This is a genomic window from Paenibacillus camerounensis (genome assembly GCF_000723885.1).
GTDB lineage: Bacteria > Bacillota > Bacilli > Paenibacillales > Paenibacillaceae > Paenibacillus_AQ > Paenibacillus_AQ camerounensis.
Genome location: NZ_CCDG010000063.1, coordinates 1 through 50,218 on the forward strand (window position 1 = coordinate 1; position 50,218 = coordinate 50,218).

At 51.7% G+C, this 50,218-nt stretch carries 45 protein-coding genes, 3 tRNA genes, 1 pseudogene and 1 riboswitch; of the genes and pseudogenes, 7 read left to right on the forward strand and 42 right to left on the reverse strand.

The annotated features are described in order from the left end of the window. Positions 1–215: 215 nt before the first annotated feature. The 6 genes from BN3772_RS22985 to BN3772_RS23010 form a co-directional block, all read right to left on the reverse strand. Positions 216–288: transfer RNA gene (locus tag BN3772_RS22985), tRNA-Lys, on the reverse strand. Between the two features lie 158 nt (positions 289–446). After that, positions 447–1,241, reverse strand: coding sequence for a response regulator transcription factor (locus BN3772_RS22990; protein WP_042202538.1), 795 nt, complete (start codon positions 1,239–1,241; stop codon positions 447–449). Beyond that, positions 1,234–2,928 carry a sensor histidine kinase gene (locus BN3772_RS22995; protein ID WP_042202540.1) on the reverse strand — a complete coding sequence of 565 codons (1,695 nt, stop codon included), beginning with the start codon at positions 2,926–2,928 and terminating at the stop codon, positions 1,234–1,236. The genes BN3772_RS22990 and BN3772_RS22995 overlap by 8 nt, the downstream gene beginning before the upstream one ends. Before the next feature lie 122 nt (positions 2,929–3,050). Beyond that, entirely contained in the window at positions 3,051–4,706 is a 1,656-nt protein-coding gene (locus BN3772_RS23000) for an ABC transporter permease (protein ID WP_042202542.1), read from the reverse strand. Continuing rightward, positions 4,703–5,809, reverse strand: a complete 1,107-nt coding sequence (locus tag BN3772_RS23005) for an ABC transporter ATP-binding protein (RefSeq protein WP_042202543.1) — start codon at positions 5,807–5,809, stop codon at positions 4,703–4,705. The genes BN3772_RS23000 and BN3772_RS23005 overlap by 4 nt, the downstream gene beginning before the upstream one ends. A gap of 44 nt (positions 5,810–5,853) precedes the next feature. After that, positions 5,854–6,900 (reverse strand): ABC transporter substrate-binding protein, encoded by a 1,047-nt coding sequence (locus BN3772_RS23010; RefSeq protein WP_042202544.1) that lies wholly within the window; start codon positions 6,898–6,900, stop codon positions 5,854–5,856. A gap of 282 nt (positions 6,901–7,182) precedes the next feature. On the opposite strand from BN3772_RS23010, the gene BN3772_RS23015 reads away from it, so the two are divergent. Further along, positions 7,183–7,548, forward strand: coding sequence for a VOC family protein (locus BN3772_RS23015; RefSeq protein WP_042202546.1), 366 nt, complete (start codon positions 7,183–7,185; stop codon positions 7,546–7,548). A gap of 114 nt (positions 7,549–7,662) precedes the next feature. Here the strand turns inward: BN3772_RS23015 and BN3772_RS23020 are convergent, their stop codons facing one another. The 3 genes from BN3772_RS23020 to BN3772_RS23030 all read right to left on the reverse strand — a co-directional run bounded on the left by BN3772_RS23020 (position 7,663) and on the right by BN3772_RS23030 (position 11,997). Continuing rightward, the gene (locus tag BN3772_RS23020; RefSeq protein WP_042202547.1) at positions 7,663–9,855 is read right to left on the reverse strand and encodes a rhamnogalacturonan lyase; all 2,193 of its coding nucleotides are present in this window, start codon (positions 9,853–9,855) and stop codon (positions 7,663–7,665) included. Positions 9,856–10,079: 224 nt separating this feature from the next. Next, the gene (locus BN3772_RS23025; protein ID WP_042202548.1) at positions 10,080–11,399 is read right to left on the reverse strand and encodes an APC family permease; all 1,320 of its coding nucleotides are present in this window, start codon (positions 11,397–11,399) and stop codon (positions 10,080–10,082) included. Positions 11,400–11,523: 124 nt separating this feature from the next. Further along, positions 11,524–11,997: an IS1096 element passenger TnpR family protein gene (locus BN3772_RS23030; RefSeq protein ID WP_052380660.1), complete on the reverse strand. Its 474-nt coding sequence runs from the start codon at positions 11,995–11,997 to the stop codon at positions 11,524–11,526. Between the two features lie 146 nt (positions 11,998–12,143). Here BN3772_RS23030 and BN3772_RS31375 point away from each other — a divergent pair. Next, positions 12,144–12,254, forward strand: a pseudogene (locus BN3772_RS31375) (transcriptional regulator); the annotation flags it as partial. Positions 12,255–12,365: 111 nt separating this feature from the next. On the opposite strand, the gene BN3772_RS23040 reads toward BN3772_RS31375, so the two are convergent. The 3 genes from BN3772_RS23040 to nrdR form a co-directional block, all read right to left on the reverse strand. Next, positions 12,366–12,438: transfer RNA gene (locus BN3772_RS23040), tRNA-Lys, on the reverse strand. Positions 12,439–12,454: 16 nt separating this feature from the next. Beyond that, positions 12,455–12,530, reverse strand: a tRNA-Ala gene (locus BN3772_RS23045). Between the two features lie 237 nt (positions 12,531–12,767). Continuing rightward, a complete protein-coding gene (gene nrdR, locus BN3772_RS23050; protein ID WP_042175038.1) occupies positions 12,768–13,244 on the reverse strand; it encodes a transcriptional regulator NrdR in 477 nt (158 codons plus the stop codon). Between the two features lie 164 nt (positions 13,245–13,408). On the opposite strand from nrdR, the gene BN3772_RS23055 reads away from it, so the two are divergent. Next, complete coding sequence (locus tag BN3772_RS23055) at positions 13,409–13,627, forward strand: alpha/beta-type small acid-soluble spore protein (RefSeq protein ID WP_042202549.1); 219 nt, start codon at positions 13,409–13,411, stop codon at positions 13,625–13,627. Positions 13,628–13,703: 76 nt separating this feature from the next. On the opposite strand, the gene BN3772_RS23060 is transcribed toward BN3772_RS23055, so the two are convergent. From BN3772_RS23060 to pnpS, 9 genes are all read right to left on the reverse strand, one after another. Then, on the reverse strand, positions 13,704–14,267 hold the full coding sequence (locus BN3772_RS23060) for a lytic transglycosylase domain-containing protein (RefSeq protein ID WP_042202591.1): 564 nt from the start codon (positions 14,265–14,267) through the stop codon (positions 13,704–13,706). After that, positions 14,264–14,860, reverse strand: coding sequence for a dephospho-CoA kinase (gene coaE / locus BN3772_RS23065; protein ID WP_042202550.1), 597 nt, complete (start codon positions 14,858–14,860; stop codon positions 14,264–14,266). Before coaE ends, BN3772_RS23060 begins: the two co-directional genes overlap by 4 nt. A 9-nt stretch (positions 14,861–14,869) precedes the next feature. Next, positions 14,870–15,610 carry a manganese efflux pump gene (locus BN3772_RS23070; RefSeq protein ID WP_042202551.1) on the reverse strand — a complete coding sequence of 247 codons (741 nt, stop codon included), beginning with the start codon at positions 15,608–15,610 and terminating at the stop codon, positions 14,870–14,872. 176 nt (positions 15,611–15,786) lie between these two features. Beyond that, positions 15,787–16,635 (reverse strand): DNA-formamidopyrimidine glycosylase, encoded by an 849-nt coding sequence (gene mutM, locus BN3772_RS23075; RefSeq protein ID WP_042202552.1) that lies wholly within the window; start codon positions 16,633–16,635, stop codon positions 15,787–15,789. A gap of 51 nt (positions 16,636–16,686) precedes the next feature. Beyond that, positions 16,687–19,347: a DNA polymerase I gene (polA, locus tag BN3772_RS23080; RefSeq protein ID WP_042202553.1), complete on the reverse strand. Its 2,661-nt coding sequence runs from the start codon at positions 19,345–19,347 to the stop codon at positions 16,687–16,689. 216 nt (positions 19,348–19,563) lie between these two features. Further along, complete coding sequence (gene phoU / locus BN3772_RS23085) at positions 19,564–20,223, reverse strand: phosphate signaling complex protein PhoU (protein WP_042202554.1); 660 nt, start codon at positions 20,221–20,223, stop codon at positions 19,564–19,566. 69 nt (positions 20,224–20,292) lie between these two features. Continuing rightward, entirely contained in the window at positions 20,293–21,048 is a 756-nt protein-coding gene (gene pstB / locus BN3772_RS23090) for a phosphate ABC transporter ATP-binding protein PstB (RefSeq protein WP_042202555.1), read from the reverse strand. A 404-nt stretch (positions 21,049–21,452) separates the two neighbouring features. Next, entirely contained in the window at positions 21,453–22,181 is a 729-nt protein-coding gene (locus BN3772_RS23095) for a response regulator transcription factor (protein WP_042202556.1), read from the reverse strand. Positions 22,182–22,372: 191 nt separating this feature from the next. After that, positions 22,373–24,166, reverse strand: a complete 1,794-nt coding sequence (pnpS, locus tag BN3772_RS23100; RefSeq protein ID WP_042202557.1) for a two-component system histidine kinase PnpS — start codon at positions 24,164–24,166, stop codon at positions 22,373–22,375. Positions 24,167–24,380: 214 nt separating this feature from the next. On the opposite strand from pnpS, the gene BN3772_RS23105 reads away from it, so the two are divergent. Then, entirely contained in the window at positions 24,381–25,397 is a 1,017-nt protein-coding gene (locus BN3772_RS23105) for a LacI family DNA-binding transcriptional regulator (RefSeq protein WP_042202558.1), read from the forward strand. 73 nt (positions 25,398–25,470) lie between these two features. Here the strand turns inward: BN3772_RS23105 and BN3772_RS23110 are convergent, their stop codons facing one another. From BN3772_RS23110 to BN3772_RS23145, 8 genes are all read right to left on the reverse strand, one after another. Next, positions 25,471–26,283 carry a CPBP family intramembrane metalloprotease gene (locus BN3772_RS23110; protein ID WP_157643639.1) on the reverse strand — a complete coding sequence of 271 codons (813 nt, stop codon included), beginning with the start codon at positions 26,281–26,283 and terminating at the stop codon, positions 25,471–25,473. A 210-nt stretch (positions 26,284–26,493) separates the two neighbouring features. Next, positions 26,494–29,457 carry an alpha-amylase family glycosyl hydrolase gene (locus BN3772_RS23115; RefSeq protein WP_042202562.1) on the reverse strand — a complete coding sequence of 988 codons (2,964 nt, stop codon included), beginning with the start codon at positions 29,455–29,457 and terminating at the stop codon, positions 26,494–26,496. A gap of 231 nt (positions 29,458–29,688) precedes the next feature. Beyond that, entirely contained in the window at positions 29,689–31,335 is a 1,647-nt protein-coding gene (locus BN3772_RS23120; protein WP_042202592.1) for a fumarate hydratase, read from the reverse strand. Positions 31,336–31,472: 137 nt separating this feature from the next. Beyond that, positions 31,473–32,588, reverse strand: coding sequence for a 2-iminoacetate synthase ThiH (gene thiH, locus BN3772_RS23125; RefSeq protein WP_052380661.1), 1,116 nt, complete (start codon positions 32,586–32,588; stop codon positions 31,473–31,475). A gap of 44 nt (positions 32,589–32,632) precedes the next feature. Next, positions 32,633–33,397 carry a thiazole synthase gene (locus tag BN3772_RS23130; RefSeq protein WP_042202563.1) on the reverse strand — a complete coding sequence of 255 codons (765 nt, stop codon included), beginning with the start codon at positions 33,395–33,397 and terminating at the stop codon, positions 32,633–32,635. A gap of 52 nt (positions 33,398–33,449) precedes the next feature. Then, on the reverse strand, positions 33,450–33,653 hold the full coding sequence (thiS, locus tag BN3772_RS23135) for a sulfur carrier protein ThiS (RefSeq protein WP_042202564.1): 204 nt from the start codon (positions 33,651–33,653) through the stop codon (positions 33,450–33,452). Next, a complete protein-coding gene (locus BN3772_RS23140) occupies positions 33,592–34,290 on the reverse strand; it encodes a thiamine phosphate synthase (RefSeq protein WP_052380662.1) in 699 nt (232 codons plus the stop codon). Before BN3772_RS23140 ends, thiS begins: the two co-directional genes overlap by 62 nt. Before the next feature lie 116 nt (positions 34,291–34,406). After that, a riboswitch (TPP riboswitch) is annotated at positions 34,407–34,508 on the reverse strand. 80 nt (positions 34,509–34,588) lie between these two features. Then, the gene (locus tag BN3772_RS23145) at positions 34,589–35,458 is read right to left on the reverse strand and encodes an SDR family oxidoreductase (RefSeq protein WP_042202565.1); all 870 of its coding nucleotides are present in this window, start codon (positions 35,456–35,458) and stop codon (positions 34,589–34,591) included. A gap of 222 nt (positions 35,459–35,680) precedes the next feature. Between BN3772_RS23145 and BN3772_RS23150 the strand changes: the two genes are divergently transcribed. Further along, entirely contained in the window at positions 35,681–36,106 is a 426-nt protein-coding gene (locus tag BN3772_RS23150) for an NUDIX hydrolase (RefSeq protein ID WP_042202567.1), read from the forward strand. A gap of 121 nt (positions 36,107–36,227) precedes the next feature. Here the strand turns inward: BN3772_RS23150 and BN3772_RS23155 are convergent, their stop codons facing one another. The 4 genes from BN3772_RS23155 to BN3772_RS23170 all read right to left on the reverse strand — a co-directional run bounded on the left by BN3772_RS23155 (position 36,228) and on the right by BN3772_RS23170 (position 40,400). Further along, positions 36,228–36,653, reverse strand: coding sequence for a hypothetical protein (locus BN3772_RS23155; RefSeq protein WP_042202568.1), 426 nt, complete (start codon positions 36,651–36,653; stop codon positions 36,228–36,230). A gap of 125 nt (positions 36,654–36,778) precedes the next feature. After that, on the reverse strand, positions 36,779–37,720 hold the full coding sequence (gene mdh, locus BN3772_RS23160; protein ID WP_042202570.1) for a malate dehydrogenase: 942 nt from the start codon (positions 37,718–37,720) through the stop codon (positions 36,779–36,781). A 108-nt stretch (positions 37,721–37,828) separates the two neighbouring features. Beyond that, a complete protein-coding gene (gene icd, locus BN3772_RS23165; RefSeq protein ID WP_042202571.1) occupies positions 37,829–39,124 on the reverse strand; it encodes an NADP-dependent isocitrate dehydrogenase in 1,296 nt (431 codons plus the stop codon). Positions 39,125–39,287: 163 nt separating this feature from the next. Next, positions 39,288–40,400 carry a citrate/2-methylcitrate synthase gene (locus BN3772_RS23170; protein ID WP_042202573.1) on the reverse strand — a complete coding sequence of 371 codons (1,113 nt, stop codon included), beginning with the start codon at positions 40,398–40,400 and terminating at the stop codon, positions 39,288–39,290. Positions 40,401–40,798: 398 nt separating this feature from the next. On the opposite strand from BN3772_RS23170, the gene ytvI reads away from it, so the two are divergent. Further along, complete coding sequence (gene ytvI, locus BN3772_RS23175; protein ID WP_042202575.1) at positions 40,799–41,914, forward strand: sporulation integral membrane protein YtvI; 1,116 nt, start codon at positions 40,799–40,801, stop codon at positions 41,912–41,914. Positions 41,915–42,120: 206 nt separating this feature from the next. Here the strand turns inward: ytvI and BN3772_RS23180 are convergent, their stop codons facing one another. From BN3772_RS23180 to BN3772_RS23190, 3 genes are read right to left on the reverse strand one after another with little or no spacing between them, the layout of a single operon-like run. Then, positions 42,121–42,519, reverse strand: a complete 399-nt coding sequence (locus tag BN3772_RS23180) for an FxsA family protein (protein ID WP_042202577.1) — start codon at positions 42,517–42,519, stop codon at positions 42,121–42,123. Continuing rightward, on the reverse strand, positions 42,519–43,043 hold the full coding sequence (locus BN3772_RS23185) for an acyl-CoA thioesterase (RefSeq protein WP_042202578.1): 525 nt from the start codon (positions 43,041–43,043) through the stop codon (positions 42,519–42,521). The genes BN3772_RS23180 and BN3772_RS23185 overlap by 1 nt, the downstream gene beginning before the upstream one ends. Positions 43,044–43,097: 54 nt before the next feature. Then, positions 43,098–44,279 carry an MFS transporter gene (locus tag BN3772_RS23190; protein ID WP_042202579.1) on the reverse strand — a complete coding sequence of 394 codons (1,182 nt, stop codon included), beginning with the start codon at positions 44,277–44,279 and terminating at the stop codon, positions 43,098–43,100. Between the two features lie 101 nt (positions 44,280–44,380). On the opposite strand from BN3772_RS23190, the gene BN3772_RS23195 reads away from it, so the two are divergent. Further along, complete coding sequence (locus tag BN3772_RS23195) at positions 44,381–45,172, forward strand: G1 family glutamic endopeptidase (RefSeq protein WP_042202581.1); 792 nt, start codon at positions 44,381–44,383, stop codon at positions 45,170–45,172. Between the two features lie 91 nt (positions 45,173–45,263). On the opposite strand, the gene pyk is transcribed toward BN3772_RS23195, so the two are convergent. From pyk to BN3772_RS23225, 6 genes are all read right to left on the reverse strand, one after another. Next, complete coding sequence (pyk, locus tag BN3772_RS23200) at positions 45,264–46,688, reverse strand: pyruvate kinase (protein WP_042174982.1); 1,425 nt, start codon at positions 46,686–46,688, stop codon at positions 45,264–45,266. 330 nt (positions 46,689–47,018) lie between these two features. Further along, positions 47,019–48,020, reverse strand: a complete 1,002-nt coding sequence (locus BN3772_RS23205) for an acetyl-CoA carboxylase carboxyltransferase subunit alpha (RefSeq protein WP_042202583.1) — start codon at positions 48,018–48,020, stop codon at positions 47,019–47,021. Position 48,021: 1 nt separating this feature from the next. Then, the gene (gene accD / locus BN3772_RS23210) at positions 48,022–48,915 is read right to left on the reverse strand and encodes an acetyl-CoA carboxylase, carboxyltransferase subunit beta (RefSeq protein ID WP_042202585.1); all 894 of its coding nucleotides are present in this window, start codon (positions 48,913–48,915) and stop codon (positions 48,022–48,024) included. A gap of 79 nt (positions 48,916–48,994) precedes the next feature. Continuing rightward, positions 48,995–49,183, reverse strand: a complete 189-nt coding sequence (locus BN3772_RS23215; protein WP_042174976.1) for a hypothetical protein — start codon at positions 49,181–49,183, stop codon at positions 48,995–48,997. 148 nt (positions 49,184–49,331) lie between these two features. Beyond that, the gene (locus BN3772_RS23220) at positions 49,332–49,832 is read right to left on the reverse strand and encodes a phosphatidylglycerophosphatase A family protein (protein ID WP_042202586.1); all 501 of its coding nucleotides are present in this window, start codon (positions 49,830–49,832) and stop codon (positions 49,332–49,334) included. Between the two features lie 80 nt (positions 49,833–49,912). Further along, positions 49,913–50,218 (reverse strand): hypothetical protein (locus BN3772_RS23225; protein WP_042202588.1); only part of this gene is annotated, 306 nt, incomplete at its 5' end.

Here is a 50,218-nt window from a genome sequence, read left to right on the forward strand (position 1 = left end):
TGCGAAAAAACGAATACAATCTGCCACCATGAGGGCAAACTAGCCAAATGTATACGAAAAACCGAATACAATCGGGGTATCAGGTCGTTTCTTCCATGTCTCCTGATTCTTCACGTCAACCCCCTCCTTTACTTTTCATCGGAGTTATCCACATTTTTTTGCATTGTATAATTTCCTATACAAAAAAAACGGCATCGCTGCCGTTCTTCGTGTGATGGACTCTCAGGGGCTCGAACCCTGGACAAATAGATTAAGAGTCTACTGCTCTACCAACTGAGCTAAGAGTCCGCATTATGTAGGCTGTCAACAACCTTTGTTCTCAAAAGGAACTCTTATAATATACCTCGTGGCGATATAAATGTCAACTGTTTATTTTGAAGCTGCCTGGGCCCACTCTGCCGGGCAGCTGTCATGCCTTTCCCGGTACAACGCTCCTCAACGTTCAATCAATGGTCCGCCTCTCCCCTGCCAAATCTCTCCTGATAATAGCTTGGGGTACATCCCGCATATTTCTTGAAGATGGCTATAAAATATTTGTAATCCTTATAGCCTACATCTGCAGCAATTGCATATACCTTGTCCTCGCCGCTGCTCAGCAGATCCATCGCTTTTTGAATACGGTACCGGTTCAGAAAGTCGTTGAAGGTATAGGTTGTTTCACTCTTGAATGTCCGGTTTAGATACGTGGCGCTTACGCCTAGGCTTTCAACCAGATCCTTAATGCCGATTTTCTCCGCATAATGCTCCTGGACATATTGAATCATTCTGGATACATAGCGGGACGACTTCCCCGGCAGCTTCACAACAGACGCCTGCAGCAGCTCCCCGTTCCCGGCTCCGGAAGTAACCATCGCATTGTACTGGCGTTTCATTTCCAGCTGACTCTTAGCACGCTCTAGTGCTGCTGATAACTGCTCCTGTTCAAGCGGCTTCAGCAAATACTCGGTAACCCCCAGCCGGATAGCATCCTTGGCCAGCCTGAATTCATCGTAGCCTGACAGGATAATATAGCTGCAATCCGCTTCCTCCACACTATGCTCAATCATGGATATCCCGTCCATCAGCGGCATATTCACATCAACAATCACAATATCGGGATGAAGCAGAGCGATCTGGCGGAGACCCTCCTCACCGTTCTCTGCTTCACCAACCACCACACACCCGGCCCCCATCCAGTCAAAGGTAAACCGCAGACCTTTACGGATCATCTCTTCATCCTCTACCAGCAGCACCTTAAACATCCGCTTCCTCCTTCCTGTACGGCAGTACAAAAGTAACCCGGGTTCCTTCTCCCTGAGTACTGTCAATCTGAATGCCATAACGTTCCCCGTACATCAGCACAAGCCGCCGGTGCAAATTATGCAGCCCGATATGGGGGGCACGGTTATCCTGAGACGCCATAATAGCCCGCACCTCCTCCAGCCGTTCGCTGCTCATTCCTCCCGCATTATCTTTCACCTCAAGGAGCAGATCCGCACCCTCCACACGGCCTGTCACAGTAACCGCAACAGTCTGGCGCTGGCGGTAGCCGTATTTAATTGTATTCTCGATGACTGGCTGCAGCATCAGCCTGGGAACCAGTGCAGTCTTGGCCGCCTGGCTTACCTCTTCCCGGTAATGGAGCCTGTCCTTGAACCTTATCTGCTGCAGCTTCATGTACCCGGCAATATACTCCAGATCATCGCCAAGCATAACATGGTCCTTTTCGTTGCCAATGCTGTAGCGCAGATGTCTGGAAAGAGTAAGTACCATATCCTGGGCGAGCTTGTTGTCTACAACAATTGCGTAGCGGAGCGTCTCCAGCACATTAAATATAAAATGCGGGTGAAATTGCGACTGCAGGTGCTTAACCTCGATAACCCTGCGCAAATCGGACAGCTCCGCATTCTGGGCGACGAGCTCATTCAGCCGCTGCAGCATCTGATTATACTGGTTCGCAAGCGTCTCGAACTCATCCCCGGTCCCGATATAGACGTAAGAGTCCATGTTGCCTGACTCCAGCTCTCTGACGGCATAGATCAGCTTATCTATTGCCCGTGACTGGCGTGTGGAGATTATGCGGGCAGAATATTGAATAACAAGCCACAGCAGCAGACTAGCCATCACAAAAAATACAGCCAGTGACCAATAGGCGCTATGATTCCCCTCAGCAGCGCTTAACGTGTAAACTCGCCACTGGGACAACGGTATGTATGTTTCTTTACTATAATACTTCCCCTTATCTATCCACACGTAGCCCTTAGAATCGCTGGACAGGCTGTATTTATTCATCAGCCCCTGCGTCAGATTATTCGTAGTGGCAATAATGGTACGGTAAGGATCAGTAACCACGGCAATTTCGTTATTCTGCACAAAGATCAGCTTCTGCAGATCCAATTCATACAGCTGATAGATCAGATAACCGAGCGCTGCCCCTCCGTTACGGATTTCATGGGCAAAGGTATAGGCGGTATAACGGTCATGCGAGAAGCGGATATGATTGGTTTCGGCAAGGAGTGGCAAGCCTTGGCTATGCATCCGCCGGGCAATCGCCTGCAGCGCAAGATCAGACGGTTCATCATTATAGTTGGCAGAGGAGGCCATGATCGTCCCGTCAGCACTGATTATATACATAATGCTTTTTACCTGCTGCCGGTTATTGAAGCCGTAAAACCGCTCAAATACCTCTGGACCGTGATTCCGTGATCCGGCAAAAGATATGACCGCATCCAGCGCTGCAGCTTCACTTATCTCCTTAACGTAGGAGCTGTAGACTTCCTCCATCGATGATTTGATCTGTTTGCCCGCTTCTGCCGTCTGGCTTACCAGCAAAAACCGTGAATTGATCATCATGAACACCAGGAACAGCACAAACAAAATGGAAATAGGCACAAGGGTATGCAGCAGAAACATCCTGCGCAGCGAATCCTTGAAGCTTCTCTTAACCATTGCGCCACTCCCTTTCTGATACGTTCTACTATCATAACCGACTGGCCGGATTCACGAAACCGGCGGCGGGCTGCCCTCCGGATGAACAAAAGCCGGCCCGCTTACGCAGGACCGGTTCACTGTTACATGGTTACTTCTTTTTTGCCGGATAGCTTGAAGAACAGCAGCAGGGAGACCACAGTAATGGCTGTCAGCAGGGTTGACAGTGCGGCTGCAACCCCGTAATTGCCGCGTACAACCTCTGTGTAGACAGCAACCGTCATCGTCCGGGTATTTCCCGTGTACAGAATGATGGAGGTGCTGAGCTCTGTTATAATGCTTATCCAGCTGATGATGGCCCCGGCAAATACACCTGAGATCATCATTGGAACGGTAATCTTGAAGAACGTCCGCATCGTGGAGGCTCCAAGGCTGATTGCCGCTTCTTCAATGCTGTCATTCACCTGATGAAGCACTGCAGCGCTGGAGCGGATCGTGTAGGGCAGACGCCGGATAACAAAAGCGGCAATCAGAATAACAGCCGTTCCGCTCAGTACCAGCGGCTCCTTGTTGAAGGTAACCAGCAGGGCGATCCCGAGAATGGAGCCCGGCACGATATAGGGCAGCATCGTGAAGGTATCCAGGACATTCGCGACTGCACCTTTGCGCTTTACTGTTACATAAGCGATCAGTACGGCAGCAAGCGTGATAATGATGATCGTAATACTGGCCATCATAAAGGTGTTGTAGATGGAATCGCCAACTTTTGAGAAGGCTGCACGATAGCTGTCGAGAGAGTATCCGTCCACAAATATTTTACCGGAGGTCTTGAGGAATGACGTATACGCTACATATCCCTGCGGCAGCAGCGCCAGTAGAGTAAACAGATACACGTAGGCGTGGGCTGCCACATTGGCGAACCCTTTGAGCTTTTTAGGTTCAATCGGATTCAGCGCACTCATGCTGTATGATTTCCGGTTAGCCACGAACTTCTGCACCAGAAACACAGCAACGGCGAACAGAACTACTATAACACTGATCGCAGCAGCAAAGCCGTCATCGCCTCCAACCTCACTGATAAATTCATTAAAGATCAGCACCGGTACGGTCCGGTACCCTTCACCGATCAGCATCGGTGTGCCGAAATCGGCAAATGCCCTCATAAAGACCAGCAGTCCCCCGGCGAGTAAGGTCGGTGTAATCAGCGGTACGAGTATCTTCCACATTTTCCGCAGGCCCGTGCAGTTCATGCTTTCGGCTGCTTCCATCAGCGAGTTGTCGACATTCTTGAGTGCCCCTGACACGTACATAAAAATCAGCGGGGACAGCTGCAAAGTCAGCACAAGCAGGATACCGGAAAAGCCGTAAATATCAGGCATACGAATACCGAATACACTGGATAAGAATGTGGTAATCACCCCGCTGCGCCCGAGCAGCAGAATCCATGCGTATGCGCCGATAAACGGGGCCGACATAGAGGAGATCAGAATCAGGATGCGGACTGTTGCACTTCCTTTTATTTTGGCAACCGTCATAATGTAAGCCAGCGGACCGGCCACCAGGATGGACAGCAGCGTGACACTTACCGTCACCTTAATGCTGTTCCATACCGCGTTCATATAATAGGCTTTGCTGAAGAATTTATGAAAGTATGCGAGCGAGAACTCGCCGGTTGTCCCGTCAAAGAAGCTTTTGATCAGCAGCATGAATAAAGGCAGAGCCAGGAATACAAGATATCCGGCAAAAATAATAAAGGTAATCAGCGACCAGATGTCCAGGCGCTTCATGCGGCCGCTCATAAGTGCGCTCCCCGGTTCAGATTGCGTTCGCCGGACGCATCATAGACATTGACTGTTCCTGAAAGGATGGCCAGTGTAACCTTCCGGCCGATATCCACTACTGTACTTACTGCCGACTGCTGAATGATTTCTACTTCCTGCCCGTTTTCGAGCTCGACGACCAGATGTGTATTCAGTCCCAGAAAAACATTATTGACAACCTTTCCGGTGAGTCCCAGCCCGTCCTCCGAGAGTACAAATTCCTCCGGCCGGACTGATATTTTGACCTCTACCGCATCAGCAGGCGTCACTTCCGGCAACAGCTCCGGCATCTCAAATGTATAGCTGCTGCCAATACGAAGAACCGCCTTGCCTTCGGCACCTGCCTCCAGCTGTGCCTCTATTACATTTGTCCGCCCTATAAACGTTGCGACGAACAGATTAGCCGGACGCTGGTAGACATCCCTTGGGGTTCCTACCTGCTGGATGATGCCGGATTTCATCACTGCGATCCGGTCAGATACTGCCATCGCCTCTTCCTGATCATGCGTTACATATACCGTGGTAATTCCAACCTCGCGCTGAATCCGCTTAATGGCATTACGCATGTCGACACGGAGCTGGGCATCCAGATTGGAGAGCGGCTCGTCCATGAGCAGCACGTCCGGATTAATGACGATGGCCCGGGCCAGGGCTACCCGCTGCTGCTGTCCTCCTGACAGGTTTTTGGGCATTCTGTTTTTGTACACTTCGATCTGTACCGTATCCAGAATCTCCCCGACTCTGCGCTGCTGCTCCTCCTTGCTGACTTTACGGTTCTGCAGCCCGAATGCAACATTCTCAGCAACATTTAAATGAGGAAAGATTGCATAATTCTGAAACACCATCCCGATATTCCGTTTGCCCGGCGGGACGGTATTCATCACCTTATCATTGAAACCAAGATCCCCGCCTTCAATACTGTTGAAGCCTGCCACCATCCGCAGCAAGGTCGTTTTCCCGCAGCCCGAAGGACCCAAAAGGGTGAAGAACTCACCCTTTTGAATGTCCAGGGACAGCTCGGGGATAACGGTTGTGTCGCCATATTTTTTAACAATGTCCTTGAAGGATATCGCAACGCTCATGTTATACACCCGCTTTCGTTTTAATTAGCTGTACTGATTCCGAATTATTCCGCTATATCGGTAAAGAGCTCCGTGTAACGCTCTACAATGGCTGCTTTATGCTCTGCAACATAAGCTACATCCTCATCAATGACCTGGATTTGCTCAATCGGTGTCATGAAGTCGCCAATCGCGGCATCTGTGCGCAGGGGCCGGTTCGTCGTCTCCTGTCCAAGGGCATCCTGTCCTTCTGAGGAAATCAGAAAATCAATAAATTTCTTAGCGTTGTCCTGGTTTGACGAGCCCTTTACGACTCCGGCTACTGCATCCAGGAATACCGTTCCTTCTTCAGGATATACAACCTTTACCGGGGCACCGTCTCTGACATAGCTGACTGCCGGATCTTCATAGGTTAACGCCACTACATATTCACCGTCTGCTACGCTTTTGTGCGCTTTGCTGGAGCCGCCGGCAATTTTACCATCCAGATTCTCCAGAAGCTTCGCTACATAATCCCAGCCTGCTTCAGAGGTATAATCCCCGCCCATTGCTTTTAGCATATTAGTCAGCTGCGCAAATGCAGAGCTGGAGTTGGCAGGGTCAGCCATCGCAATCTTGCCTTTCAGCTCCGGATTCAGCAGATCCTCATAGCCGTTAATTTCAATACTTCCTGCCAGATTTGTATTCACCAGCAAGACGCTGCCATCCGAGACGTACGAGGTCATAATGCCTGTTGTATTCGTATGCCCTTCAAGTAAATCCTTATCATTAGGTGACACGTATTCCTCGAACAGATCTGCATTATCGTTAAACAAGGCGTATGCTCCGCCGAACATGACGTCAGCATACGGGTTGGATTTCTCTGACTGAATCCGCTTGATCAGCTCACCGCTGCCTGCCGATACCAATTCCACTGTAATGCCTGTCTGCTTCTCAAATGCAGGAACAAGTGCATTGATCATCGCTTCACTGTTCGGTGTATAGACCACCAGCTTGCTGGATGAACCGCTGCTGGAGCCCGACGCCGCTTCATCTGTTTTGCTACCACCGCATGCAGACAGCACCAGCACCACCATTGTAATAATAATTGACACGCTTAACCATTTTCTCATTTCCCGCTCACCCCTTATATGAATATAGGTCTATTTTAGCAGCTTAGAAATTCATTTAAATCCTATTATTCGACAAAATCATCTAAAATGCACAACTTAATGTCACTTTATATGACACACAAGTCCATTTTAAGGTAATATAGCACTGATTGATTAACATAACATCAATTTCCCCTAGATGAACTGCACTTAGACAGACACCCGGGCTTTCAGCATGTGCAAATTGACGTATAATGAATACAGCAGACGTATCGCATGAATCAGGACAGGAGGCATTTTATTATGAAGCTAAGCCTTAACTGGATTACACTTAGAGTACGCGACCTGGAGGCATCCCTCCATTTCTATCACCGGATTCTGGGTCTCCCTATTGAGCGGCAGTTTGAAAGCAGGGGCAGGCAGATCGTTATGTTAGGTCCGGAGGGACAGCCCAAGATAGAGCTGATTCAGGGAAGTGACCCTGCCTTGAAGCCTGAATGCGGGGTCTCTGTCGGATTCGAAACGGAGTCACTGGATGGAACTATCGAGGAATTAAAAAGCCACGGCATCCCGGTAGCCCGCGGACCCGTCTCGCCGAATCCGCATCTGCGGTTCTTTTATGTGCTGGACCCGGACGGCTTTGAGGTGCAGATTGCGGAGCACAGCTAGTCTGGTATAGCAGGGTGTCAGACAGCCTGACGGGCTGCAAATGAATGCACGGCAACGCAAAACGACCGCCCTTTTAAATAGGCGGCCGTTTTGCTTTTACAGATTGAAATGAAGCTACAGCAGATCCGGGACCGGCACCTTGGACCAGTTCATGTCCGTACCCAGATAGAAGCTGGTATAGCAAGGCTGGTTATACACTACATTCTGCCAGGCCACTCCTGTGCGGTACTGCGGATCATGCATCAGAGTATACAGCTTCCGGTCTGTCACCTCTGTGTTCATGTAGATGCGGATAGCCGAGCTGTCGGCCATACGGACAACCAGTTCCTCCCGCCAGTCTCCGAACAGGTCTGCTACCAGGCAAGGATTGCCTTTGGTTCCGTTGTTGGAGCGCGTCCCCTCTGCTGTCAGCAGTGTGCCCCGTCTCCAGTCTTCGATGGTTACAGGATCTTCAAAGGTGCCGCTGATGAACTGGGTCGTCATATCGGCTGCCCATTTGATGTTCATGTTAGTACCCGGCGCCCGCTCGTCCAGCTGCTCACCCTTGGCTGACCGCAGACCGCGGGACGGCTCTTGAGCAAGATGACTTTCGCTGCACCAGGTCTGCAATCCGGGTACGTCCGGGTCTACTTTACCGACCATACCGCGGCCTACATCCTCCTTGGCAAACCCTCCATAGAGCACTTCCCCGGTAGCCGCATCACGCAGTGTATATCCATAAGGGCCGTGTATCCCCTCTTCGTGAACCATATAGATCTGCAGTCCGTCCCGGTCAGGATCGACCACCGCGACATGCAGCGCATCCCCGTGGCCGAGCTTGGCGTATTCACCCGGAGCTGCACTTCCCTCAGGCAGAATACCGCCTGAGCTGTACAGAAGGCTGCCGTCGTGATCAATCGTAGCTGACCCGTAGATAATCTCCTGGCAGCCGTCTCCATCCACATCGGCTGTGGATAGTGCATGCGCGCCCTGCTTGGCTAAGCCGCCGAAGCCGGGGTTCCTGCCGTCCTGAAGGTGCAGCGTGTCGGCAAACGGATTGTTCATGGTGACCCAGCCGCTGTCAATGTACCAGGTCTCGCTCAACTCCTGCCCATCCCAGCTATACGCAGCCATTGTAGCCCTTGTATAGTATCCGCGGGCAAACAGTGCATATGGCTTCTTTCCGTCCAGATAAGCGACTCCGGCCAGGAACCGGTCTACCCGGTTGCCCGGTTCGATGCGGTTCCAGGAATAGTCTCCCCACATCAGCCCGTCATCATGGCGCCCCGGCTTATAGCGCACCGTCTTAAGCTCTTCACCCGTTTCTCCGCGAAAGACTGTGAGATACTCCGGCCCTTTTAGAATAAAGCCTTCAAATGCACGGAGCTTGTTCCGCTCACTTCTCGAAGGAGCATATACATCTAAGAAATAATCCGCCAGACGCACTGCGTCCACTCTAGACAAAGGATATGTATATTCAGGTATAATGCCGAAGCATTCCTCCAGCGTAGCAGGCCAGTGTCCGGCCGTTACCTCCTCATGCTCATGCCAGCGTTCAAACATATCTGCCACATGCTCTGCGTAACCTGCACCGTTGATGCGGTAGTCATCCTGATGGCTGTATCCGGCCGCTTCATCCTCCGGCAGCATGGTGATGAAAGACTCAGAGACAGGAGCTCCGTCCTTATAACAGATGGTCCGCGTACCCGGTGCTGTCTTGAACATCAGCTCCGCCTTGCCGTCCCCGTCAAAGTCATAGACCAGGAACTGGGTATAGTGAGCCCCTGCCCGGATATTAATACCTAAATCGATCCGGTACAGCAAAGTACCGTTCTGCTTATAGCAATCTACATACACATTACCTGTATATCCTACATGAGAGACATCTTTCGCATTCGACGGGTCCCATTTTACAATGTATTCGTATTCCCCGTCACCGTCAACATCGCCTACACTCATATCATTTGCACTGTACGTGTACGTTTGACCGGCAGGTGTCACTCCGTCTTCCGGCTTCTGCAGCGGTATTTCCAGGTAGGGGGTCTCCCACGGCCGGATAGATACGCACTGCTCTTTCTCTTCTCCGTCTATAACGGCGGCTACCGCATACTCCGCTTCCCGGCTGCCGGACGTATCCAGATAATTCGTGCTGTCACTAATCTCAGCAATTCGTTCGCCGTTACGGTATATCCGAAAATCGGCAGCAATCAGGCCGCTGTCTGTAGCAGCGCTCACTTCCTGTCCCAGCAGCCGCCAGCTGATAAATATCCCTTCCGAAGTGCAGACTGCCGCCAGCCCCCGGTCCAAATGCTCCATTTGAATACTCATTTACGTTTCTCCTCCATACCTGCCTGTTTATAATGAGATCTCTCCAAAGAATCAACAACTGTAGCATACTTATCTCCTGTTATTCCGGCAATAGGACAATTTTGCCCGCTCTATTAAAGGGTTTTGGACTATTTAACCCGAGTTGGACATTCTTGCAGCTTAGGCTGGTTATATGCAAAAAGACCACCTCCTGAGCTAACAGAAGGCGGTCTCTTGTATTCGGATTATGCTTTTTTACGCGATAAAAGATAATATACCGGCAGTCCGGCCAGCGTAATTCCGATTCCGGTCAGCGAGCGCAGCGGGTCACTGACAATCGTGCTGCCTAGAATATAAAGTCCGCCAGCGACCCCGATTACCGGAGTAACCGGATACAGCGGCACACGGTAGCGTCCTTTTTCGGGCGGCATTTTTTTTCGGAGAAGAAAGACTCCAAACACACCCATCGTGAAAAAGATCCACAGTACAAACACTAGCAGATCCGTCAGCGTATTGAAGGTCCCCGAGAAGATGTAGATAACCGCGAGCACACTCTGAAAAATCAGCGCATTCGCCGGAGTACGGAACTTCGGATGAATGCTGCTCAGCACCCGTGAGAACGGAATCTGCTGCTTCTCCCCCATTGCCTGCGGCACACGGGCTGCGGTCATCAAATAACCGTTCAGCGCACCCAGCACCGATATAATGATGCCTGCGGTAATAAACGCTCCGCCCCCGTTCCCGAACAGTGCCTCAGCGGCGTCAGCGCCCGGAGTAGGTGAACTAATGATCTGCTCATAAGGCAGCGCCTTGAACACCGCCATATTAAACAGAACATACACTGCTATCACAAAAATAACTCCGATAGAGATGACCCTCGGCAGGGTCTTAGCCGGATTCTTAATTTCACCTGCCATATTCGTCACACTGATCCAGCCGTCGTAAGCCCATAGCGTACCCAGAACTGCCGCTCCAAACCCTGCTCCCGCTGCCGGTGCACTGATACCGTCAAAGCCGGGAGCCAAATTCGAGAACAGGCCAACGCCGATGATCCCCGCGACCGGAATCAGCTTGCCCACCGTCGCAACCGTCTGGATAATGCCGCCGAATCTGGTGGCAATGACATTCATGATGAGGATGAACGCCAGGATGGCTACAGCCAGCAGCTTCTGCTGCCAGCCGTTCAGCGGCACAAAGTAACCGGAATAAGTGGCAAAAGCAATCGCCAGCGCCGCTACCGACGCCGGATAAGAGATCACCGCCTGCACCCAGCCCAGCAGGTAGCCGGCTACACCGCCGTAGAGATCATCCAGATAGGTGTACAATCCGCCGGACTTCGGAATCGCAGCCGCAATCTCCGCCACAGTCAGCGCGGATGCCAGTGTAATGATGCCTCCGACACTCCAGGCCAGGATGCTCATCCACGGAGTACCGGCATTGCTCAGCACAATCCCCGGCTTCAAAAAGATCCCGGACCCGATAATCATTCCCACCACAATAGCCAGGGCCTGAATGGATGTTACTGTATTGCCAAGTGATTTGGTTGTTGCCTTCTTAGTGCTCATAATGTAATTTCTGACCCTTCCTGTCTCTGTAATCACGGTACATTTCCGTCTGCTTATCTTACCATGTTGTGTGAGATTTGGAAGTGGGGAAATTCACTACGGCTTGATTAGAGTTCTACTACTCTTAATCCTCATCCCAATCATCTTCAACGCCAAAGCTGTCATACTGCTCATACGTCTTTTCATTACTCTCTATAACATGAGGCAGCTTTTGAGCCGGCTCCACTTCTGCATCCCCCAGATATTGAACAATAAAATGCCAGCAGACACCGTAATCGAACAACAGCAGCATCCTTTGCTTGGGTGCAAGGAATACACTGCTGATTTTCACTTTCTGAACACCGGGAAACCTGCTCTCTTGGCCAATATCCGCAAATAATTCGTAGCCTTCCTCAGCACGTGTCCAGTTTATAATGTTATCATAAAATCCAAAAGCATGATCCAGGTCAAAATCAAAGGCTTCGATGGCAGCCTCGGCAAGATCATATAAGGACGCCTTCGCAGCAACCGCAATTTTGCGTGACGGGCGTCCCCGGACACCGCCGCTGGGATCACTTAGGATGATATTAAATAGTTGAGGTTGTTTAGTTGCAGCCATATTAGTCCTCCGTACATTTTATTTTTAGAATTAATGTCGATTGTATTTGAAACTTATCATTTATTGCAATTTTAATCAACAGAATGTCATTGTTTCCTTATTTGATGTCGATAATATGGAATATAAGCCGTGAAGCACACGCCTGAGACCTTGATGTTAGGAGATTCAAGGATTTATGCCGCAGACATTGTCTGCCGGCTTTGGACGGCTGTTCGTTTCTCCCCATCGCATCCCCCTCTATTGTAGAAGCGCCTAGATACACACCCGGAGTACTCGGTGCCTAGAATGGTTCAATTACCGTCTACATATTTTCAATACGCTGAAATGAACATAACAAAAAAACGGCATCTCTGCCGTTCTTCATCGGATGGACTCTCAGGGGCTCGAACCCTGGACAAATAGATTAAGAGTCTACTGCTCTACCAACTGAGCTAAGAGTCCATGATATTAAGATATTTGGTGGAGCCAAGGGGGATCGAACCCCTGACCTCATCGCTGCCAGCGATGCGCTCTCCCAGCTGAGCTATGGCCCCATATTAGTCATTGTGGATCTACAACTATGTATTCTAAATCTTTGTGTGAGCATCAAGCTCACCTCGCCGTGTTATTAATTATTTCGTAGCCGACTTCTATATAATACAGAAATCTGTTTCTGATGTCAACACTTTTATCATTTTTTTATTCTTTCCTCTTCCGGAAGAACCGCTACAGCACCTATGCAACGCTCCATACCATACAGAGCATTACGGGGCACAGGTGCTGCAGCCTGTCTATAGCCCCTCCATCTCACCGTCGTCTTTGGACAGCAGACCTTTCAGTTCCTTCATAAACATGTTGATGTCTTTGAACTGACGGTATACTGAGGCAAAGCGGACGTAAGCCACCTCATCTACCGGATATAGCTGCTCCATCACCAGCTCGCCGATCTGGCGGCTCTCGATCTCAGCCAGGGCGATACCGCGCAGCGTCTTCTCCACCTCTGAGACGATGGATTCCAGACGTTCGACGGAGACAGGACGCTTCTCGCAGGCTCTGATCAGTCCGCGCAGAATTTTGTCACGGCTGAATTCCTCGCGGCTGCCGCCTTTCTTGATGACGATTAGCGGGGTTTCCTCAATCATCTCAAATGTAGTAAAGCGCTTGCTGCAACGCTCACATTCACGCCTGCGCCGGATTGATTTATTCTCATTGGCCGGACGCGAGTCAAGCACTTTGGTATTTGTATGATCGCAGTATGGGCATTTCATAAGCTAAGGCCACTCCTTTTACTGTAGTATTAGTCGCCGCTGTTTTCTCTACCCCAATGTTCGGCAGGTAATATTTTTTTCCATAAAACACCGTTTTTATCTTGTTATGAATCTGGCGAGTCCGGCACATAATACAGTTACCAACCGATAGGAGGTGAACAGAAATGAGCCAAAACAATAACAGCAACAATCTGGTAGCTCCAAACTCACGCGGTGCCTTGGAACAACTGAAATATGAAGTTGCCCAAGAATTGGGTATCACTCTTTCCCCGGACGGATACCAAGGCAATAAAACTTCTTACGAAAACGGTTCGATCGGTGGTTACATCACTAAACGTCTTGTAACGATCGCCGAGCAATCCCTGGCAGGTCAATATAAATAACCTGTCCCCATAAGCTTGCCTAAGAAGTATTAAACGGCTGCATGCCGTTTAATACTTCTTTTTACATAGCAGAGGCTTAGAATTCACTATAAATCTCCGTGTACTGATTATAATAATAAATCACGCGCTGCACGTAGTGTCTGGTCTCGCCAAACGGAATATCCTTGGCAGCCGCTTCTGTCCCGTCCCATTGTCCATCATTGATCCAGCTCTGCACCTTGCCGGGCCCGGCGTTGTAGGCGGCTATCACCGCAGTACGGTTGCCGTCAAACTGGCGGGACAGTGAGGAGAGGTACCAGGTGCCCAGCTCGATGTTGGCCGATGGCTCCTCTTTAAGCTCATCCAGGGATACTTCAGGCAGTTTGGCCATCTCAAGCGCCCACTTGGCGGTGTCCGGCATGAGCTGCATCAGTCCAAGCGCGCCTTTTTTGGATTCACGGCCTGTCTTGTAATTGGTTTCAACACGGATAATAGCGGCAACCAGAAACGGATCCGTCTCATACGTGCTGCTGTGCTTTCGGATTTCGTCTTTATAATGAATAGGATAAAACCATGACATCCAGTTGGTGCCGAGAAACAGAATCGCAGTAAAACCAATGAACAGCAGGAGCAGCACTCTTTTTTTACGCAGCCAGCTCATAATAAGCCCAGCCTGTCCCACAACACGGCAACCTGCTGCTCAGTCTCGGCAGGCCCGCCGCTGTTGTCAATAATATAATCTGCTCTGCTTCGTTTCTCTTCAATATCCATCTGAGCGTCCAGCCTTGCTGCTGCCTGTTCGTTGTTGAGACCGTTACGCTCCATCAGACGGGCGAGCTGCACCTCACGGGGCACATAAACAGCTAACACCTTATCGAACAGGTTGTCCAGCTTGGACTCATACAATAGAGGTATATCCACAATAATCAGGCGCTGCGGGTCCTCTTCTTCGAGTGCATACATCTGTTCCTTAATTTCCCGGCGGATCGCAGGATGAGTCAGACTGTTCAGCTTCTGCAGGGCAGCGGGATCGCTGAAGACGATCTCCCCCAGCGCAGCCCGGTTCAGCGTGCCGTCAGGCAGCAGTATTCCTTGGCCAAAATGACCTGCAACAGCAGCCAGCACGGGATGTCCCGGGAGCATGACCCCTTTTGCGATGACATCGGCATCAACGAGTCGTGCTCCTTTTTGTATTAGCATTGCGGAGACGGTGCTTTTTCCGGATGCAATACCTCCGGTTAAGCCCATAATCATGTACTCACCTCATAACAGCTTCATTATTCCCATAGCAATTAATAATAACGCAGGCAGCGCAGCAGCGTGCTTCATCCAGAAGCTTCCCGACAGCCTAAGGCCGGTTTTCATTCCAAGCAATAAAAAGGTGCCGCTAAACAGGGCAATCATCAGCGAGGTCCACACCGGGCTGAAGCCGAGCAGCGCAGCACCAAGCCCCGCTCCAAATGCATCCAGCGAGAGCGCAATCCCCAGAATCATCGCTTCCATCGAAGATATACTTCCCGAATCATCTATATCCGCGGAAGACGGCGTACGCAGAATTTGTATGACCACACCCAGATGCCGCAGCTCTAATGAAAAGACGGCGGACTTCTGCGGGCCGGCTTCTCCGGGATCCGCAGCCGGTTCTGTAATTCCGGTCTCCGGGCCAGCCTGAGCAGCTGCCGGCATTCTTTCATCCGCGGCTTTCCGCTCCGTCTCCTGCGGGCCCTTCTCCTTCTGGGTCAGCATCTGAAACAATGACCAGCAGCCCATTAAGACGAGAATAACCGCTCCAATAATGGAGGCGGCATCCGGAGAGACAACCTTGGCTAAAAGTACACCGACCTGCATGGAGACACAAATGACAATCCCCGAACAAAGCGAGATAATCAGAATGGAGAGCAGCGGTATTTTCATTTTACGTAAACCATATGTAATGCCTACACCAAAACCGTCCAAACTAAGCGCAAAAGCCAGCAGCAGCAGTGAAAATAATGGGCTGATCACCCGCAATCCCTCCCGTGAAGAAACAGAAGCCCGGAGGATCAATCATTCCGGTTCCGTTTGCTTGTTTCAGCGTTCTTCACACAGTATATGGGCGGGACCGGCAGTCGGTTCCTGGGCTTTTGCGTCTAGCCGGATAGTTCGGTGTATTACATCCTTAAATCAGGTGAATCCCGTCTCTAATTGTTGCTTATAACAACGGTCAGCGGCTGGCAATTCGGGCAGATATGCGTGCCGCGGCCGCCTACAACGCTTTTCTCGATCAGAGTACCGCAGGTTGTGCAGGGCTGGTCCTTACGGCCGTAAATGAGATGCTGCTGCTGATAGCTGCCGCTCTCACCCTGCCCGTTGACATACGATTTGACAGACGAGCCTCCGGCGTTGACCGCATCTGTCAGCGTTGATACGATCGCACTATGCAGCCGGTTCAGCTGCCCGTCCGAAAGCAGCTTCGCTGTCTCCTCAGGATGAATCCCTGCGCAGTGCAGTGCCTCATCTACATAGATATTACCGATGCCGACAATGTATTCCTGGTTCAGCAGCAAGGGCTTGATCTTGGTACTGCGGCCCCCGACAATTTCCTTAAACCGCTCGGGCGTAAAAGAAACATCCAGCGGCTCCTGTCCCAGCTTATTCAGCGGCTTCAGCAGCAGGTCTTCACCGGGATCGAACAGATGCATCGTTCCGAACTGGCGTACATCCGTGTAGCGAAGCTCCGTACCGTCGGTGAAATGGAAAATAACATGCGTATGCTTGTCCAGCAGCTCATCCTGACGGTACAGGCCGTAACGGCCCTCCATCCGCAGATGGGAGACCATAACGAGCCCGTCCAGCACAAACCGCAGGAACTTGCCTCTGCGCTCAACTGTAACAATGCTATGGCCTGCCAGCATGTTGGCAAAGGCCTGGGTATCGTCCGGACGCTGGATGATCCGCGGCAGCCGGACGGTGACGTGCTCTATCTGCTTGCCTGTAATTAATTCATTTAGAGTTCTTCTGACTGTTTCAACTTCCGGTAATTCCGGCATAATGGCTCACCTCCACTCCATTATACCGGATAAAGCAAGGTAACGGGGAGCCTATTTAGCCTCGTACCAGTTACTTCCATAACTTACCTCTGCCTTTAGCGGCACAGACAGGCTAAGCGCTCCGGCCATTACCTCAGGAACAAGCTCCTTCATCAGCTCCAGCTCATCCTCCGGCACCTCGAATACAAGCTCATCGTGCACCTGAAGCAGCATACGGCTCTTCAGCCCGCGTTCAAACAGCGCTTTATCCATGTGCACCATAGCCAGCTTGATAATGTCGGCAGCCGTTCCCTGAATTGGAGTATTCATTGCGGTACGTTCAGCAAACGACCGGAGGTTGAAGTTGCTGGCATTAATCTCCGGCAGATAGCGGCGGCGCTCCAGCATCGTCGTAACATAACCTTGCTTCCTTGCTTCCACAACAATATCGACCATGTACTGGCGGACACCGTTGAAGACCTCCTTGTATTGCTCAATGAACTGGGCCGCTTCCTTACGCGGAATATTCAGGTTCTGGGACAGACCGTAATCACTGATGCCGTACACAATCCCGAAGTTAACTGCCTTGGCGGAACGGCGCATGTTACTGTCCACCTGATCAGCCGTTACGCCGAATACATCCATCGCTGTCTTGGTGTGAATATCCATATCCTCCAGAAAAGCTTCCTTCATCCGCTCATCGCCGGAGATGTGGGCCAGCACCCGCAGCTCAATCTGTGAATAGTCTGCCGCCAGAATCGACCAGCCCGGTTCAGAAGGAACAAATATCTTCCGCAGCTTGCGGCCTTCCTCCAGCCGGATTGGAATATTCTGCAGGTTCGGGAACTGGCTGCTGAGCCGGCCTGTCGCCGCAATCGTCTGCCGGTAGAAGGTATGCACCTTGCCCGTCTGCTCCGAGATTTCCTTGAGCAATCCTTCCACATAAGTGGACTGGAGCTTGGCTATTGTACGGTACTGCAGAATCAGGCGAACCACATCATGATAAGGTGCCAACTTCTCCAGCACTTCTGCATCTGTAGAGTAGCCTGTCTTGGTCTTCTTCACCACAGGCAGTCCCAGCTTCACGAACAGGATTTCGCCAAGCTGCTTCGGTGAGTTGAGGTTAAATTCAGTGCCGCAGATCTCATAAATTTCCGTAACCAGCGACGCAATCTGGGCCTCGAACTCTTTTCCCAGCTCTTTAAGCTCCTCTTTGTTAACGGCAATCCCCTGCTTCTCCATATCAGCCAGAATCCGTGACAGCGGCATCTCCAGATCCTCGAACAATCCGGTCATTGCCGTCTCACGCAGCTCTTCCTGCTGCTTAGCCACAATGCCAAGCACAGTTGCGCTCTTGCGGGCTACGTGGTTGCCCAGAATTTCCAGCTCCGGAATTTTGTATTTGGCGCCTTTGCCAAAAATATCTTCGTCCGGTGACAGGCGGGGCAGGCCGTATTTGGAGGTGAGATCATTCAGGTTCTGATTCGATTCCGTCGGGTCTAGCAGATATGCGACAAGCTGAACATCATTCGCAGCCCCGGCAAAAGCGATTCCCTGCCAATGTAATGCGAGATCTGCGCGGTGCAGATCATATCCGCTCTTCGGCGCCTTGCTGTCTCCCAGCCAGTCCCGCAGCGGCGCTGCCGCAGGGCTCTGCAGCAGTTCAAACGGAACATAATAATGCCGCTCCGGCGAAGACAATCCGAGACCGATTACCTCGGACCGGTGCGGGTTCTCCCCGTTTGTCTCGACATGCAGGGCTGAAACCTCCGGTAGTGCGGCAATCAGCGCTTCCAGATCAGCCTCACCGACGATTGTAATATCCAGCTCGGCAGCTTCAACTGCTGCTGCTTCATCTGATGATCCCGAATGCGCACTCAGCGACAGACGCTCCAGAAGAGATTTGAACTCCAGCTTTGCCAGCGCAGGTCCTGCTGTATCCCGGTTAATCCCTGTAAAGGACATATCCTCCCAGGCATGCTCGAGCGGAACCTCGCGGTAGATGGTCGCCAGCTTTTTGCTCATAACCGCACTGTCCGCATGCTCCTCCAGCTTCTCCTTCATCTTACCCTTTAGCTCGCCTGTTCCGGCCAGAACGCTTTCTACGGAGCCGAACTGGTGCAGCAGCTTAAGTGCGGTTTTCTCACCCACTCCAGGCACCCCTGGAATATTATCACTCGCATCGCCCATAAGGCCCTTCAGGTCAATGATCTGCTCAGGCGTCAAATCGTATTTCTCGCGGATCTGCTGCGGCCCGTACAGCTCCACTTCAGTCACGCCTTTACGCACAAGCGCTATGGTTGTATGTTCCGAAGCCAGCTGCAGCATGTCCTTATCCCCGGATACGATCATCACTTCACGTCCGGCAGCATCTGCCTCACGGGAGATCGTTCCGATAATATCGTCAGCCTCATAGCCGTTGATCTCAAACTGCGGAACTCCAAGATCACGCAGCAAACCTTTTAGTAAAGGGAATTGTTCGGACAGCTCCGGCGGCGTTTTTTGCCGTCCGCCCTTATAATCCTCATAGCCTTCATGACGGAACGTAATCTTCCCTGCATCAAATGCCACGATCATATGGCTTGGTTTATGTTCTTCAATTAAACGCAGCAGCATGGTCGTAAAACCGTATACGGCATTCGTCTGCTGCCCGGCTGTATTCGTCAGCGGCGGCATCGCAAAAAATGCGCGGTAAATAATATTGTTTCCATCTATTAGTATCAACTTGTCCACTGTAGCACCTCGCCTTTTTCTTGCTTACTCTTTACATCTTACCATATGCCCTGCACCAAAATGAACCAAAGTGCACGATTTACACTGCAGCTAAGCATATTCCCGCATGGAATGCAGGATTGCCAATCTTCACCGGCTTGAAACCGTAAACCCTGCGATAACAGCAAAAAAACAGCAGCCCGCCTAAGGCGGGTGCTGTTGTGGCACTGCATCATTCTACTGATTCAAATCCGGGCGCTTGCCTGTTACCAGATACACTACGCTCTCACCGATGTTAGTGGCATGATCGGCGATCCGTTCAATATAGCGGCCAACCAAGGTCAGCAGCATCGCCTGGTTCAACGATTCCGGCTTCTCAACCATGTAAGTATACAGTTCATTGATCGTTGAGCTGTAGAGTCCGTCAACCTGATCGTCATCCTGGGCCATTTTGTAAGCCAGATCCGTATTCTCATCCAGGTAGGATTGAATGGCTTCGGTAATCATCACCGATACGATCTCAGCCATACGAGGAATATCCACCAGCGGCTTGATCAGCGTCTGCCCCTGAATGCGCATAGTTACCTTAGCCACGTCCAAAGCCAGATCACCCATACGCTCAAGATCACTGGAGATTTTGAAGGCAACAATGATACGGCGCAGATCCTTTGCAACAGGCTGTTGGGTAATAATCAGACGGGAACCGATTTCCATAATTCGGTCTTCCATCGCATTGAGATGCAAATCCGCCTTTACAATCTCCTGCGCGCGTGCAATGTCAAGCGTCTGAAGTGCCACAATCGCACCTTCCAGAGCATCTATCACATGTTCGCCCATTTGCTGCAGCAGGCTGCGTAATTCTTCCAGATCTTTATCGAATTCTTTTCTGCGAATCATAAATAATGCGATCCTCCTCAAAAACATATGGTCAGCCTGATATTTCAGGAGCGGGTCCCCGATAGGATATTAGCCGAAACGTCCGGAGATATAGTCTTCTGTGCGGGAGTCCTTCGGGTTCGAGAACAGCATTTCTGTATCCGCAGCCTCCACAATAACGCCGTTCAGGAAAAATACAGTGCGGCCCGATACACGGGCAGCCTGGTGCATGTTGTGCGTTACCATAACAATCGTATATTTGCTGCGGAGCTCCTGTACCAGTTCCTCAATCTTTAGGGTCGACACAGGGTCAAGGGCAGAGGTTGCCTCATCCATCAGCAGAATATCTGGCTGAACGGCAAGCGCCCTGGCAATACACAGGCGCTGCTGCTGTCCGCCGGACAGGCTGAGTGCAGACTTTTTCAGGAAATCCTTAACTTCCTCCCACAGGGCGGACTGGCGGAGGCTCTGCTCCACAATCTCATCAAGCTCCTGCTTGGAGTGTTTCCCGTGCAGGCGCGGGCCGTAAGCTACGTTGTCATAGATCGACTTCGGAAAAGGATTGGGCTGCTGGAACACCATGCCGACCTGCTTGCGCAGGCTTTCCACTTCCACTTCGTCGCTGTAGATATTTTTACCGCCGATGTTCACTTTACCTTCAATACGTGTTCCGGGAATCATGTCGTTCATACGGTTTAGGGTGCGCAGGAGGGTGGATTTACCACAGCCGGACGGTCCGATAAAGGCGGTCACTTGTTTCTCCGGAATCTGCAGATCCACGTTCTTCAATGCGTGAAATGACTCATAGTAGAGATCAAGCTTCTCTATGTCAATGATGGATTTCATGTGTTTTGGCAGTCTCCTTCTCATCATCTTCGTTCCCAATGATAAGCTTTTAGTGTAAATAGAGTTGAAGAGAAATGTTAACGCAGTGTAAAATCACAAATCCCATTATCATTCATCTAAACTAATTATAATTATATTTTATATTTAATATTAATTTTTTATGTACAACATTTACGCTATATAGATTGAACTGGTAACTATTTATTTGAGGATTGGCCGTGACTCCAGGAATGTTTGGACTTCCGGCCGCTGTTATGTTTGGATTTCCTGATTAAACGGCTGACCGCGGTAGAAATCCAAACATAAAGGCGAACGCTCCGCTCCTGCAGTTCCAAAATTCCTTCCGCCACTTTTCCTTTAATTTAAGTTTTCAAGTTCAATCTATATAAAAAAACACCGGCATGTTAAATGACCGGTGCTCTTTTTTTGTTAACAACCAGCTTGTAGCCCACTCCGCGGATCGAATCGATATGAACGGATTCAGGGTCAAGCTCAAGCTTCTTGCGCAGGGAGCTGACATGTACATCCACTGTGCGCTGCCCGCCGATATAATCAAATCCCCAGACTGCATTCATCAGGTCATCGCGGGTAAGCACAACCCCCGGCTTACGCGCCAGATACAGCAGCACTTCAAATTCCTTGGGCCGCAGGTTAATGCTGTGTCCGCCCAAAGAGACCTCATACCGCTCCGGATAAATCTCCAGCTGTCCCAAAATAATGGTTGAAGCAGAGACTGGATTGTCCGGCTGAATATCTTCAGCCACCCCGGATATGCGCCGTAGCACGGCGCTGACTCTGGCAAGCAGCTCAGATACGCCAAACGGCTTGGTTATGTAATCATCGGCGCCGGATTTCAGGCCGCGGACTACATCCTCTTCGGCATTTTTGGCCGTCAGTACAATTACAGGCGTGCGGATGCCTTGTCCGCGAAGCTTATCAAGGATATCTATCCCGTTCATACCGGGCAGCATCAGATCGAGTACGATCAGATCAAAAGGTTCTCTAGTCGCACGGTCGTATCCTGCCGTTCCATGATCCTCCACTGTTACTTCATAGCCTTCCTGCGTCAGATTATAGGACAGCAGCCGGGCAAGCGTCGGTTCGTCTTCAATGACCAGCAATCGTTGTGCCATAGTTTCCCCCGTATTCACGTGTTTTTAAATTTTACAAAAAATGCAGCAAACCCATCATATCACCGGAATGTTAACTTGGTGTAAAATAACAACAAATTTCGCAGATGATCCTGCAGATTAATAGTATTCCTCTGCGCTGCAATTGGCAAATCGGTTCGCCGCTTATTTCAGCGATATCCGGTGCCCTGCAGTTATTTATCGTGCTCCTGCAGCAGCGGCAGCTCCAGAATAAACGAGCTTCCGATTCCCAGATCGCTCTCTACAGTTATCGTCCCCCGGTGAAGCTCCACCAGATGCTTGACTATAGATAAGCCAAGCCCTGTACCGCCGGAGCTTCTGGAGCGGGCTTTATCCACCCGGTAGAACCGTTCAAAAATCCGCGGCAGATCCTTGCGGGGGATGCCCATCCCGGTATCACTGACTGTAAAGATAACGGTTTCCGTGCCGTCAGGCTTATGCCCGTCAGCTACTGTAACTTTGACATTGCCGCCGTCATGCGTGTAATTGATCGCATTGGAGAGCAGGTTCATAAAGATTTGCCGCAGCTTATCCTCATCCCCTTCCATTAAAAGCTCATCCGGGATATTTGCGCTGAGGCTGATTTTTTTCTTCTCAGCTACTTTACTTAGCGTTTCCAGAACAGAATCAAAGAACTCGCTTAAATATACCGGAGAGCAGTCGAGCTGCACCCGCTTGGATTCAATTTTGGACAGCTCCAGAATATCGCCGATCAGCCGGTTCAGCCGTTCATTCTCATCATAAATAATCTGCAGGAACGAGCGCGCCGTCTTCTCGTCGGTTACACCGCCGCCGAGCAGCGTCTCGGCAAAACCTTTGACTGCAGCAACAGGCGTCTTCAGCTCATGCGACACATTGGCAACAAACTCGCTGCGCATCTTCTCCAGCCGGCGGATATCGGTAACCTCCTGCAGCAGGAACAGCATGCCCCGGTGAGAGCCGTCCTGCGCCATCGGCACCCCGTCCAGCCGGACAATTCGCTCTGCCGGGGTATATATGCTGCGCTCTTCATGGATAGGCTCGCAACGCATTACACCTTCTTCAATAAGCCGGCTAAGCTCATAATGATGCTTCAGCTCTTTATAGGAATGCCCCGTCATTTCGCTGTTCTTCACATCCAGCATACGTTCTGCCGCCCGGTTAATCAGGGCAAATTCGCCTTCAGCATTAACCATGACAATACCGCCGGTCATATTATCAAGCACGCTCTGCAGCAGATCCTCATTGTCGCGGATCGTCTTGAGCTGGGCCTGCAGGCTGTCCGCCATGGCATTGATCGCTTTGGCCAGCTGGCCGACCTCATCCTTGCGCTGCATCGGCACTCTCGCATCATAATCCAGATCTGTAATGCGCCGGGCAACCCTTGTTATCTGCTCAAGAGGCGAGGTCATGCTCGATGCCACTTTATAGCTGACAAAGGTTGCTGCCACGAATAGCAGGACCAGCCCTATAGCCATAATGAACCATGCTCTGCTCAGCCCCTCGGTTACTGCGTCCAGACCCATAGACAGCCGGATGTAACCGTCAAAGCCGTCAGCTGAGGTTACGGCACCGGCGACATAAAGCATCTCGCGGTCCAGTGTATCGCTGTAGCGGATAGCCCGTCCGATCCCTTCCTTCTGCGCAAGCATTTCCTCTTCACGGTTAGAATGATTGTCCATTTCCAGCGGATTCCGTTCAGAATCACCGATAACCTTCCCTTCTTTCGTAATGAAGGTAATCCGCGAGTCGGTTAGCCCGGCAATATGCTTAGCCCGTTCCGTATAATAGGAAATCGCCTCCGGACTGTTCATATCAACAAACTGGAAAGTTCCGGAGAGCAGCTTTATTTCCCGGGACATGTTCTCCTCCAGCGCTGAAATGTGTGAATCCTTAAAGAGCTTGGCCATCGTGAGGCCTGCGCCGATCATCGAGATGCCAACCAGAGCCATAAGGATAAAGGTAAGACGAATGCGGAACGGTTTCATATCAGGCAATCCTCTTTCTTCTCTTTTGTCTTTGAGATCATCCTAACTCCATTTCCGCAAAAACACCAGTTCCCGGCACAATTATCAACGCAGTGTAAAATCCCTATCCGGCTGCCGGCTGCTCCGGTAAAAATGTTGCCTGTCGTATATCGCACCGCAACATGCTAAACTATTAGTTAGTACCTTTTACTCTTATTTTTTGCGAGGGATCCCGATGAAAGTAACCATTTCGGATGTGGCAAGAGCAGCAAATGTGGCAAAGTCTACGGTCTCCAAGGTGTTAAACGACTCTCCCAAAATATCATCCGAGACAAAGCAGCGCGTCCGTGAGATTATGAAGCAGATGAATTATATACCGAGCAGCATCGCAACCGGTTTAGCCAGACAGAGCTCTCAGACGGTAGGCCTGCTGGTTGATATGTCAAAAGAAAGTGAGTTCCTTAACCAGTTCTTCTACAATATCATCGGCGGAATCGAGAGCGTTATGGGACCTCTCGGATATGAGCTGACGCTCTGCAATATCCAGCATCATGACGCGGAGGATCATTTTCTGAACCGTCTGGTCCTGAACCAGCGGGTCGACGGAATTATTGCCAACAATTCGGTACTGACGGATGAGCTGGCCAAGGAGCTGGACCGGCTCCGCTTTCCTTACGTTTCTATCGGAGAAATGGAGCCTGCTGCGAGCTGGGTCGATTTCGACAATGAAGCCGGCGGGAGAATGCTGACCCGCCATCTGCTGGAGCAGGGCTACAGCAGACCCGCATTCATCGGCGGCCAGCGGAATGAACGGATTTTCACCCGGCGACTGGGCGGTTATCTTCAGGCGCTTAAGCAGTCCGGTGTCATTGTCCGCCAGGACTGGATCATCAACGGCCAGGCGGATGAGCATGAAGGCTACCGCTCCGCCCTCCGGCTCCTGCAGCGCGAAGACCGGCCGGACTCGGTCGTATGCATGACCAACTATACCGCCTTCGGTGTCCTGAAGGCCGCGCGTGAGCTGGGGATAGAGGTGCCGGGTCAGCTGGGTATTGCGGCGTTTGATGAATATCCCTTGTCCCGCTATACGACCCCGCCGCTAACTTCACTGAACATCGATACCTTTAAGCTTGGAGTGACCTCCGGCCAGTGGCTGATGGACCATATCCGCGGGAACTGTACCGGCTCACGGAGCCTGCTGCTGGAGCCTGAGCTTATTGTACGCGAGTCTACAGCCGGCCTTACGCGCTGACTTGTCATCTAATATAACTAAAGCCAGGGGCTGTTCTGCTTGTTTAGCAGACAGCCCCTGGCTTTATAATTTTTTAAAAGGGAAGACCCAAAAAACAGAACCGGATGACATCAACAATCCCATGCGCCAGCATGGCGGAAGTTATGTCCCTTTTCTTCTGAAGAACGGCAAACGGAAGACCGAAGAGCAAAGCCAGCATGATAATGTTGATGACTCCCGGAACGATCCCGTTAGTGATAATGATGTCTGGAGTATGTATCAGCACGTGCGGAATAATCATCATAAACCAGGCAGTGAACCTCTGGGCTCTGGTATCCATTCTTCCGTTCAGCAGTGACAGGCAAAAGGCGTAGAACACTGCACGCATAGCCATCTCTTCATATATTGCCGGGCTGAGTGCAATTTTGAAATAAGCGAACTTGATACTGAAGCTGTCCAAGGCCTTCCCGCTCAGCAGCGGATTAATTATGCCTAGAACCGCACCGGCAGCAATACCGGTAAGCAGGCTTACAGCAACTGTTCGTTTGGTTGAATTGTGCAGGAAGACAAGCCGGTTATCACTGAACCTGTTAAACGTACTGAATACAGCAAGCGATGACATTAAAGTGATGACGCTCGTTTCAATCATAGTGAACAGGGAAAGGTTAATATACGCTGCCGCAACCGCTGCCGCCAGCAGGAGCGAGATCAGGATCTGCCGTTTTGCAGGCAGCTTGTGCTTAACTAATAAAAATCCGCTTACAAGCAGGGAGCATACCCCAAGAACAATCCACATTCTAGATGTTGCATCGGTTTCATTACTGCCGGCATAAAAGTTCAGCACAAAAAGCAGCATAAATACGCCAAACATCATCCATACCATTTTCAAGTTACTCTTGATAGCCACAGCTATACCCCTTCCAGACTACACATTTGTATATACACAATTGTATAATCCTACCACCATAATCCTTGTGAATAAATGAACTAACTCACTCCTTAACTGCTGAAAGCCTTTGCCGCTTTATTTATCAGACAGTAACAGCGGCAGATTGCCCCTCCTATTAAAAAGCAGCGCCGCCCCAAACGGAGCAGCGCTGCTGATAATACCGGTGAATTATTGATCCTTCCAGCGCTGTACGGTCAAGTTCACAGTCTGTGCTCCACCGGCCGGTGTCAGGGTCCGGTTGGCAATGTCTGCACCGCTTGTGCCGGTTTCAACCGAAGCCCAAGTGCCGCGGGTGACCTTGTACTGTACCGCAGTTCCTGCGGGCAGGCTGACTGTGATGGAGTAGACACCATCACTGCCCTTAGTCAGCTGATAAGCAGGATCGGCGGCAGCCCAGCTGTTGAAGGAGCCGCTGAGATACACCGGACCGGATGACGGTGTAGTACTTGGAACACTCACCCTGAAGGTCACGCTGTCCGCTTGGGGCACCCCGGAAGTCAGGCTTCCGTTTACGAGGCTCCAGCTGCCGGCAGTCAGATGATAGTTGCTGCCTCCGTTATTATCCCAGGTACCGCTGCCATTATTGAAGGCGGCAGTCAGACCGGCCGCAGCGCCCAGCTGAACTGTAGCTGTCTTATATCCAGCATAAGAAGAAGCCTGCAGCTGTACTCCCGGTGAAGTGGTCCATACGCTTGAACCGTCAACACTGTAATGCATATATGAATTCGTGAATGTTGTATTCTTGTAGTAAATGGTCACTGAATTGCCAACGGGAGTAGCGGTAGGTATTGGTGTAGCCGTTGGCGCTACTGTTGGTGTTGCTGTAGGCGTTGGTGTAGCGGTAGGCGCTATTGTCGGAGTCGGTGTAGCCGTTGGCGCTACCGTTGGAGTAGGTGTAGCAGTCGGGCCTGCCGGACCTCCTGACTGGATATTTCCGGCAGGTGTATACGTCCAGGTGCCTGTGCCGAACAGGTAATTGCTGCCTCCATTGCTGTCCCACGTGCCGCTGCCGTTGTTGAAGCAGGCTTCAAGCTGGGTAGCTGAGCCGATATTAATCGTTATCTTGTTGTAGCCTGATACTTCTGCAGCCGGAATAGCTACACCGGGTGCAGTCGTCCAGGTTCCGCCGGCAGGCCGGTAGTGAATGTAAGGGGTAGTATAACCCTGCTTATAATAGATCGTCACACTGTTCCCGGCCGGAGTTGTCACCAGCGCAGCTGCACTGAAGGCGGACAGGTTACCTGCCGCGTCAAAAGCTTTTACCGTATAGGTATAACTTGTCTGTCCCGCCAGTCCGCTGTCTGTATAGGAGGTAGTTGCAGAAGTGCCTACCTTGACTCCGTTGCGGTAAATTTCATAGCCTGTTACCCCCACATTGTCGGTGGACGCTGTCCAGCTGACCAGTGCACTGGAAGCATTTTGTACGGTGGCTGTAACGTTAGCAGGAGCTGTTGGAGCTGAGGTATCGGTTACAGGCTGTGTTTTGGAATAGATTTTGGCCGAGTTGGCATTGACGGATACAGTGATCTGCTTACCCGTAACACCGCCTGCCTGTACTGTTACTGTATCAGAGGTATTGAGCTGATTAATTAACACCGTTCCGGCAGTCAGCGTACTTTCGCTGCGAAGCGGAATGGTGACCGTCTGCGTCCCTCCAGAGGCATTACTGAATACAGAAATGACCTCCTGCCCGACATTCGTACCGGTATCAATCCGGCGGGAGAAGGCATACAGATTCTGGGCGGACCACATCTCACGCTGGGTGCCTGTACGCAGGGCCGGATTATTTTTGCGGATTTCATTCAGCTTGGCTACATGCTTGTAAGTGCTCGTATTCTCATTAAAATAGTTCTCCAGAACATTGCCGTTTGCATCCCGCTTCACCATCGACCAGCGGTTCCAGGTATCGGCAATGCCGCCGGTCATAATCTGGCCGTTACCGTTGCCCTTATTCTGTTCTGTTCCCTGGAAGACTACCGGCGTCCCCCGGACGGTGAAAATAAAGGACAGTGCATTCTGCAGCTTCTCTACACTGCCTCCAGCCTCCGTCAGGAAGCGGTTACGGTCATGATTGTCGATAAAGGTAACCATGTGGTTCGCATTTCCATTGTAATAGGAATCCTGTGCCAAGGTACTCTTAACGTTGGACTCAAAAGACTGCCCGTAAGCAAAGCTGTTCAGCACCGAGAAGAATAACGGGAAGTCCAGCATTCCCCATTCCTTGTTCGCTCCAACCCAGCGGGAGACAAATTCCGCATTGCCGTCAAAATTCTCACCAAAGGTATTAACCCCCAGCAGATTCTGCAGCTCACCGATGTCGGTTGGCTTCATCAGCTTGGCGGCATCTACGCGTGCACCATCTGCTCCGGTATAGTCAAACCAGGCTTTGATTGAGCTGAAGATAGCCTGCTTCGCAGCAGGAACATCAAAGTCAATATCATCCAGCCCGCCCAGATCGTGATTCTCCAGGTAATCCTGGGCCCATTGATCATATCTGCCGTCGGCCAGCGACCAGTTAATATCCCCGTTGTGATGATACCAGGCCGGATTGTTGAACGGTGCAGCCGGCTCCAGGCCAGGGATATCGTAATAAGCCTGAGTGCCGAGCATGTAGTCGCCGATATGATTCGGCACTACATCAATAATGACTTTGATGCCAAGCGCGTGTGCAGCATCTACCAGCTCCTTAAGCTTCTCCTTAGTACCAAAGTATGGATTGGCAGCATTGGGGTCTTTTACATTGTAGCCGTGATAGGCAGTGTTCTTGCCCGTTCCGTTATTATCGCGGCTGGTCATCTGCGGCTCGGCCACAGGAGAAATCCAGATCGCGGTATAACCCATATTGGCTATATAGGGAAGCTTATTGATGACCCCCTGCCAGTCCCCGCCCTTCATATAACGGAAATCCTCTTCGGAGGTTTCCCCGTAGCGGATTGCAGCCCCGGTTGCATTATTGGACGTATCCCCGTCAGAGAACCGGTCGACCATAATCTGATAAATCGTGTCATTCTCTGTAATAGTGCCAATACTTGCCGCCTCAGCCTTAGACGGTGCCAGAACAAACAAATTCGTCATAACAGACAGAACAATAGACGTGATCAGAACCGGAATCAGCCATCGGTTGCGTTTCATTCCCTCATCTCCCTCTCCTCATTAAACCCATTGGAAATTCTGCTGCTTGTGAACTATCACCACATCACTTGCATATCTGAGATGTAAACAAGGAAACCGGTTTCCCAAGTAAAAATTACCATGTCCATGTATGCGCTGTCAAGAGAAATTATGCCAAAAAGCCTCCTTTCCGGAATTTGAAAGGAGGCTTCTGCTTACACCGCTGTCATCATCAATTCTGAAGCAGTTCTTTTATTTAAAAACCGGCTCCCGGAACTGGGCCAGCTTGGCCGCGGAGTCCTTCTCAACATCGGCATGCAGGCTGTTGCCGTGTGAATCCATCGTTACAATGGCGGCAAAGCCCTCTACCTGAAGATGCCACATCGCTTCCGGAATACCGAATTCCATGAAATCAACTGCGTTAACCCTTTTGATGCATTCTGCGTAGTACTGTGCTGCTCCGCCGATCGCGTTCAGGTATACCCCGCCATGCTCCTGCAGCGCCTTCAGCGTCTTGGGACCCATTCCTCCCTTGCCGATTACTGCGCGAATGCCGAATTTCTTAATAATATCGCCCTGGTAAGGCTCCTCGCGGATGCTGGTAGTCGGACCTGCCGCCTTAACATGCCAGCCTTCATCATCCTTCAGCATAACAGGCCCGCAGTGATAGATTACTGCTCCGTTCAGATCGACCGGCGTGTCATGGTCCATCAGGTATTTATGCAGCGCATCACGTCCGGTATGCATTTCTCCGGACAGAATGACAACATCACCGACCCGCAGGCTGCGGATATCCTCTTCACTGACCGGTGTAGTCAGCCGGACCTCCCGTGAGCCCTCAGCAGCAGCGGCAGCCGGTTCCACGGCACCAGCTGCCGCTGCTATAGCAGGAGCTGCCGGAATTACGGCATCCCCGGGAATAACCCCGGCCTCGGCGGCGGCCGGATGCGCGGTCACGGATACAGGAACCGGTCCGACCGCGTCTTCGACGGAGATCCCGGTTCCGCGCTCATAGAGCCAATCCCTGATCTCTCCGGTTGCCGGCTCCACCAGAATACCCTGGCGGCGGAATGCCCAGCAGTTATAGGCAACCGAGACGAAAAAGCTGGCCGGAAGCCGGTTCATTACACCAACCTTGCAGCCGAGCAGCGTAACTTCGCCGCCGAAGCCCATCGTGCCGATTCCCAGCTTGTTCGCGTTCTGCATAATGTAATCTTCCAGCTTGGCCAGATCCTCCACAGGATTCGTATCTTCAACCTTGCGGAACAGCTGCTTCTTTGCCAGCTCATATCCGGTTGTCCGGTCTCCGCCGATGCCGACACCGATGAAGCCGGCGCTGCAGCCTTGCCCCTGGGCCTGGTACACGGCATGAAGGATGCATTTGCGGATGCCATCCAGATCACGGCCCGCCTTGCCCAGCCCCTCAAGCTCAGCCGGAAGGCTGTACTGGATGTTTTTATTCTCACAGCCGCCGCCTTTAAGGATAAGCCTTACGTCTATATTCTCTTCTTCCCACTGTTCAAAATGAATGACCGGTGTACCTGCGCCAAGGTTATCCCCGCTGTTCTCGCCGGTCAGCGAATCAACTGAATTCGGCCGCAGCTTCCCGTTCTTTGTAGCCCGGATGACCGCACTATGGATATCTTTTTTCATCTCCATCTGATTGACGCCTACAGGCGTATGAATAATAAAAGTCGGCATCCCCGTATCCTGGCAGATCGGCGATACCTGAAGTTCGGCCATGCCGATATTCTTGGCGATTGTCGTCAAAGCCAGGCCCGAACGGGTGGCACGGTCTTCCAGTGCACGTCCCTTGGCAACAGCCCTGCGCACATCACCCGGCAAATTTGTGGAGGTCTCAACAATCAGATTATAAATGCTCTCTTCGAAATTCTGCATCTTCATTCCGGCTCCTCTCATCCATAGCAGGTTGTCTAACGTCTGATACAATTAGTATTATCATATCACACTCTGCCAGCCATGAAAGGGTTTACTTCAAAATTGAACTACCATACTCCAGGGCAATTCTACCGTGTTCAGTATAATTCGGCTTCGAGCATATCCCAGTCCTTAAAAACCGGCTGCAGGCTGCCCGCTTTAAGCATTTCGGAGATCTCACGCACACTCCGCCCATCCGAGATTTCAAACTGCGGCGTACCGCCCTGCTGCGTATGTCCTCCAACTTCCGTGGATACCCCGGCAGACATTTTGGTTACCCCCAGATGAATAAGGCGGTCTCTTAAAGCAGACGGTTCTCGCGTGGACAGAGTGATACCCGACCGGGGAAGAAACAGGCGGTAAGCCAGAATAATCTGCACCAGAGCCCGGTCGGATACGATGTGCTCCGGATTGTATTCTCCCAGAAAAGGGCGAAAACGCGGAGCAGACAAGCCGATTTCACATTCCGGGTATTTGTCCTGCAGGTATCTCGCATGCATGGCCGTAAAGAATGCCTCCTGCCGCCAGTCATGCATCCCCAGCAGCGCCCCGATATTTACCGTCCTGAATCCTGCCCGGCAGCCCCGCTCAGGTGCATCCAGCCGGTTGCGGTAGATTCTCTTGGGTCCCTTAACATGCAGCTTGCGGTAGGTCTCCTCATGATATACCTCCTGATACAAGGTTAACCCGTCTACACCGGCCTCCTTAAGCTCCTTATACTCGTCCTCAGACAGGGGGTTCACTTCAATGCTGACAGAAGAGAAATATTCCTTGAGTATCATCACACATTCCTTGAGATAAGAGACCGGGCTTTCCGTCCGCGATTCTCCTGTCAGGATTAGAATATGCCTGATTCCTGTAGCCGCTATTGCCTCTGCTTCCTTCCTTACTTCCGCAGCACTGAGTTTTTTTCTCGGAAAATCATAAATGGAGCTGAAGCTGCAGTACGTGCAGTGATTTATGCAGAAATCTGCAAGGTACATCGGTGTAAAGAGCTGCATAACATACCCAAAATGCGAACGGGTCAGGCTTCTGGCCTTCCGGGCCATCTCTTCCAGACAGTCCGCTGCTGCAGGAGACAGCAGAATCTGCAGATCACGCTTATCCAGCTGCTCTTTACAGAGCGAACGCTTCACATCGTCTTTTGTATACTGCCCCCATAAGCCTGTATTCATCTGATGGCCAAGAGCATGTACGTCCTCATAAAAACCCATAGTACTCTACTCCTCCTTTTCGCCGGTCCCTGTCACTATCACTATCAGCCGAGAAAACCCGTTAACGGCGATGACGCCGATGCAGTCTCCTCTACGGGACCCAGTCCCGCCAGGTAGGCCTTACGGCCTGCAGCTACAGCATCGCGGAATGCCGAGGCCATGAGCAGCGGATTGCGTGCAGTGGCAATCGCCGTATTCAGCAGCACAGCAGCAGCGCCCAGCTCCATCGCTTCGGCCGCTTCAGACGGCCGCCCGATACCTGCATCTACAATGACGGGAAGATTGACCTCCGTTATCAGAATACGCAGCAGCTCCCGGGTTCTTAGCCCGCGGTTAGTACCGATAGGCGATCCAAGCGGCATAACGGCCGCGGCTCCCGCTTTTTTCATCAGGAGGGCAGCGGATAAATCCGGGCTCATATATGGAAGCACCACAAAGCCCTCAGCGACCAGAATCTCCGTGGCACGGATCGTTTCCGCATTATCGGGCAGCAGATATTTCTGGTCATTGATGACTTCAATTTTCACCCAGTTGCCGAGGCCAGTTGCCTTAGCCAATCTGGCAATCCGGACAGCCTCTTCTGCAGTGCGTGCACCGGAGGTATTGGGAAGCAGAGTCATCCTGCTTGGGATATGGCTGATGATATTATCATTGCTGTCCGGGTCTACACGACGGAGGGCAACCGTTATAACCTGAGAGCCAGAAGCCTCCACTACCTCCGGAATAAGGCTGTTGCGGCTGTATTTGCCGGTTCCGATAAACAGTCTGCTCGATAAAGACTGGCCTCCGATGACTAAAGAATCTGACATATGAATTCCCTCCTTCATTTATTGATTACTGTGAACAAGTCTCAGGCCTTACTTAGCCTCCCCCCACAAAATGTACGATCTCAATACGGTCTCCTTCGCCCAGCAGGATAGTATCGTATTCCTCTTTGGCAACAATTTCACCGTTCAGCTCCACAATAACCATTCTCTTGTTCCAAGCAGGCAGTTTAAGCAAATCAGCTACTGTCCGGCAGTTCTCTTTGTACGTTTCGGCTTTGCCGTTGACTATCAGATTCATGCTCTCTCACCTCCTTCAGGGCCGCTTCCCTCACTGCGTTCCTGTAGGCCTGCGCAGCAGAGAGCGGGTCCGCCGCACCGCATATCCCGGACATTACCGCTATTCCTGCCGCACCTGTCTGCAGCACATGCGGCGCATTATGCGGCGTAATTCCTCCCAATGCAATAACCGGAGTCCCGGCGGCGGCAAGCACAGCCTCTTTCAGCTGAGTCAATCCGCGCGCTTTCAGGCCGGGCTTGCTGGTTGAGGGATACACATGTCCAAAAAGGCAATAGTCCGCCCCCTGGCTGGCTGCATCTATACTCTCCGAAGCGGAATGCACCGAGGAACCAAGCCGCAGGGCACAGCCCGCTGCCAGACGCGCAGCACCAGCAGACAGGCTGTGCCCTGCCAGCTGCACACCCGCTGCTCCAACAGCCATTGCTACGTCAAGCCGGTCATTGATGATCAATTTGCAGGCCGGTACACCGGCATTCAGCAGAGTTAATGCCAGATGATACAGCTCATGCGCCGATAGCATCTTTTCGCGTAAATGAATATAGTCTACCTGCGGATGAACAGCAGCTGCGAGTACAACGAACTCCTCTGCAGCAAGCTTTCCGTCCGAGAGCAGATGAATTTCTGCCAGCCTGTCCACCTCCCTTTCCGTGTCTCGTCTGCACAAAAAAACGCAAAAAAACCGCCTCCAGGCGGGAGGCGGTTAAACAGTATACAGAAAATAACAGCCGGATTTCCGGACCGTTGGCGCTGCAATACAATGTTCATCCACTTCCCTACGCTGGTATAAACCAGATCAGGTTCAAAGGGTCCGAACCAAATGTTCGTCTCAGCCTTGCGGCACCCCTAGTGACAAAATCATATTCTGTTGCTGACTTCGTATATAGTAACACTATTTTGCATGAAAAATCCAGGTTAAGCGGCAGAAAATTCTAAGGTCAGCCGTTAATAATCTCTCCGCCGTTAACATGAATTACCTGGCCGCTGACATAGGATGAATCACTGGAAGCCAGATAGACATAGGCTGGTGCCAGCTCCTCCGGCTGTCCCGGACGCTGCATCGGCTGCGTGCCCCCGAACTCGCTGACTTTCTTCGCATCGAAGGTAGATGGGATCAGCGGGGTCCAGATCGGCCCGGGAGCCACAGCATTAACCCGGATGCCTTGGTCCGCCAGATTCATCGACAGCGAGCGGGTGAAGCTGAGAATGGCCCCTTTGGTGGAAGAATAGTCCAGCAGCTGCGGATTACCGCGGTAGGCTGTAATCGAAGTCGTATTAATGATCGTCGAACCCTTTTTCAGATGCGGCATGGCTGCTTTGGTCAGATAGAACATTGAGAATATATTAGTACGGAACGTCCGCTCCAGCTGTTCAGAGGTAATATCCTCAATCTTGTCCTGCGGATGCTGCTCGGCAGCATTATTAATCAGGATATCCAGCTTGCCGAGTCCTTCGACCGTCTTGTTGATCAGGTCCTGGCAGAAGGCTTCTACACCGATGTCACCGGCAATCAGGATACATTTGCGGCCCTCCTGCTCGACCTGGCGCTTCGTCTCCTCGGCGTCACTATGCTCATTCAGGTATGAAATTACGACATCTGCACCCTCTTTGGCAAAATGCACAGCTACCGCACGTCCGATTCCGCTGTCCCCTCCGGTAATAAGTGCTGCCTTGCCAAGCAGCTTGCCGGCTGCTTTATATTCTGAGGTCTCAAATTCCGGCAGCGGGTTCATCTCACTTTCAATTCCGGGCTGCTGGTTCTGCACCTGCGGAGGCAGGGTTTTCTTCGCTTGCTCTTGTTCTGGCATGATCCATTCTCCTTTCGCTTTTGCACTTCTCGAAGTCATTCATCGTTTTAGGATGGCTAAGGATTGCTGGTTTATGCGCTGATCTCAGGCACTGTAGGCTTACGCTATGTTACTTACCACAGTTAAAAGCCGGCCAAACAAAAAAATCAGTCGTTGCCGGCGTAAAGTGCGGATATAATGTATCAGGATGAAGAGGAGCTGGCATGAAGGAGGCAGAACAGGATGACCAGAAATTCACGGAGCATTATCGTTGCCGTCAAAGGAATCATTGTGTTTCAGGGCCGGATTCTGATAGTCCGGAGAGCTGCAGCAGATGTAGTCGGAGCCGGAAGCTGGGAATGTCCGGGAGGAAAAATTGATTTCGGAGAAGGGCTGGAAGACGCACTGGAACGGGAGATCGCCGAAGAGACCGGACTCAGCGTTACGGTTGGAGCGGTTGCGTATGCCGCTTCTTTTTTGACTGATCCCGGCAGACAGGTCATTATTATTACTTATCATTGCCAAAGCGAAAATAATATCGTCCTTCTCTCTGAGGAGCATGCTGACTACCAGTGGTGTACACGGTGCCAGCTTCAGCAGCTGCTGCCTCCGGGAATCCTCGCTGATTTCGAGCGGAGCGGTGTATTTGCTATGGAGGGGCTGTTGTAGCACGTGATATCTATATCCCAAGAAGACCGCCCTCCTATTACTGAGGAGAGCGGTCTCTTCATGAAACAGCTTAAATAGCCCCGGCAGCCGCAGCCGCCGGGACTATCTCCCGATTCTTAAGTTAAATGATCCGTCTGTAGACCATGAAGAAGATCATGGCGATCAGGACAACCATCAGCAGCAGGCTCATCGTCCACAGCTTGGCTGTATAAGCCGATACATCACGGTTCTCGCGGATTCCCGCTGCAGCCAGACGCAGAGGCTTGCCCATAATGCCTCCGAGCGCAAACATAGCCAGAAGCAGCACAACAACAACAACCATCCATGCCACCGAATAATCACCCTGGCTCATCATGTAGCCGCCGGTCAGCAGCTGGATAACCAGTCCGTACTGGGCAAAGCGGTTAAAGCCGGTGACAGCACTAAGCGTCCCTTCTTTGGCCGGAGCAGACAGCTTCTGCGCCCCGCTTAGAATAAACGGCAATACCAGATAGAAGCCAAGCGCCAGAGTCCCGATCATATGTAGAAAATACAGAAAACGGTCCATCCTCTACCTCCTCTATTAGTCGCTGTGATATATGTTACATACTAATTATAACTGACTATGCGCTGCAAGAAAAGAAACCGCCTATTCTAAATGTATATTGAATCGTTTTTGTGATCCGGGCGGAATCAGACATTGACAGCGGAAGTAACCGCGCGAACGGAATCCGCTGACTGATCAAGAGCGGCCTTCTCCTCAACAGTAAGCTCCAGCTCATAGATTTTCTCAATACCATCCGCACCAAGCAGTGCAGGAATTCCCATGAACAGGTTGTCGTAGCCGTATTCACCTTCGAGCAGGGCAATTACCGGAATAATCCGTTTCTTGTCCTTGAGGATTGCTTCTGTCATCTGCACAAGGGATGCCGCCGGTGCATAGTAAGCGCTGCCGTTGCCGAGCAGGCTCACAATCTCTCCGCCGCCTACGCGGGTGCGCTGTACGATCTCGGCAATCCGCTCCTCCGGAATCAGCTTATCTACCGGAATACCGCCTACGCTGGAGTAGCGTACGAGCGGAACCATATCATCCCCGTGGCCGCCGAGCACAAAGCCGCGCACGTCCTCCACAGAAACATTAAGCTCCTGGGCAATAAAGGTGCAATAACGCGCCGTATCCAGCACCCCGGATTGTCCGATTACGCGGTTTTTGGGAAATTCAAGCGCATTGTAGGCCACGTAAGTCATCGCATCCACCGGATTGCTAAGGATGATAACAATCGATTCAGGAGCAACGCGCTTGATATTCTCGCAGACCGATTTCACAATACCTGCATTGGTATTCACCAGATCATCCCGGCTCATTCCCGGCTTGCGGGCAATACCTGCTGTAATAATGACAATATCCGAATCTGCCGCATCATCGTAATTGGAGGTTCCAGTGATCTGGCTGTCGAACTTCTGGACCGGACCGGCCTCAAGCATGTCCAGCGCCTTGCCCTTTGTCGGATTCTCCAGCTGGGGGATATCGAGCAGCACGACGTTGCCGAGCTCCTTTTGGGCAAGCATAAGTGCCGTAGTAGCTCCGGTAAATCCGGCGCCTACAACAGTAATTTTATAACGTTTGATAGCCACAGGGGGACCTCCTGAATTTTAATTTAATTTTTATTTATAGTCCTTCTCGCACAAAACGGGCCTCGGAAGCATGCAGCTTCCTCCGGCCCGAACATTATGGATTGCAGATTACAGGTGTTTGATAATTTCGTCAGCAAAGGCTGAGCATTTCAGCTCTGTCGCGCCTTCCATCTGGCGGGCAAAGTCGTAAGTTACCGTCTTGTTGTTAATTGCAGTAGTCATGCCTTTGTAGATCAGGTCAGCCGCTTCCTGCCAGCCGAGATGTTCAAGCAGCATAACGCCAGATAGGATAACCGATCCCGGATTCACAACGTCCTTGTCAGCATACTTTGGAGCGGTTCCGTGAGTCGCCTCAAAAATCGCATGTCCTGTCACGTAGTTGATGTTCGCTCCAGGTGCGATGCCGATACCGCCGATCTGTGCAGCCAGTGCGTCAGACAGGTAGTCCCCGTTCAGATTCAGTGTAGCAATAACATCAAAGTCAGTCGGGCGGGTCAGGACCTGCTGCAGCGCGATGTCCGCGATAGCATCCTTGATGATAATTTTGCCGGCAGCTTCTGCTTCCTTCTGGGCCGCATTTGCTGCCGCTTCGCCGTCCTTCTCTTTAATTACATCATACTGGTTCCAGGTAAACACCTTGTCGCCGAACTCCTGTTCAGCCACTTCATATCCCCAGTTCTTAAATGCGCCCTCAGTAAATTTCATGATGTTGCCCTTATGCACCAGGGTAACGCTCTTGCGTCCGTGCTTGATTGCATACTCAACTGCAGCGCGCACAAGACGCTTGGAACCTTCGGAGGATACAGGCTTGATACCGATACCGGAGGTCTCCGGGAAGCGGATTTTGTTAACACCCATTTCCTTCTGGAGGAACTCAATGACTTTCTTCACCTCTTCAGAGCCTTCTTTATACTCGATGCCGGCATAAATATCCTCTGTATTCTCACGGAAAATAACCATATCCACAAGCTCAGGATGCTTAACCGGTGAAGGCACGCCGTCAAAATAACGTACCGGACGCAGGCACACGTACAAATCCAGCTCCTGGCGCAGCGCCACGTTCAGTGAGCGGATTCCCCCGCCAATCGGGGTTGTCAGCGGTCCCTTTATCGCTACGATATACTCACGGATTGCTTCCAGCGTATCATTCGGCAGCCATTCACCATATGTATTGAAGGCTTTCTCGCCGGCGAACACTTCGTACCAGGCAAGCTTTTTCTCCCCGCCGTATGCTTTATCTACAGCAGCGTCCAGCACTCGCTTGGATGCTTTCCAGATGTCGCGTCCTGTACCGTCTCCTTCGATAAAAGGAATAATTGGATTGGCAGGAACCACCAGCTTGCCATCTTCAATCGTAATTTGTTCGCCTTCTGTAGGCAGATCGTACTTCTCGAGTTTCAACATTTGTGGGGATTCCTCCTAAAAAGTATAGTAGCGGCAGACGTCCTGAGGGAGCCTTCACCTGTAAGGCCTTACTAAAAACGTCTGCCGGGTTCACCGGTACTGCGTCGTCACTGTCACAGCTATAATTCTACTAAGGGGGGCTGCCGCCTGCAAGTCCCCTGAATTATCTCTCGTCTACCGGAACGTATTTCTGCTCCAGCATTCCCGTGTATTCGGCGCGCGGACGGATAATACGGTTATCCTCGTACTGCTCCAGAATATGCGCGGTCCAGCCCGAGGTCCGGCTAATGGCAAAGATCGGAGTGAACAGCTCGCGCTCAATGCCCAGCTGTGTGTACACGGAGGCCGAGTAGAAGTCCACATTCGGCTTCAGCCCTTTTTGCCCGGTGATCAGCTCCTCAATCTTAACGGACATATCGTAGAGCGTTGTATCATTCTGCATCGTTCCCAGCTCCTGGGACATCTTCATCAGGTGCTTGGCGCGCGGATCGCCGTTTTTGTATACGCGGTGTCCGAAGCCCATAATCTTCTCGCGCCGCTCCAGCTTACCGTTGATATACGGCTCAACCGCATCCAGACTGCCGATCTCCTCCAGCATCTTCATTACGGCTTCATTCGCACCGCCGTGCAGAGGGCCTTTGAGCGCGCCGATTGCCGAGGTTACACCGGAATAAATATCAGACAGCGTAGCCACAGTGACGCGGCTGGCAAAGGTGGATGCATTCAGCTCATGGTCGGCATGCAGGACAAGTGCTGCATCCAGCGCTTTAACGGATACAATATCCGGCTGTCTGCCCCATAGCATATAGAGGAAATTCTCGGCGATCGAGACGCCCTCCTTGGGAGCCACAGGCTCCAGACCCTTACGGATACGCGCCAGCGCGGCCACAATTGTCGGGACCTGCGCCTGCAGCTTAACTGCTTTTAATACATTGGCTTCACGGCTCATATCATCGGCGGCTTCATCGTACAGCGCAAGGCTGGATACGGCAGAACGCAGCGCGGCCATCGTGCTCGCTTCCTTGGGATAGAGCTTCATCTGGGCAATCACCTGCTCCGGGATAGGCGCAAAGGCGCTCAGATCACGCTGCAGGGTCTGCAGCTCCGGGGTTGTCGGCAGGTTACCGAACCACAGCAAATAAGCGGTCTCTTCAAAAGTCGCATTCACCGCAAGATCATCAATATCGTAACCGCGGTAAGTGAGTACGCCGTCCACAATCGAACTGATCGAGGAGGTTGTGGCGACGATGCCTTCCAGGCCTTTAGTAGCTGTCATAGTATATCTCTCCTTTGCCAACGAGGGTGTGCGAGCCGTTCCTGACATCATGAAAACATTTACAATTTGAAGGATAAAACATCACAAACCAGGCATTATTACCCCTTCCGGGGATTGCAACTAACTTTCGAAACAGAACCTTTAATTATCATACCGGATTTTGACGGTTATGTGAACAACGTGGGAGCTTTGTTCGGCATCAAATGATTTTATCGGAGGGATAGAAAAAAACATTCCGCCTTCCCGTTTCATGATAACGCTTTCAGTGTATATATAATACCCGTTTTTACTGTTCTGCGGCATTTAGCCATTTTTCATAGTCTGCGAATCTTACAGCTGAATATACATTAGACGAGCTGTTATTCGGCAGAAGCTCAGGCTGACAGGAGGGGTTGATAATGGATTCTCCGCTGGTAAAAAAAATGCTGCGCGGCCTGTGGGTCGTGCTCGCCGGAGCCGGCCTGCTGCTGGCTGTATATGTACTGCTGCCGCTGATCTATCCGCTGCTGGTTGCGTGGCTGCTTGCTTATCTTATCCACCCGCTGGTTCAGATCCTGAAAGGCTTCAAACTGCCGGGCTGGCTGGCTGTAGTGCTGTCGCTGCTCTTCTATATCGGCGGAACCGCACTCGTACTGACCGCCCTGATAACGCGGCTGGTCAAAGAGCTTATTGTACTTCTCCAGACCTTTGATCTGCATACCGGCGAATGGCGGGAGCTGCTGCTGTCACTCAGCCGCAATGCCAGTATTCAGAATATTATTAACCAGATCAACCAGTTTTACCACGACAATCCCGGTTATCACGCTACAATCGACAGTAATATTAACCGGACAACGGCGACTGTCGGCCAATTCGTAACGGAGCTGATTACCGGATTTTTTAATATGATCCTGAGACTGGTGTCGGCGCTGCCGAGCCTCGGTACAATTCTGGTTGTTATTGTACTGGCCGCATTTTTCCTCAGCACCGGGTGGGAACGCCATAATGCCAGGCTGACCAGCCTTCTTCCTGCTCCGCTGCTGCGTCCTGTGTCTAATATCTGGCAGGATCTGCGCAGAGCCCTGGTCGGTTATCTCCGGGCCCAGGCGGTACTGATCTCCGTTACTGCTGTTATTGTGATCATCGGCCTGCTGCTGCTCGGGGTCAATTCCGCCTTCGTAATCGGCCTGACCATCGGGCTAATTGATACTGTGCCTTATCTGGGAGTCGGCATCGTTATGCTGCCGTGGGCGCTGTACTCCTATATGACCGGAAATCTGGGACTGGCCGCCGGCCTGCTGGTGCTATACGGTATTATCCTCATTACCCGTCAGGTACTGGAGCCAAAGGTGCTGGCCAGCAGCATCGGGGTTGATCCGCTCTCCATGCTGATCGGCATGTTCGCCGGCCTGCAGCTGTTCGGCATGCCCGGCCTCCTGATCGGCCCGGTCGTACTGGTTGTGCTGGGTGCCTTCAGCCGAGCCGGTGTCTTCCGGGCACTGTACAGCTATATCGTGAGCGGCAAATTACATTAACGAACGCCTTGCTTTGTCCGAAACAAGTGAAAACGGCTACGCCGTCCTTATGAGGACGGTATCCGTTTCAGCGAGAAAGATAAGTAATATTTATTGCGTAAAGCATATAAATTCTTATTTTTTAAACAAAAACGCCCCTGCCGCAAATTGCGGCAAAGGCGCCATCACATAACCAAACTATCCCTGCATTCCAAACGGCAGCACCCTTACCTCCGGTAAAAGGTGAATGTGCCGTTTTTCATTTTTTTCTCAATCCATTTCAGCAGAAAAACCCGGTACAGCGGCCGGGTCAGCGGAAACACCAGTGAAAAACCGATTATATCCGTAACAAACCCCGGCAGAATCAGCATCAGTCCGCCGAAAAAAACACATAGGCCGTCCAGCATTGTCCGTCCCGGAACCTTACCCTCCTGCATCTGTACCTTACTGTCCTGCAATACCTTTTTACCTTCAAACTGCATCATGAGAAATCCGATCACCGAAGTGACCACCATAATCAGCAGTGTTTTGGGTGCACCGATATAACCCGCCACATAAATGAACCCGAATAATTCCACGGCCGGGATTACGAACATTGCAGCCCACAGCCATTTGTTTCTAATCATTATGCTCCTCCTTCTTCCCTCAGCGCCCCGGTTACGGCCTGGTACAGATCCGGCAATGCCCGGTCCAGCCGCACCGGCTTCCAATCCGCATTCAGCCATACGTGGGAGGTAGAGCCGCTGACCAGCAGCTCGCCGGATAGCGGCGGCATTGCATTCCGGATGTTACCGGAGCCCGCATTGCCGCCGGCTTCACCAGTCTCCTCCGTCAGCCGGCGGATTTCATATTCATATTCCACCCTCAAGGGTGAAAAGACGCTGAGCCGTGCATACACGACGATAAGATCATCATAGCGCGCCGGACTTTTAAATTGCAAATCTGCCGCGGTCACGGGAAGCAATACACCTTTTTCCTCAAGCGAACGGTAGGAAAAGCCAAGCCCGCGGAACATTTCGGTCCGCCCGCACTCAAACCAGCTCAGATAGTTCGCATGGTATACCACGCCCATCCGGTCCGTCTCCTGATACCGTACGCGGAATGCGGTGCTGTACCAGCGGCTGGCCGGGACCGGTTCACGTGATTTCATTATAATAAAAGCCCCTTTCCATAGTCACTTCTGCCATCCAGCAACCGGCTGCACTCAGAGACTCAGGCTATCTGGCGATACAGGCAGCCGGTCCTTGCGGCGCGAGCTTTTGGCTACGTAGAGCAGTAATACGGCTCCGACAGCGGCGCTCAGCATACAGGAGAGATTCATCAAGCCTACACCGCCCCTGCTAAGCAGCATGCCGTTCAGCAGATTACCGAGAATTCCGGCAAAGCCGGAGAAGACGATATTGAAGACACTCTGTCCTGTCGCCTGGATCTCGGAGGACGTAATCTGCGATACATATTCAACTGCAGCAATGTAAAAGAAGCCGAAGGACAATCCATGCAGCACCTGCACACCGATCATAACCGAAGGATACGGAAAGGCAACCTGAATCCCCCACCGCAGCACATAGATAAGCGCACCAAGCAGAAGCGTGCGTTCACGCCCAAGCCGGCGTATCACCTTGGAAGCATACAGCATGGACGGCACATTGCTGAAGGAGGCCAGAAACAGCGCGATCCCGGCATTGCTTGCCGAGCCGCCGACCGACTGGAAGGCTACGACAAAATAAGTGCCGAACGCCGCCATCGTCTGGTTGACCAGAAAGCAGCCGCCCAAAAAGGCCAGAAAGATCCGGTTGCTGAGCAGCTGCTTGACCCCCTGCGAAAAGGACTGGCTCATCATGTGGTTTTCTTCCGCCTGCTTCGGCAGGGTCATGGCAATTACGACCGCGACCGAGCTCAGTAAGAGAAAAGGCAGCCAGATGGTCGAGACCGTAAACCGCTCAATATACTGCCCGCCCGCATAAGCCCCTACGGCCGCCCCTATGCTCATCATCAGCCGGATGCTCCCGTAAGAGGAGCCAGCCCTGTTTGCCGCTGCAATGGCGTAAGAATCGGCGATAGGCGCCTGTGTAGAGGAGAATATGGTAGATACCGTATAAATCAGCAGCATAACGATAAAGTAATCGGACCGGTAAAACACTGCCAGCACCGCAGGTACAGCCACACTCAGAATCAGCACAAGACGACCCTGGTTATACCGGTCGGCAATGAGCCCCCATACCGGCTGAATACAAATGGCAATCAGGGTACCTGTCGCCATCATCATGCCGATCTGGCTGACATCCATACCCTTATCCTTCAGCAGCAGAGTCAGATAAGAGCCGAAGGAACCCCCGGCCAAGCCTAAAAAGAGATAGAAGCCGCGAAGCTTCAGCAGTTTTTCCATATGTGCAATAAGTCCTCTCCAATCCTTTTTAACGGATAACCCAACCTTTACGAGACTTCACCGCATTAAATAGAGCAGAACCTAAAAAAGGCGGTGGACAAGTGAGCACAGTTCATAGATTTCAGCGCAGTCAGCCCTGTCTTACAGACAAGACCCATACAGGCCGTAGCCGGATTACCGGGTTCGGCTGGACGTCGAGCAACTGGAGCGGATACGCCATCAAAGGCAAGAAAGGCGCCTTCCGGCGGATTTCAGCCGAGTGGACTGTTCCCTACGTAAAACCTACGGCTAAGCCGACTTATTCTTCAGCCTGGATCGGAATCGACGGCTTCAGAAACGGCAGCCTGATTCAGACCGGCACCGGTCACGAATCTGTAAACGGCACCGTCCATTACTATGCCTGGTGGGAGATTCTTCCCGAGGCAGAAACCGTAATTCCGCTACCCGTATCCCCGGGTGACCTGATGCGGGCCAGCATCGTTAAGCTCAGTCCAGGCAGATGGTGTATCCGGCTGTGCAACCTGAGCAAACGCTGGACCTTCCGCACTATCCAGCGGTACAACGGCCCGCAGACCTCTGCAGAGTGGATTATGGAAGCGCCGCAGGTAGGCGGCACCGTTGCCAATCTGGCCCGGCTCTCAAGCGTACATTTCCGCTGCTGCCGGGTAAACGGCAAGAGCCCCAGGCTTGTTCATGCGAACGGCGGCATCATGATCCAGAATAAGATTACCGTTGCCGTGCCTTCGAGCCCGAATGCCAAAGGTGATGCTTTTACCGTAAAACGCCTGTATCCCAAAGGTCTATCTCAAGCATACTTGAAACGTCCTGTCAGCATACGGACTCAAGCATCCGGCATACTCAAAAAACCCTCAATCAAATATAAACATTCATAGCCTTTAGATCAAGCAAAAAAGCAATGGCGGATTCCACCATTGCTTTTTGCTTATACCTATATCCGATTGAAGAATAGAAACGAAGCCTGTCCTAGTCGGCAGGAATCGTGTCCACTTTCACGAGGTTAGTGGAACCGGAACGTCCCAGCGGAATACCGGCAGTGATCACAACAAGATCGCCTGCTTTTACCAGACCGGAAGTTTTACCGCCTTGCAGTGCAGTTGCCAGCAGTTCGTCAGTAGTAGTAGCTTCTTTGCCGAATACTGGAGTTACGCCCCATACCAGAGCCAGCTGACGCATCGTTCTTTCCTGAGTCGTAACAGCGATGATCTGGGATTTAGGACGGTATTTGGAAACCACGCGTGCTGTGTGGCCAGTTACAGTCGAAGAGATAATAGCTTTAGCGTTCAGGTCCAGAGCGGAAATCGCTACGGATTGGCTGATAGCTTCAGTAACCGTTGTTTCTTGAGCGATCTGCTGCTTCATGAAGATCTCACGGTGGTTCAGGGCAGATTCCGCTTTCTCGGCGATGCGGGACATGGTCAGTACGGATTCTACCGGATATTTCCCGGCAGCAGTTTCACCGGACAGCATGATTGCATCAGTACCGTCGAAGATAGCGTTCGCTACGTCACTCGCCTCAGCGCGGGTAGGACGCGGGTTGCGCTGCATGGAATCCAGCATTTGGGTAGCTGTGATTACCGGTTTGCCGGCAATGTTACATTTTTTGATCATCAGCTTCTGAGCCAGAGGTACATCTTCAGCAGGGATTTCAACGCCAAGGTCGCCACGGGCAACCATCAGGCCGTCAGAAGCTGCCAGGATTTCATCAAGGTTGTCGACACCCTCCTGGTTTTCGATCTTGGAGATGATTTGGATGTGGGAAGCATTGTGCTTCTCAAGCAGTGCACGGATTTCCTGAACGTCGCTGGCTTTGCGAACGAAGGAAGCGGCGATAAAATCGATGTCCTGTCCGATCCCGAAAACGATATCGTTGGTGTCTTTTTCCGTAATGCCCGGCAGGGAGATGGAAACTCCCGGTACGTTAACGCCTTTTTTGCTCTTGATTGTACCGCCGTTAACAATACGGGTCTTGATTTCGGTGCCTTGAATGTCTACAACTGTAAGTCCGATAAGACCGTCATCGATCAGGATTGTTGATCCAACCGAAACGTCGTTAGGAAGGTCGCTGTAAGTGATAGAGATACGGTTCTGATCGCCAAGGATTTCTTCCGTAGTCAATGTCAGGTACTCGTCCTGCACCAGTTCAATCGGTTCTACTTCCAGCTTGCCTGTACGAATCTCTGGTCCTTTGGTGTCAAGCAGAATAGCAACGGTCTTGCCCAGTTCCTGGGAAGCCTGACGAATCGTTTTGATCCGGTTGCCGTGCTCTTCAAAATCGCCGTGGGAGAAGTTCAGACGGGCTACATTCATACCAGCCAAAATCAATTTTTTGATATTCTCCAACGATTCACTTGCAGGTCCGATCGTACATACAATTTTACTTTTCCGCATTAGGTTTTCCTCCGTTTTTTCGTTCTCTCTGTCTCACTTTTTCCAACTACAAAATCTACTATAAGGCTTAATCTTTGTATAGGAACTATGTCACATGCACCTTTTACTGCGCCCTAATGAATATTACTGCAACTTGGACACAAAATCAATGTTCCAGCGTCTTTTCCGTGTAATTTTACGTCGAATTTACGCAATCTGTCACGAAAATAAAAATCATCCTGCGTTGCCCGCAGGATGATTATCATGGTAATAAATGTATAATCCGGCATTGTGCAGCTTCGGACCGGAAAAGAGTACCTTATGTGTAAAAGTGCAAATGAAGCGGCCTTGCTACTCCACGCTTTGCACTTCTTCTTCAGGCAATTCAGACTCTTGGGAACCTTCCGCAAATTCACCGATTTTGCGGAATTTACGGTAACGGTCCTCCTGAAGCTCAGCGGCATCCAGACTGGACAGTTCCTGCAAATGACGCCATACCGCATCTCTGATGCTTTCTGCAGCCGCCTCATAATCATGATGCGCACCGCCCCTCGGCTCAGGAACGATCTCTTCAATGACTTCCATCTCAAGCAGGTCAGCGGCCGTAATTTTCATTGCTTCCGCCGCCTGCTCTGCTTTGGAGGCATCCTTCCACAAAATGGAGGCCGCACCGTTCGGCGAGATCGCCGAATAGATGGCATGCTCCAGCATCAGCACACGGTTGCCCACAGCCAGCGCCAGGGCACCTCCGCTGCCGCCTTCACCGATAATGACGCAGATGACAGGCACGGCAAGCATGGACATTTCATAAAGATTGCGGGCAATCGCTTCAGACTGTCCGCGCTCCTCTGCCGTATTCCCGGGATAAGCCCCCTTGGTGTCGATAAAGGTAATAACCGGACGGCCGAATTTCTCCGCCTGCTTCATCAGGCGCATTGCCTTACGGAAGCCCTCCGGATGCGCACTGCCGAAGAAGCGCTGAATGTTATCCTTGGTATCCTTGCCCCGCTGCTGCCCGACTACGGTAACCGGGCGGCCGTTGAGCTTGGCGATTCCGCCGACAACTGCCAGGTCATCACCGAACTGGCGGTCACCGTGCAGCTCCAGGAAATCAGTAAAAATCAGCCCGATCAGGTCAAGTGAGGTCGGACGTCCGTGATGCCTGGCCAGGTGCATTTTTTGGGGGGCCGATATATTGCTGTAAATTTCATCCGCCAATACGCGGTACCGTTCTTCAAGACGAAGGATTTCATCTGTAAAATCAATGCCCTTTTCTTCACCGAACTGCTTCAGCTCGGCAATTTTCTTGCGCATTTCTACCAGAGGCATTTCAAAAGGCAACTCTCCTGCCAACCTAAAATCCCCCTTTCACATCATGCAATTCAAGCAGCTTAATTAGCGTTGAGCGCATTTCCTTACGGTGCACTACCAGATCAAGCTGGCCGTGCTGAAGGTTAAATTCAGCCGTCTGGAAATCATCCGGCAGCTTCTGGCGGATGGTCTGCTCAATCACAATTCGGCCGGCGAAGCCGAATACGGCTCCGGGCTCAGCAATAATAATATCACCAAGGCTCGCAAAGCTCGCGGATACCCCGCCTGTTGTCGGGTCGGTGATAACCGAGATATATAATCCCCCGGACTCGCCAAAACGGGCCAGAGCCGCACTAGTCTTGGCCATCTGCATTAAGCTGAGAATGCTTTCCTGCATCCGCGCTCCGCCTGAGGTGGAGAAAATCAGCAGCGGAAGCTTCTTCTCCGTCGCTTCTTCCACCGCACGGGTAATCTTTTCGCCTACTACGGAGCCCATGCTGCCTGAGAAAAATTCAAAATTCATAACCGCGACAATGACAGGATGACCCCCAAGGGTCCCCTGGCCGGTAATTACCGCCTCTACTTGTCCGGTTTTGGAGCGCTGCTGCTCCAGCTTGGAAGCATATCCGGGAAACTGCAGCGGGTCCACTGATGTCATCTCACTGTCGAACTCAATGAAGCCTTCAGGATCAAGGGTCACCGCAATCCGCTCCAGCGCGTTCAGACGCATATGATGGCCGCAGGCCGGGCATACCTTGAGGTTCTTCTCCAGCTCTTTGCTGTACTGGATCGTACCGCATTTACTGCATTTGCTCATGAGCCCTTCGGGAATCTCCCGCTTTGGGCGTTCGCCTTCCGACGGTCCGCCGCTCCGCTCCAGACGTTCTGAAGGAATAGTCGCGTACTTCCGTTTTTTCTGAAATAAATCTTTGAACAAGGGTCGCACCTCTTCAGCCGTTTATTTGCGCAATTCAGCAGCATGCCGCTGTCACTACCGCACTTATACTTCATTGTATTTAGGGATGTAAAATCAGATTCAGGGCTTCCTGGACTTCCTCAAGCTCGCCGGAAGGAACCAGAATTTCAAACTGCTGCTTGGACATATTAATCGGACGGCACTTGACCAGAAATCCTTCTTCCGTCAGCTTGCTCTCAATCATATCCGCCACTTTGGCGGTTGGCGCTATATAAATTACCGTCCACATGCCCTGCAAGGCCTCCCTAATCTAAATTCCCAGCCGTATCCCGCGTATAATGGAATCATGATAACACAGTTTTCTTTTTTACCGCAACAGGAGTAAGACGGAGGAAGCATGACCAGGAGGCCGCATTCATCAGCTAACGGGTGCTCTATTATGTCGTACCCGTGACATGGGGATACACCTTCGCCCCTTCGTGACGGTGGGCAATCCGGGCCGATGCTGCAGCGGCAATGCCTGCTACCAGATCATCCAGGAATACATGGATTCTGCCCGGATCGTCATTCAGTGTGCCGATCACGCCGAGCTTGACTTTATCCAGATAGCCGAAGCTCGTTAGCCCGATCATGCCGTACACGCCGGTAATTCCAAGCGCCAGCGTCTCGTCCGCGCCGTAGAGCGATTCGTCCGCCTCCATCACCGCCTGCAGCGGCTGGGGAAGCATTCCCCTCTCCGCCAGCTCATCCAGGGCGACACCTGTCATAAGCGTGTACTGCACCTCTCTTTTGCCGAGCACCGACTTTACGCTGGACAGGCATTCTTCCTCTGTTAAATCCTGATAATACTTTGACTGCAAAATATATACGATCTCAGCGATAGACTTCAGCGTAACGCCCCTGCGTTCCAGCAGCTCTGTTGCCATTTGATAGGACATGTTGTCATTCCCCTTTCCGCACGGGACCGGGACCGTTCCCTGTGGTTTCCTAATGTATGCGGAAAAAGGCGGAAATGTTCTTATTTTATTCTTACTGTACCGGCTCCCAGCATCTCTTCAACCGCTGCGAACAGCTCCGGCGAAGGCTCGATCCGGTAGCTGTCGCTGAGCGCCAGCACACGCTGCTCGCGCTCATAGAACAGGAGAGTGGCTGCAGCCCCGGGATGGGTCTGCAGCAATGATTGCAGGCGCGAGAGCAGCGCCGGGTTCTCCGCATCCGGCGTGATCTTGATAAAGACACGCTGGGCGCTCCCCGCCGCGGCAGCCGCCGGACGCGGCGCCTCTTGCCGCGGCGCACCCGCAGGTGCGGCTGGCGGGGCTGCAGG

Coding starts and splice junctions, on each gene's coding strand:
- icd (WP_042202571.1), bottom strand. CDS start 39,124: ATGTTGAAACTCGAGAAGTACGATCTGCCTACAGAAGGCGAACAAATT.
- ytvI (WP_042202575.1), top strand. CDS start 40,799: ATGGATTCTCCGCTGGTAAAAAAAATGCTGCGCGGCCTGTGGGTCGTG.
- nrdR (WP_042175038.1), bottom strand. CDS start 13,244: ATGAAATGCCCATACTGCGATCATACAAATACCAAAGTGCTTGACTCG.
- BN3772_RS23010 (WP_042202544.1), bottom strand. CDS start 6,900: ATGAGAAAATGGTTAAGCGTGTCAATTATTATTACAATGGTGGTGCTG.
- BN3772_RS23005 (WP_042202543.1), bottom strand. CDS start 5,809: ATGAGCGTTGCGATATCCTTCAAGGACATTGTTAAAAAATATGGCGAC.
- BN3772_RS23220 (WP_042202586.1), bottom strand. CDS start 49,832: ATGTCCTATCAAATGGCAACAGAGCTGCTGGAACGCAGGGGCGTTACG.
- BN3772_RS23150 (WP_042202567.1), top strand. CDS start 35,681: ATGACCAGAAATTCACGGAGCATTATCGTTGCCGTCAAAGGAATCATT.
- BN3772_RS23190 (WP_042202579.1), bottom strand. CDS start 44,279: ATGGAAAAACTGCTGAAGCTTCGCGGCTTCTATCTCTTTTTAGGCTTG.
- BN3772_RS23000 (WP_042202542.1), bottom strand. CDS start 4,706: ATGAGCGGCCGCATGAAGCGCCTGGACATCTGGTCGCTGATTACCTTT.
- BN3772_RS23095 (WP_042202556.1), bottom strand. CDS start 22,181: ATGGCACAACGATTGCTGGTCATTGAAGACGAACCGACGCTTGCCCGG.
- BN3772_RS23215 (WP_042174976.1), bottom strand. CDS start 49,183: ATGTGGACGGTAATTTATATAGCGCCAACCGCCAAAGTGGCGGATATG.
- BN3772_RS23120 (WP_042202592.1), bottom strand. CDS start 31,335: ATGCAGAATTTCGAAGAGAGCATTTATAATCTGATTGTTGAGACCTCC.
- pnpS (WP_042202557.1), bottom strand. CDS start 24,166: ATGAAACCGTTCCGCATTCGTCTTACCTTTATCCTTATGGCTCTGGTT.
- BN3772_RS23060 (WP_042202591.1), bottom strand. CDS start 14,267: ATGAGCTGGCTGCGTAAAAAAAGAGTGCTGCTCCTGCTGTTCATTGGT.
- BN3772_RS23015 (WP_042202546.1), top strand. CDS start 7,183: ATGAAGCTAAGCCTTAACTGGATTACACTTAGAGTACGCGACCTGGAG.
- BN3772_RS23155 (WP_042202568.1), bottom strand. CDS start 36,653: ATGGACCGTTTTCTGTATTTTCTACATATGATCGGGACTCTGGCGCTT.
- BN3772_RS23025 (WP_042202548.1), bottom strand. CDS start 11,399: ATGAGCACTAAGAAGGCAACAACCAAATCACTTGGCAATACAGTAACA.
- BN3772_RS22995 (WP_042202540.1), bottom strand. CDS start 2,928: ATGGTTAAGAGAAGCTTCAAGGATTCGCTGCGCAGGATGTTTCTGCTG.
- thiH (WP_052380661.1), bottom strand. CDS start 32,588: ATGGGTTTTTATGAGGACGTACATGCTCTTGGCCATCAGATGAATACA.
- BN3772_RS23105 (WP_042202558.1), top strand. CDS start 24,381: ATGAAAGTAACCATTTCGGATGTGGCAAGAGCAGCAAATGTGGCAAAG.
- phoU (WP_042202554.1), bottom strand. CDS start 20,223: ATGATTCGCAGAAAAGAATTCGATAAAGATCTGGAAGAATTACGCAGC.
- BN3772_RS23185 (WP_042202578.1), bottom strand. CDS start 43,043: ATGAAATCACGTGAACCGGTCCCGGCCAGCCGCTGGTACAGCACCGCA.
- pstB (WP_042202555.1), bottom strand. CDS start 21,048: ATGAAATCCATCATTGACATAGAGAAGCTTGATCTCTACTATGAGTCA.
- BN3772_RS23145 (WP_042202565.1), bottom strand. CDS start 35,458: ATGCCAGAACAAGAGCAAGCGAAGAAAACCCTGCCTCCGCAGGTGCAG.
- coaE (WP_042202550.1), bottom strand. CDS start 14,860: ATGATTATGGGCTTAACCGGAGGTATTGCATCCGGAAAAAGCACCGTC.
- thiS (WP_042202564.1), bottom strand. CDS start 33,653: ATGAATCTGATAGTCAACGGCAAAGCCGAAACGTACAAAGAGAACTGC.
- BN3772_RS23020 (WP_042202547.1), bottom strand. CDS start 9,855: ATGAGTATTCAAATGGAGCATTTGGACCGGGGGCTGGCGGCAGTCTGC.
- BN3772_RS23170 (WP_042202573.1), bottom strand. CDS start 40,400: ATGACAGCTACTAAAGGCCTGGAAGGCATCGTCGCCACAACCTCCTCG.
- BN3772_RS23055 (WP_042202549.1), top strand. CDS start 13,409: ATGAGCCAAAACAATAACAGCAACAATCTGGTAGCTCCAAACTCACGC.
- BN3772_RS22990 (WP_042202538.1), bottom strand. CDS start 1,241: ATGTTTAAGGTGCTGCTGGTAGAGGATGAAGAGATGATCCGTAAAGGT.
- mutM (WP_042202552.1), bottom strand. CDS start 16,635: ATGCCGGAATTACCGGAAGTTGAAACAGTCAGAAGAACTCTAAATGAA.
- pyk (WP_042174982.1), bottom strand. CDS start 46,688: ATGCGGAAAAGTAAAATTGTATGTACGATCGGACCTGCAAGTGAATCG.
- BN3772_RS23030 (WP_052380660.1), bottom strand. CDS start 11,997: ATGGCTGCAACTAAACAACCTCAACTATTTAATATCATCCTAAGTGAT.
- BN3772_RS23130 (WP_042202563.1), bottom strand. CDS start 33,397: ATGTCAGATTCTTTAGTCATCGGAGGCCAGTCTTTATCGAGCAGACTG.
- BN3772_RS23180 (WP_042202577.1), bottom strand. CDS start 42,519: ATGATTAGAAACAAATGGCTGTGGGCTGCAATGTTCGTAATCCCGGCC.
- BN3772_RS23115 (WP_042202562.1), bottom strand. CDS start 29,457: ATGAAACGCAACCGATGGCTGATTCCGGTTCTGATCACGTCTATTGTT.